Origin of the sequence: Paenibacillus sp. OAS669 (genome assembly GCF_014873645.1) — a bacterium.
In the GTDB taxonomy this organism is placed as follows: domain Bacteria; phylum Bacillota; class Bacilli; order Paenibacillales; family NBRC-103111; genus Paenibacillus_S; species Paenibacillus_S vulneris.
The window spans coordinates 115343-173013 of record NZ_JADBDR010000017.1 but is presented as its reverse complement, the minus strand read 5'-3'; the positions used below and the strand labels follow the sequence as shown (position 1 = coordinate 173013).

Genomic DNA, 57671 nt, shown 5'->3' with positions numbered 1-57671 from the left:
CACAATATGCTCCGGCTGGAGACCCTTATGCTGCAGCTCTTGCTTGACCCAATTGCGCCCCTTCTTCTGGGAACGAATCCGCTGCATCGTGAGCTGCTCGGCGAACAATCCGTCGTCAACATACCGTTCCTGCCTGAGCCTTTCAATGGTGATCGTTCTAATCGCAGGTTCATATCCTTTTTGCTTAAGACGTGCTGCAAGCTCATGCTCGGAACGAAGACGGGACGATAAGAGCCGAATGGCGTAAAGATAGGCTTGCTGCTTCTCTTGGGCATACAGTATCGCCTTGAACTCCTCGACACTGATAACCGAGCCCTTGACAAGCCTATACTTAATCAATATATCCTCGTGAACCGAGAACGTATACTGTTCATCGATATACAGGTTATATCTGTCCTTGACCCGTTTTTGCCGCTCTACCTTGGTAATCGTCCCGCTGTGCATCCCTTCTTCGGTTTCTTTATCCAATCCTAAACACCTCAAACATAAAATAACCTCATAAAGCGGGGACCTCGAACCGAAGCTGATTCAGGTACTTTATGGGGAAGCATACAATCGATAAGTGCTAACATGTTAAGAAATAGTAGCCTCTATTCTGGACCTTTCGTAGCTGTTCCTATATGGTAGAAAAGGCACCTTATACTTGAAGTAAAGGTGCCTTGCACTATAGTCACTCCGATTTATTCTTCAAATGCCAGCAGATCGTCCTCTTCCTCGTCTTGGTCATGAAGATCAGAACCGTTGGCAATGATCAGATTGCTGTTCTCGCGAATCTTCTTCTCGATGGTATCAGCAATTTGCGGATTTTCTTTCAGGAATTGCTTAGCATTCTCACGGCCCTGACCGAGTCGATCGTTGTTGAAAGAATACCATGCGCCGCTCTTCTGGATAATGTCCATTTCGCTTCCGATATCAATAATGCTGCCTTCTTTGGAAATGCCCTCTCCGTACATAATATCAATATCCGCTTGCTTGAATGGAGGTGCCACTTTATTCTTAACGACTTTAATCCGGGTACGGTTACCCACCATGTCATTGCCTTGCTTGATTGTCTCTACGCGGCGAACATCCAGCCGAATTGTGGAATAGAACTTCAATGCGCGTCCGCCCGGCGTTGTTTCCGGATTTCCGAACATTACCCCTACCTTTTCACGAAGCTGGTTAATGAAGATGGCAATAACCTTGGATTTGTTAATAGCACCCGACAGCTTACGCAATGCCTGAGACATAAGTCTTGCCTGCAAACCGACATGGGAATCTCCCATCTCGCCTTCGATCTCTGCCTTCGGCACCAGTGCTGCAACGGAGTCGATGACGATAATATCGACAGCGCCGCTTCGAACGAGAGCTTCGGCGATTTCCAACGCTTGCTCTCCCGTATCCGGCTGTGACAGGAGTAAATCATCGATATTGATTCCCAGCTTGCTTGCATACAGTGGATCCAACGCGTGCTCCGCATCGATGAAGGCAGCTTGTCCGCCGGCCTTTTGCACTTCAGCAATCGCATGAAGGGCTACTGTCGTTTTACCGGAGGATTCCGGTCCGTATACTTCTATAATTCTACCGCGCGGAAAGCCGCCGATACCAAGGGCGATATCGAGAGCCAACGAACCGCTTGGGATAGTTTCAACTTGCATATGGGTGGATTCACCCAGTTTCATGATAGAGCCTTTACCAAACTGCTTTTCGATTTGACGGAGTGCATTCTCCAATGCTGCGCGACGATCTGACACAACGGTCACTTCCTTTTCTCTCTTATAATTACTTCCATGATAACTTGTTTTCACTCTATTGCCAAGCATTTTTTGCGAACATACATTCGATTGATAGTCAAAATAAAAACCGCAACAAGATATATGCATTGTTACGGTTCTTCCGTTAAACCTATTATATTACAACTTACGAATAAATTACAAGCACTATTTTTATAACCATCCCGAAGCTTTTATAGAAGCTTCCACAGCTGATACAGCGCGCTTTTGGCCGCGCGAAGCTTAATCAATTCTCGGTTTCCAGCAAGCTGGAGCTGCTTGACGATGGTCTCTCCCCGCTTTTGCGCAACGCCAATATAAACGAGGCCAACCGGCTTGCCTTCGGACTCTCCCGGACCCGCTACTCCCGTAATGGCAATGGCATAATCCGTATCCGACTGCTTAAGCAGGTTTTCGGCCAATAGCCGGGCCGTAACGTCGCTGATCGCCCCGGGGGCGCCTGTGCCTTCCAGAACGTCCAGAGGGACGCTCAGGAGCCTGTTCTTCCACTCGTTGGTGTAAACGACTATGCCGCCTTGAAACACCGCAGAACTGCCCGAAACAGCCGTTAGAAGATCGCTGACGAGTCCGCCAGTGCAGCTTTCCGCAACGGCCAATTTCAGCTGTTTATTTTGCATAAGGCGAATGATCTCTTCTTCGAGGGGGATATCCTCATTCGCATAAATATGCTGACCTAATCTGCTTCGAATTTCTGATTCAACGGGTGCCAATGCGTTCTCCGCCTCCGCCTCGGATGAGGCTCTTGTCGTCAAGCGAACCGCCACTTCACCTTCCTTGGCATAGGTGGCGATGGTCGGATCCGTTTGGCCCTGAATCAAGTCGATCAGTTCGTGCTCCAGCAGCGATTCGCCAATGCCCGCAAACTTAAGCATTCGCGAATATAACGGCCGAACCTCCCCCATCTTGGCGGAAATCCAAACAGAGGCGTAGCGTTCAAACATGGGTTTCATTTCTTTGGGCGGACCGGGTAAAAGAATAAAATGCGTCTGTTCGTGAGTCAGAGCCACACCGACCGCCATACCAGTATCGTTAGGAAGCGGATCACTGCCTTCAAGCATCAAGGCCTGGCGCTTGTTGCTCTCTACCATATGGGCGCCGCGATTTCGGAAGAATGCCTCGATCTTATCCATCGACGGTTGGTGGATATGTAATTTCTGTCCTGCATAGGCCGCTAACACGTCCTTTGTCAAATCATCCTGCGTCGGACCTAATCCGCCGGTACAAATGACCAGATCAGCTCGGCTGGAGGCGATTCGAATCGCTTCGGTCAAACGGCTCTCATTGTCTCCTACGACCGTTTGAAAATAGACGCTTACCCCAAGATCAGCACATGCGCGGGACAAAAATTGGGCATTCGTATTAAGGATCTGGCCGAGCAGCAATTCGGTTCCTACGGCAATGATTTCCGCTTTCATAGCAACAACTCCTCATAATAAAAATAACCCCACAAAGTGGGGCCTCGGATGCGAAGCGGATTCAGGTACTTTGCGGGGCGCCCTGAAATTTATATATAAGCATTAACGTGAAATAAAAAACAATAGGATACTCCTACTGTCTCTTATTCGTTAAAGTTTAGAACATGTTTATTTTTGATAAAGTAATCAAAGCCGGAGTAAAGGGTAATAATGGCAGCAACCCAGCTTGCCAGGGTATCAAAACGGAAATTGATAAATGCGAACGGAAAATTATTGATGAGCAAGGCGATAATCGCCGTTATTTGCGTCGCCGTTTTCCATTTTCCCCACTTGCTTGCCGCAATGACATGACCTTCTAGCAGCGCAATCTGCCGCAATCCGGTAACTGCGAATTCACGGCTAATAATGACAATAGCAATCCAAGCCCCTACTTTGCCCATCTCTACGAGAGAGATGAGCACTGCAGAAACCAATAATTTATCCGCAAGCGGATCAAGCAGTTTCCCCAGATTCGTCACTAATTTACGTTTGCGCGCAATATAACCGTCCAAGCTATCGGTGCTTGCCGCAACAATAAAGATAAGAGCCGCAATAATCTGGTTATAGGTGATGACGAATTGTTCTATTCGGATATGAGGAAACTTCACGTTCACCAATAAAAAAAACATGATGATGGGGACTAAAAAGATCCTCGCCAAAGTGATTTTATTGGCCAGGTTCATGCCACAACCTCCCCGGATAGATCAAACTCGAATGAGTGGGTAATACGAACCTTGGCAACTTCGCCAATTTTCAGCTGCGAACCGGTGACGAACACTTCCCCGTCAATTTCAGGCGCATCATATTGTGAGCGGCCTACATATACATCGCTGCGGCCGTCGTATTTCTCAATTAATACATCGACGACCTGACCAATCCGGCTGCCGTTACGATAATTCGAGATTTCACGCTGAATCTCCATCAATGTATTGGCACGGAATTCCTTCACGTCATCCGGAATTTGATCCGGCAGGCGGGAAGCCGGCGTATCTTGCTCTTTCGAATAAGCGAATACACCAAGACGGTCAAATTCGACGTCCTTAATAAAGGCCTTCAGATTCTCAAAGTCCTGCTCAGTCTCGCCAGGGAAGCCTACAATCAGCGAGGTTCTGAGAGAAACGTTCGGGATGCGCTCGCGGATCTTTGCAATCAAGGCTCTGGCATCCTGCTGTCTGCCTGGTCTTCTCATCCGTTTCAGAATGCTGTCTTCACTGTGCTGCAGCGGCATATCGACGTATTTGCACACCTTAGGGTTGTTGGCAATAGTATCAATCAATTCATCCGTGAAAAATCCCGGATACGCATAATGGAGACGTACCCACTCAATGCCGGCCACTTCACTCACTTTATTCAAAAGAGCAGGCAGCATAAAGCCATCGTACAGGTCTGTGCCGTAATTCGTGGAGTCCTGTGCAATGAGACTGATTTCTTTGACACCCTGCGAAGCCAGCTGTTCAACCTCAGCAATAATCGATTCTATGCTGCGGCTGCGGAATTTACCCCGCATGATCGGAATGCTGCAGAAGGTACAGGCGTTATCGCAGCCCTCGGCAATTTTCACATAAGCGGTATAACGAGGCGTGGTTACTCTTCTAGGCAGGGAAGCCTCGTAGTTGAATACAGGGTTCCCTATCAAAATCGGTTTTTTGCCGGCCAGTGCCTCATCCACAATATCATTGATCTTATGGAAATCCCCGGTACCGACAATACCGTCAATCTCCGGCATTTCCTTCATCAGCTCTTCCTTGTATCTTTGGGTTAAACACCCGGATACGATCAGAGCCTTCAGATTCGCTGTTTGTTTCAGATCAGCCATATCCAAAATCGTATTAACCGACTCTTCCTTGGCCGCATCTATAAAACCGCATGTATTGACAATGATCACGGTTGCTTCTTCTTTATCGTCAACGAGCTCGTAGCCACGTCCATGAATTAAACCTGACATGATCTCGGAATCAACGAGATTCTTCTCGCAACCGAGCGTAACTACCTTCACTTTCTCTGTCATGTAATATCCTCCAATGTTCAAGCCTTACTATATTAGTTTCAAGTATAATACATGGCAATGAAGCGTGTCAAAAGAGAAGCCCTGCCACTAAAGGCTCTCGATATCATAAGTAGCTCACGGTAGCTTTACCGGAAGTTCATGAATTGAAGCTCCAGCGGCAAGTCCGCTTTACGAAGGAGCTGAATAATTTGTTGGAGATCATCCTTGCTCTTGCCGGTAACCCGAATTTGATCACCTTGAATCTGGCTTTTTACCTTAAGCTTGGAATCGCGGATCAGAATGTTAATTTTCTTGGCGTTATCTTGATCGATGCCTTGCTTCAGCTTGATTTTTTGGCGCACGGTTGATGCGGATGCACCTTCAATCTTACCGTATTCGAGGTTCTTTAAGGAGATTCCGCGCTTAGCCATTTTGGAATGCAATATGTCCAGTACGTTTTGCAGCTTAAATTCATCGTCCGATACGACGACCAGCTCTTCTTTTTCGAGAGATATTTTACTTTTGCTGTTTTTAAAGTCAAAGCGGTTGGCAATCTCCTTCTCCGCTTGGTTAATGGCATTGTTCAATTCCTGCATATCCATTTTGGATACGATATCGAATGAACTTTCACTGCTCATGTGTGACACACCCTTCTTTATCCTATATTTTCCCTATATCGAAGAATAACATAAAAAGACACCTTCGGCTATCGCTTCCGTGGTGTCTTGATCGGCATTTCCTAATCTTACCCCAGCATAACCTTAATTCACGAAACGTAAACAGAAGCTACATTTTAACTAGATCAAGCTGGATTCTTTTGGCGTTCGGCGCATCCCCCAAAGCAATGGAAGTTCCGTTTACCGTTAGCTCCACGGCATTAGCTCTTCCAAATACTAGAAACGCAGAGCTGTCCAAATCCCACTTAGGGTTATTTCCATTTTTGTAGGTGCCTTCATCTATTGTTTTTTTGGGCTGTCCGAGCGAATCCACTTGTACCCAGCAAGCCTCCCCGGTTACTTTCATGTCGATATTCAGCTTTTCTGTATTGGAAACCGAGTAATAATCGATGCCTCCTTGGCTTTTCACCAATTTCACTTCTACGGCTGGAGCCGGTGGCGGAGTCGGCGTCGGAGTTACCGTTGCCGCTGCTTTATTATCGTTTAACGTGATTCCGTACGTATCATTGCTCACTGTAGGAGCTGGAACGCTTTTATCCGTAACCCGGCTCGGCTCGCTATTAGGATTCGCTTCATTCTGGCCGCTATTGTAGTTCATATTGAGATAGTAGTAAATAATCCCAAGAATGAGCACAACGAAGGAAACCATCATCGCAGTAGATGCATATTTCCCGATTCTCTCCGTATTTCTCGTAGTTCTCTTAGCCCGAATCGGCTCAACATGCTCAGGCTCAGGAGTCGGAATTACATTCTGGTACATGCGGAGAACCTCATTTGGGTCCATGCCTACCGCTTCAGCATAGCTTTTTATAAAAGCTCTGACATAAAAGTTGCCAGGCAGCACTTTATAGTTTCCTTCTTCGATCGCTTCCAAATACCGCTTTCGAATTTTCGTCGTTTCTTCAAGCTGCTCAAGCGAAATCTTCTTCTCCATTCTCGCTTTTTGGAGCAGCTGTCCAAGATCTGACATGTTTTCACCCCTCTTCTGTAAATGTCCTTAGTTGCAAAAATGCTTAGTATTCGTCAAATCCGGTTGTAAAGCTCTCATAGGATATTTCTTCATCCGGCGTATTTCGAAGCTCGATAATATAATTGAAATCATCATAGGTATACTCGGATTCCCGAATGAATATATCCGGATGCTCAATGACTTTGGTCGATGGCATGCTCATTATTTCTTGTAAAAGCATATGATGCTTTTCATTAGAACGCAATGTAGAAACAATACCATCGATAATAAACACGTTGTTCGTGTTCATCTCGTCTTCGGATAATTGGCTTCTTACCGTTTGACGCAGCAGCGTGGATGATACGAAGGTCCATCGCTTGTTAGAACACACGCTTCCGGCAATGATGGATTCCGTCTTGCCGACGCGAGGCATCCCTCTAAGACCTACAACCTGATTTCCTTCCTGCTTGAAAATTTCGCCCAGGAAATCAACAAGCAAACCAAGCTCGTCACGAGTAAAGCGGAAGGTCTTCCGATCATCGGAATCCCTTTCAATATAACGTCCGTGTCTTACGGCCAGTATATCAACAAGCTTCGGCTCCCTTAATGCCGTTACAGTTATATTATCCACTTTTTTCAACATTTTACCCATTAAGGCAATTTTTTCATCATCATTAGTTTGAAGAAGCATGCCGCGCGTACGATCTTCCACACCGTTAATGGTTACAATATTTATGTCCAGCATCCCCATCAAGGAGGCAACATCGCCCAACAAGCCGGGACGGTTTTTGAAAATTCGATATTCCATGTACCATTGTTTCATTTCCATTTGTTTACACCTCTAACCGATGTCAAGAGACCATCTATTCATATTTTGTAACATCTTACGAAAATATTCTACAAATTTCGCATAATTCCTTCTGCATCAAGCAAAAAGTTTACTGCGGCTTTGATACCTGCACTTCTTGCTGGGTAAAAGGCGCAATTCCTGCTTTCAATTGCTTCGATTGCATCTGAGTCAATACGGATTGAAGGACGGCATCCCAATTCACATCGATGGAGGTGGAGGCCATATTGATGATGGGGACCTGTAAATTTTTCATACGCTGCAATACACTAGCCTCTAAAGGAGAATATACGGCAAGCCAATCCGGACCATGCTGCTTTACTTGAAGCTGAAATTGAGGATACCAGCCTTCTGCGTCGGACAGGGATATTCGCTCGGCTTCTTCCGAAGGGGCCCAGGCCGATGGGATAGGATTCGTGGAAACCGTCACCCATTCAAATGATTTGCCTATGACCTGCTGCTGCTTGACCCATTCGCCCCATTGAGTTTCCATAAAGCCGGGTCCTGTCTGCTTCCATTGGATGTTGGAGGCCGAAACCTCCGCTTGGGATTGACTTATGGAATCATCGATAAAGATCCACTTTTTATCGGGAATTGTCGATGCAAAAGACTGGAGCTGCCGATTCAATTCATTACCGGCTACTATTATGTAATCATAAGGCACCGTTTGTATTTTCCGGGACTGATCTTCCGAAATACCCGTTACATCCGAGATCCATTCAAAGGCGACGTTTTGTGTATCTCGCCAGGATAATAATGTTTTGGAGAACGCGGTTTTGGCAGGCTCTTTTAAGTTTGGCGCCGTTATGACCAGCACCGACACTTTATTTTGAAGAACTGCCGGATCAATTGCGGGGATGTTTTTGCCGCAGCCACTTACAATAAGGAATATGCATATAAGAATTGTTATGCCTTTTGCCCATCTCAGAATACTCAAAACTAACCTTGCCGCCTTTCTGCAACATACTTTAATTAAGTATATCATGAATAGCACGGAAAAGCCTCCCATGAAGGAGGCCGCTAAAAAATCATTTTATTTATTAACAAGCTTTACCATCAGGCGAGCCATTGTCTTGCGCTCCGTCTCGTCAGCTACATCCCAAAGATCCTTCAATACTCTTTCTTCATTGTTTTCCGGATCAATCTTATCGGCCAAAAATTCACCGATTTGGAATGCAATCTTGCTGATCGTTTCGTCGCTCATACCGGATTTTTGCGCTTGGTCTACGCGCTCGCCCAAAAATTCCTTCCAACGTTCAAAAACCTTCAACGCTGTTGCCATTTGAAATAGCCTCCTTTAAGTAAAAGTATCACTACGACTACTAATGTTCGCAAAAGGAGGTCTAAATATTCAGCAATCAGGTCAGCCAGCCGCCATTAGGGCTTATGATTTGTCCGGTAATATACCCTGATTCCGGAAGCGCCAAAAAATATACCAATGAAGCGATCTCATCTGGCTGCGCAAAGCGTCCTACCGGGATTTCATTCTCTAAAGCCGCTTTCTCGTCCATATCGAAATTGGCCATCATCATCGTATCTACCGCACCGGGAGCAACGGCATTAACGGTGACTCCTGAAGGAGCGAGTTCTTTGGCTAATGCCTTCGTAAAAGCATTTATGCCTCCTTTAGCGGTAGAGTAGATCACTTCACAGGATGCACCCGAAATCCCCCATATGGAGGATACATTGATTATTCTTCCATATTTTTGGCTTATCATCGGTTTCATGAACTGTTGAGTTGCCAAAAATACGCCCTTCAAATTGACGTCCATCACTTCATCCCACATCTCTTCCGTAACATCGGACAAAAGACCGTAGTGGGAGATCCCTGCGTTATTGACCAAAATATCCGGCATCATGTTATGATGCTCCAGTTTTTCCTGCAAGCGCAATATTTGCTCTCTGCTTCGTAAATCGGCAGCTGCTGTAAGCACCTTGGCGCCGTGCTTCATGCAGCTGCGGGCTGTTTCGTTGGCAGCCTCATGAGACTGTAAATAATGAATGACGACATTCATTCCAACGGAAGAAAACCGTTCAGCAATAGCCGCCCCAATCCCTCTGCTGGCACCCGTAACAAGTACGGTCTGTTCGGTAAAGGGGCGAGGTGATGTACTCAATGTTGTTCGCTTCTTACGATGGAAACCGCCAATTGATTCCAGTCAAAATGCTGCCGCAGCCTATCATTCACTTGGGCTAACGTCAATTGCTCATAAGCCGGCAATATGTCAAAAAGATCAATTCCTTTGAACCGGTATTTCGTAAATTCATTGGCGATCGCCTCAGGTGAGTTGAGCAGCCTCATGAAACCGCCAATTTTTTTCTTGCGGCTTCTCTCGAAGCTTGCCTCCGGAATTCCCGTCGTCTTAACCTTATCGATCTCCTCTTGAACTCTTGCAATAAGACGGTCAGGGTCCTTGGTATCACCGCCGATGACTGTAAAGGCGTAGTTTTCGCCTATGTTATATTCGCTTCCAAAGTTATCGGAAATCAGCTGCTCGTCATACAGCTTCTGATAAATGTCGGAGCTAGGGCTTAACAGGACGTCCAACAGGATCTTCATCGAAAGCTCGCGCTCAAGCAGCTCCTTGCCCGCGGCGGTCTGATCAGGCTCCTTGCAGCCGAACAAGCATTTGGGAAGCGATACAGGCAGAACCGTAACCTTCTCCTTTTGCCTTACCGACGATGGCTCGTTCTCAAAGAAGCGTTCGATTTTCCCTTGCGGCTTATAATCCTTGCCTGCCTGATTATTGCGGATCAGCTCCATAATTTCCTCCGGCTTGATCCCGCCGACGACAAACAGACTCATATTGCTCGGATGATAGAACGTATAGTAGCAATCGTACAGCAGCTCTTTGGTTATATGAGAAATGGATTCAACTGTTCCTGCAATGTCAATATGAACAGGATGCTTGTGGTACATCGCTTCGATCAATCCAAAATAGGATCGCCAATCCGGATTATCCTCATACATTTTAATTTCCTGGCCGATGATTCCTTTTTCCTTCTCCACATTCTCATCCGTAAAGTATGGATGCTGCACAAAGTCGATTAATGTGGAGATATTTTCACGAATATGCTCCGTCGCCGAAAACAAATAAGCGGTTTTATCGAAGCTTGTAAAGGCGTTGGCGGATGCGCCGTTAGAAGCGAACACTGCAAATATATCCCCGGTAGGCTCCTCAAACATCTTATGCTCCAAAAAATGCGCGATGCCGTCAGGAACCCGCTTCTCCTCTCCGCCCAACACCTTAAAGTGATTATCGATGGAGCCATATTTAGTGGAGAAAGTAGCATAAGTCTTCTGAAAGCCTTCCTTCGGCAGAAGAAATACCGACAATCCGTTAGGAAGCTGCTCTACATATAATGTTTCATTCACATGAGGATAAGGAATTGCCTTCATGCTTATTCTCCTCCCTTCCGGTTGCGCAAAAAGTAAATCGTATCGAGCTTGACCTGATTGGCCACCTCTTGAATATCTTGTTTATCCACTGACAGCACATCCTGGATTAAGGACGGCACTGATCTCTCTACGCCTGATAATATATTGTTAAAATCAAACGCAATCAACTCGAATGCAGAATCCTGCATTTCGCGCAAATGCCCTGTGATCATAGCCTTGGTCTGCTGAAGCTCCGTCTCGCTAATATCCCCTTTGGCCATTGCCTCCAGCTGCTGACGAATGATCGAAACGGCTTTTTCATAATTTTGAATTTCGATCCCCGATTGAATCGTAAGGATTCCTTTATGACCGTCCAGCCGCGAGGATGCGTAATAGGCAAGACTCGCTTTTTCCCTCACATTCGTAAATAGCTTGGAGTGAGGATAACCGCCCAAAATACCGTTATACATCAACATGGTCGGGTATGTAGAATCCGCATAAGTGGTGTAGGCTCTTAAGCCCATATTGAGCTTTCCTTGGTTCACATCGAGCCGTTCAACGACTTCCTTCACCTGCTCCACCTGACGATGACCCGGCTTGTTCGCATAGCTGCCGGTTTGAGTCCGGTCTACTGCGAAGCTTTGCTCAATCAGCGGCAGAACCTCCTGCAAATTCGTTTTACCCACTACATATATATCTATAACCGAATTTCTAAGCCACTGCTGATAATAGGCGTACAACGATTCAGGACTCAGACCCGCCAGCTGTTCGATGCTGCCAAGCGGATGCAACCGGTAAGGCTCCTGGCTGCACATTTCAGCAATACAACGCTCTGCTGCGTATTTTATTTTGTCATTAACGATAGCTTCGATTCTTTTTTGCAGTGTGACTTTCTCCGAATCGACATATTTGCTGACGAACCGGCCGTTCTCAAGCGCAGGCTTAGTAAGGGACTCACCGAGAAACTGAATCCCATTCTTCAATAACGATTCCGGGCTGCTCACATAATGATCCTGAATTACATCCATACGGAATTGAACCATCTGGTAATCCCCGCGCTTGTAAATATCAAATCCGAAGCCAGCCCCGTACAGATCATCCAATCGTTCACGGAATTGTTTGGTTTCCGGATAGGCTTGGGTACCGCGGCGCAGTACAAAGGGAGTAAAGGCCGTCGGGGTCACAGATTGCTCCTCCAGTGGAGTTCCGATATATACCGATAAAGCGTAGGTTTTGAACTGTTCTGTAGGCAGCACATGCACGCGAATATTCCTTATGGTGCCACGCTCAAATTGAATGTTTTTCAACGGGACATTGCTCCTTTCGTTGGCTTTATACCATTATATTCCTTCATAAACAGAAGAAGCAACCACAAGGGTTACTTCTTGCAATCCATCACATGCAAAAGATATGCTTGCCGATTTGCTTGACTTGAGGACGGGTCCATATCCATTTGGAGGTTGCTGTTTCCGGGTTAAAATAATATATGCATCCGCCGCTCGGATCATTTCCGTTTAAAGCGTCTCTGACGGCTTTTTTCGCCGTTTCGTTAGGCGTCAGCCAGATTTGACCGTCGGCTACCGCCGTAAAAGCACCCGGCTGAAAAATAACTCCTGAGACGGTATTCGGAAAGCTAGGCGATTTCACACGGTTCAGAATGACGGCCGCAACAGCCACTTGACCTATGTAGGGTTCGCCTCTCGACTCGCCGTACACGGCGTTTGCCATCAAATTCAGGTCCTGCTCGGACAAGCCCAGGTGATTAGTAGCCGGCAAATTCGCGTTCTCCCCCCCGCCTTCGCTTGTACCTGCTCCTGCATTGCCTGTTTGGCTGGATGGAGGTAGCTCCTCCGCCGTAGGGCGATAGTGCTTGGTTGCTTCCCACAGCTTCAATTTGGTTTTGGGGCCAGCAATTCCGTCAACATTCAATCCAAACTCCGATTGGAACCATTTCAGAGACCGCAAGGTGTTGTACCCAAAATCACCATCCACAGCTCCGTTATAAAATCCTAGCAGCTTGAGTCTCCCTTGAAGCTCATAAACATCCTTGCCAGTAGCTCCATAGTGAATATCGGTTTTACTGAACGTTTGCTTGACCTCAAGCCGGTGCTTGACTTGATAGCCTGCAAACAAAACAAAAACCAAGCAGAACGTAATAAAAACAAGACGTTTGTTCATCAACTACTCACCTTTCCCACATTCATTTTGGCAACCTTTTTAAGGTTATTATGAGAAAGGAAGTAAGCTTCTATTCAGATAAAACAGGAAAGTAATGGGATGAACGCAAAGGAAAAGAGCATGCCTGAAATGGCACGCTCTCTTTAGATTTTTATGACGAAAGACGGCTTTGGTACTGCTCCAGAGATACGAGCACTTCCCTTGGCTTGCTGCCCTCATAGGGACCAACAATGCCCTTGGCCTCCATGGAATCGATCAATCGGGCAGCCCGGGTATACCCCACTCTCATACGCCGTTGAAGCAAGGAGACGGAGGCTTGCTTCGCTTCCAGTATGATTTGCACAGCTTGATCGTACAGCTCGTCTTCCATCTGATCAGGCACTTCCGACTGCTCCTCAACCTGTGGTACCATATCCTCCACATAATTGGCCTGACCTTGGGTTCTGACAAAGTTAACGACGGCCTCCACTTCGCTATCCGATAAGAACGCTCCTTGTACCCGTACAGGCTTGGAAGCCCCCATCGGCAGATAGAGCATATCACCTCGACCGAGCAATTTCTCCGCCCCCGCCATATCAAGTATCGTTCGGGAATCGACTTGTGAGGAAACCCCGAAGGCAATCCGGGAAGGAATATTGGCCTTGATGACACCTGTAATGACGTCGACGGATGGTCTTTGCGTAGCAATAATCAAGTGAATTCCTGCCGCACGCGCCATTTGCGCCAATCGGCATATCGCATCCTCGACATCATTGGCCGCTACCATCATGAGGTCCGCCAACTCGTCGACAATAACAACGATATAAGGCAGTGGAGCGCCTGTCTGGGTCTCTATAAGCATATTGTTATAGCCCTCGATATTTCGCGTACCGCTCTTGGAGAAAAGCTCGTACCGTTTTTCCATCTCAACAACGACTTTCTTCAATGCCAGTGAGGCCCGGCGCGGATCCGTAACAACCGGAGCCAGCAGATGCGGGATACCGTTGTATACGTTTAGCTCAACCATCTTAGGGTCAATCATGAGAAATTTCACTTCATCCGGCTTGGCTTTATACAAAATACTGGTAATGATTCCGTTAATACAAACGGATTTACCTGAACCGGTTGCACCTGCCACGAGCATGTGCGGCATGCGGGCCAGATTGCCGACGATCGGCTGACCGGAGATATCCCGCCCAAAAGTAATGGACAGCTTCGAGCTGGACTCCTGAAAGGCCGTTGTCTCCATAACCTCTCTCATGGTTACGATCGATACTTCCGTATTAGGTACCTCGATCCCTATAGCGGATTTGCCTGGGATAGGTGCTTCCATCCGGATATCCTTGGCAGCCAAGGCCAACGCGATGTCGTCAGTCAAGCCCACAATGCGGCTTACCTTGACGCCCACATCCGGCTGAATTTCATACCGGGTTACGGAAGGACCTCTAACCACCTCAAGCACCTTGGCTCTTACGCCAAAGCTTTCGAGAGTTGCTTCCAGCTTGCGGGCTACCGCCTTGTAATCCAGCGATTCCGCTCCCTTGGAAAGATTAGGCTTGGCTAACAGCTGGAAGGACGGAAGCTCATACGGCACCTCCAAAGGCTTATTATGAATATCAAAATCTTCCGGAGCCGGAACATCATCATCCGATGCACCCGGTTCCTGCTTCGTCTTGGCAGCTGCCGGAGCCGCTTGAGGCGGTTCATTCTCAGGCTGTAGAGCCTCTTGCTTCACATGCTCCTGGAAGTCGCGTATGACAGGAATAAACGGCTCTTGCTCGGGTTCGTCCAATTCGTCCCCGCCGTGATAAACCACTTGCTCTTTTTTAGTCTTCACAGACTCTCTGCTGTCCTGCTCCGTCTCTTCCAAGTCCTCTTCCTGGCCGTTTAATTGCTGCTCAACCGGCTCCGATTTGGACTTAGGCTGTATCAGATCAAAGAATAAGGAGCGTTTCTTACCGCTCTTCTTCTCTTTGCGCTCCGGCTTCAAAGTCTCCTCGTCAAACTCGTTATCCTCCGGAATGTACGGGATGACGGCGGCCTTTTTCTTAACAGCTGCCGGGGCAGGCTTATGCTTGCGGGCTGATAATTTCTGTAATATGTATTGTCCAAGCAGCGTGTCCTCGAACTTCCGGCGGCCCTTGACCTTCTGAATGATGTCGGCGATGGACAATCGGGTTACCAGCAGAATCCCTATCAGGATCATCATGTATTGGATCAGCTTTGCTCCCAAATTTGCGAACAAAAAGAATAACAAGCTGTACAGGCTGGCACCAAGGATGCCCCCTCCGACTTCTCTGTCAAGGGCTGCTCGTCCCTTATCTGAGGCCTCCATCGCCGTCATCAGGCTGGACCAGGACTGCGACATAATCATCCCTGCAGTGATTTTCCCCTTCGGGTACATATCGTCAAAGAGCGTGATATGGCTCATAAGGATAAATGCCAAAATAATCAGCAAAATCCCGGCCTTGCGAGTGGTTCTCCATACGGGCCAAGCTCTTTTTACCATCACGTACAATCCAAGATAGATAAACACAAGCGGAATAACAAATTCCATCGATCCGATCAAAAACCGGAACAAATACTTAAACGATCGGGCTACTGGACCTTCTTGGGATATCGCAATGACAGACAGCGTCAAGATGACAATGCCGTACAGCTCATATTTCAAATTCGTTTTCATAACCTTGCTTCTTTTCTTTGGCCTTGCCAACGCGGCTCACCCCCAAGTACAAATTATACCATACTTTGGATAGAACCTTAATATGATGGCAAAAATCAGACCTTGGAACTAGATTTTCGGTTGAAACTCAATTACGCGGCCAGGGGTATACTGTGGATTCAAATAATCCTGCGGATTGCCGCTGATTAACCGGACAATGGTCGCTTGATTGGAGTTGAGAGGCTGAACCTGCATGGTGATCCCGTTCAGAACGATCTCCATAGAGTTATCCTCCAATTCCTCAATGCCTTCCATCACCACATCCAACGGCAATATAGTATAATGGATCATTGCACCATGCCCCCTGTTTGGGAGGTACGCTTCTCTTCAATTCTGCGATTCAATTCACGAATGGCATCGCCGACACCGCCGATCGCGTTGATCAAGCCGTACTTAACCGCATCCGGCCCGATAACGGTGGTTCCAATGTCTCTCGTTAATTCACCGGTTTTAAACATCAGTTCCTTTAGTTTTTCTTCGGTTATCCTGGAGTGGCTCGTGATGAAGCGATTGACCCGCTCCTGCATTTTATCCAAATATTCAAAAGTCTGAGGTACTCCAATAACCAGTCCATTCAATCGGATAGGATGTATGGTCATCGTCGCGGTTTCTGCAATAATAGAATGATTGGAAGAAACTGCGATCGGTACGCCGATCGAATGTCCCCCCCCCAGTACCAAAGTTACGGTCGGCTTAGACAACGTCGATATCATTTCGGCGATAGCAAGACCAGCTTCGACATCCCCGCCAACCGTATTCAAAATGATTAGAACCCCTTCGATTTTCGAGTTCTGTTCTGCTGCAACCAGCTGCGGGATCAAATGCTCATATTTTGTCGTTTTATTTTGCGGCGGAAGCACAATATGTCCCTCTACCTGACCGATGATCGTCATACAAAAAATATTGGAGTCGGTCCCAGGCGTAGCCGTTTGACCTAGCTGTTGAATATTTTCAACCGTCGGATTTTTTCTGGCTTCGTCATTCGGTTGCTGGGGCAGTGTGTCTTGAGTGAAATTGTTCATAAAGGAAATTCCTCCCTAGTCTATGGTCACATCATCTCCCATAGTATGGATCGAGAGGGGAAAAATATGCGGCATTGGCAAAGGAATACCATAAATATGACAAGTATCTACAAATGCTTTTCAATGCTGGGCGATCTTAAGGTTTGCTTTAGTACAACTCGGCTTCGACAGCAAAGTTGATTTTATCTCCACATGAATTTTACATCATCGGAATCTGATAAATCGTTAGATAAAAAAAGACCACATAGAGAATTTCTCTATGCGGTCTTTTTGCAGTGATCGATTGCAAACACCTGTATGAATGAACGGTTTCAAGCTATTGACTGGTGGTTTTTGATCATACTTCCATAATAATTGGAAGGATCATAGGTCTTCTTCTGGTTTGTTCGTACAAAAATCGTCCTAGAGCATCTTTAACATGAGTCTTTAAGGAAGCCCATTCATTTACATTTTCATTCATTAAACGATTCAGTGTGCTTGTTACGATCCGGTTTGCTTCATCCAGCAAGCCTTCCGATTCTCTAACATACACGAAACCTCGGGATATAATATCAGGCCCGGATAAAATGGCACCGTCTTGTTTGCTAAGCGTAACAACTACGACAAGAATACCATCTTGCGAGAGCAGCTTCCGATCGCGAAGAACAATATTCCCAACGTCGCCGACTCCGAGTCCATCGATTAAAATATTCCCCGCCGTTACTTTAGAACCTTTGCGGGCAACACCGTCTTGAATCTCTACCGTTTCACCATTGTCCACGATAAAAATGTCTTCTTTGGCGATACCAACAGACTCAGCCAGAGCGCCGTGTTGACGAAGCATACGGTATTCACCGTGGATCGGAATAAAGTATTTAGGCTTCATGATATTCAGCATGAGCTTTAATTCTTCTTGGCTTCCGTGTCCGGAAACGTGAACTCCTGTAACGGAACCTGGACCATAAATAACATGGGCTCCAATACGCATCAATTCGTCGACGGTTCTGCCGACATAACGTTCGTTGCCCGGGATTGGCGTTGCAGCAATAATAACGGTATCCCCCGGAAAAATATCCACTTTGCGGTGCGTGGATCTCGCCATGCGAGTAAGCGCCGACATCGGCTCTCCTTGGCTGCCTGTAGACAGGATGGCCACGCGATCTGCAGCCAGCTTGTTCACTTCCTCCGGCTCAATCAGCATGCCATCTGGAATACGCAAATAACCAAGCTCATGTGCGATACCTACAACGTTGACCATGCTCCGTCCAATGACGGTTAATTTTCTGCGGGTAGCTTCACAAGCATCGACAACCTGCTGAATTCTGTGAATATTCGAAGCAAAGGTGGCAATGATAACCCTCTGCTTGGCTTTGCGGAATACTTCCTCGATTTGAATGCCTACGCTTCTTTCCGAGCCCGTATATCCTGGTCGCTCTGCATTGGTACTATCCGAAAGGAGAGCCAAGACGCCCCTTTTCCCGATAGCCGCCATACTGTGCAAATCAGCATATTGGTCATTAACAGGAGTCTGATCAAATTTAAAGTCTCCTGTATGAACAACGTTCCCCTCCGGGGTTTCAAGACATACACCGACGGAGTCAGGAATACTATGGTTGGTCTTAAAGAATGTAGCGGTAATGGTTCCGAGCTTCAGTTCGCTGTCCGAGTTAATGAGAATTCGTTTGGTTTCACCCAACAAATTCGCTTCTTTAAGCTTAGTTTCGATTAACCCGAGCGTTAGTCTGGTACCGTATACAGGAACATTCAAATGCTTCAGAACGTAAGGCAAGCCGCCAATATGGTCTTCGTGCCCGTGCGTTATAATAATTCCTCTGACTTTCTCACGGTTTTCCGTTAAATACGTGATATCCGGAATGACAATATCAATACCGAGCATGTCCTCCTCAGGGAACTTTAAACCACAATCGACGACCACAATATCATTGGCATACTGAATGACATACATATTTTTTCCGATTTCGCCCACGCCGCCCAGAGCAAAGATCGAAAGCTTATCCATATTTTTCTTTGACAAAGAAATACCTCCTAATTAAAATTGACGACGAATTTTTGTAAGAACCAAAAACCAAAAACCGCACCAGTCACTTGCCACCATTATACATGAAGAAAAACTGTAATTACAAGTTCACCCTTTTTTACTGCCTACTGTTACCTAAAAAAATAAAACCGATGCTAAAAAACGCACCGATTTTCTAAGACATCTCACTCAAATAGCGAAGCAATGAATCGTCCTTCTTCTTCGGTTACATTTATTAACGGTAAACGAACTCCTCCGACTTCAATCCCCTTGCGGTTCAAAGCGAACTTCACAGGAGCCGGGTTTGGAACTCGATGAGGACATGCAAATAATCCTTTGAAAATCGGATGAAGTTTGGCATGGATCTGGCTTGCTTCACGAACATCTCCCTGCAAATAACAGTTTATCATATTCTTCATATCTTTTCCAATCACATGGCTCGCTACGCTGATAATACCGTAAGCGCCAACGGACAGAGCCGGCAGTGTCATGTTATCTTCGCCGCTGTACACAACAAAACCCGGAGCTGCACCATGAGCAATTTGCGTAATCTGGTCGAGATCGGCGCAATCTTTGGTAGCTACAATATTTGGAATATGAGACAACCGGATGGTAGTATCTACATTAATGTTAACACCGGTTCGACTTGGCACATTATATAGGATACAAGGCAGGGAAACCGCCTCGGCAATAGCTTTGTAATGCTGGAACAATCCTTCCTGAGAAGGTCGGTTATAATAAGGAGCTACCAGGAGCAGCGCATCGACGCCGAGCTTCTCGGCTTCCTTGGATAAATGGATGGAATGAGCCGTGTCGTTGCTTCCTGTACCGGCAATAATTTTGCAGCGTCCCTTAGCATGTTTTACTGTAAATTGAAATAATTGCAGCTTTTCTTCATCGGTCAAGGTTGGCGACTCACCGGTTGTACCATTAATCACCAAGCTGTCGCTTTCCTGTTCTTCAATCAAGTAGTCCATCAGTTTGGCCACCTGATCCCAATCAATTTGCAAATTAGCATCAAATGGCGTTACCATTGCCGTAATTAGTCTACCGAAATCCACTGCGTTTTCCCCCTACAGTCTTTTATCGATGTAACTCAAATTTTCGGTGCAATGCCCGGACCGCTTTGACCATGTCGATGCCCTGGACAAGCACCCATATGGTCGTATTCGAATCCGCCGATTGCAGAATGCTTATATCTTCTTCCGTCAATGCCTCTACAATTTGCGCCATAATCCCAGGCACACCATTCATTCCTCCACCAATAATTGATACTTTGGCACAGTTTGAGGTGCATTGCGGTTTATATCCTAGTTCATTTAAAATGCGGACAGCACGGTCCAGCTCATGATCGTAAACCGTATAGACGACTCCGGACGGATTCACGTTGATGAAATCAACACTGATATGATGCTGAGCCATGGCTTTGAATACTTGCAGCTGTAAGTCATAAACTCCTTCACCTGCTGCCACTTGAATTTGAGAAGTATTCGAAAAGCTTGCGATTCCCGTTACAAAACGGTCCTGAATCACATTTCGGTCCTGACTAATGGCGTCTGGATGCGTAACCAAAGTTCCCGGGTCCTTGCTGAAGGTAGATCGTACCCGTATCGGAATACTGGCGTTCATGGCCACTTCTACCGCCCTAGGATGGATCACCTTGGCACCATGATGAGCCATATTGCAAATCTCTGAATAGGAGACGACCGAAAGGCGTCTCGCATCCTCGACAATTCGCGGATCAGCCGTCAAAATGCCGTCCACATCGGTAAAAATATCGACGATTTCCGCCTTCAAGGCAGCTCCTAAAGCTGTTGCCGTCGTGTCACTGCCGCCTCTGCCCAAGGTCGTATAGTCATTCGTTTTCGTTTGACCTTGAAAGCCTGTTACGATAACAACCTGACCCGCCTCTAGCAATTCTAGGATTCTCGCTGGTTTAATAGAAACGATCTGGGCATTGCCAAAATCGTTATTTGTAATTATCCCTGCCTGAGCTCCGGTCAGAACACTGGCGGGAATTCCTTTTGCGCACAGCAAGCTGCATAACGTTGCGGCCGAAATGATTTCTCCGCAGCACATTAGTATGTCTTTCTCGCGTGGCGGCAACTGATTGCCGTTCTGATGAATAAAATCCAATAACGTATCCGTTGCATAGGGCTCGCCTTTTCTCCCCATTGCCGATACGACGACGACTAGCTTGTATTCTTGTTCTATAGCAGCTTCGATATGTTCTATGACTTGTGCTCTTGCCTCGGCGTTGGAAAGGGACGTGCCTCCGAATTTCTGAACCAGAATTTTCATGAGGTCCCTCCTACAGGCTTTCTTTAGAAAGCCATCTTCGTAAGCATTTCATACCGCTCTCAAGTACAAGCTGACAGCAAAATCATGCTGCCTTCCTCTTTTTGAAAACGGTTCATTATAAAAGAAAAGCTAGGCTTCCGTTAGGAAGCCTGCCTCGATTACTCCTGCTCGATAGCGATGTACTCTGCGATTTGTACGGCGTTCCAGGCAGCGCCTTTCAGCAGATTGTCCGAAACAATCCACATATTCAAAGCACGCGAATTGCTCAGGTCACGACGCACACGACCAACGAATGTATCCAGCTTACCTGCGGCATCCGTAGCAAGAGGGTACTGCTGCTCCGCAGGATTATCCAAAAGCACGATGCCTGGAGCATCAGAGATCAATTGTTTTGCTTCCTCTATATCAAAAGCTTCCTTCAGCTCGACATAGACCGATTCCGAGTGTCCATAAACTACAGGAATACGCACGCAAGTTGCTGTAACTTCAAGCGTGTCGTCTCCCAATATTTTTTTCGTTTCATTGATCATTTTCATTTCTTCGTAAGTAAAGCCATTATCCATAAATTTATCGATTTGCGGAATTGCATTGAATGCAATCTGATGTTTGACCGGTAGTGCCCCAACCGGCAAAATTTGCGGTTCAACCGGGTTCCCGGCCAAAATCTCTCGTGATTGTCGCAGCATTTCATCAATGGCGCGGGAGCCTGCGCCGGATACCGCTTGGTAAGTAGAAACGATGATTCGAGAAATGCCATACCGATCATACAATGGTTTTAGTGCAGCTACCAATTGAATTGTAGAGCAGTTCGGATTCGCAATGATCCCTTTGTGCTCATTGATCTTGTCGATGTTCACTTCCGGAACAATCAATGGCGTTTCCTCATCCATACGATATGCGCTCGTATTATCGATACATACCGCTCCATGGCGAACCGCATGCGGTATCAAATCGAGACTCACACTGCCTCCAGCACTAAATAAAGCGATATCTACGCCTTGAAAGCTATCGGCTGTCGCTTCTTCAACGGTTAGTTCCTGTCCTTTGAATTTCAGCTTGGTCCCAGCGGAACGGGCCGAAGACAACAGCCTCAATTCTTGAATAGGGAAGTTGCGTTCTTCCAACAAACGAAGAATTTGTTCTCCGACCGCTCCTGTTGCTCCGACTACCGCAACGTTGAATAATTTTTGGTTCGACATCTTGTTCGTCTCTCCCTATGCAAAAATCATTATTGGTAATTGAACCGTTCAATGATCATCGGCTGAAGCTGTTTTCCCTCTAAAGCCGCTTCGCAGGTTTCCATAATCTGATCCATGCGGGCGACGAGCGAATTAGGCTTCGCCATTGGAGCATCCTGACCGAACGGGACAAAGTAAATGTTTTTGGTAATCAGCAGCTTACTGATATTCATAGAATTAAGACCAAGTCCATCATTCGTGGAAATAGCCAAAACAACAGGCCGTTGATTGCGCATTTGCGCCTTCGCGGCCATCAAGACAGGACTTTCTGTCATTGCATTAGCGAGCTTGCTGGTCGTATTCCCTGTGCAAGGCGCGATGACGAGCACATCAAGTAATTTGGATGGCCCCAGTGGTTCCGCATCTACAATCGAGGCAATAATATCATTGCCCGTAATTTCCTTCAACTGCTTCTGCCAATTTTCAGACGTTCCAAATCGGGTGTCTGTCGTAAGTATCGTGAACGAAACAATCGGAACCACTTTGGCTCCGGCATCCACAAACCGTTGAATTTGCGGCATTACTTCAGCAAACGTACAATGCGACCCTGTTAAAGCAAAGCCTACGGTCTTTCCCTGCCAATTCATTCCACATTCCTCCTCTGTCCTGCATCCTCAAGGATAATTCGGCTCAAGGTGTCGGCAATGATGCGGCCGGCTGTCTTCGGCGCAACAATTCCAGGGAGTCCTGGCGCAAGCAAAGCCTTGATCCCCCGCTTCTCGGCAAAACGAAAATCAGTTCCGCCGGGCTTGGAGGCCAAGTCAATGATCACTGCACGATGTGGAATATTGGCAATTATTTGTGCTGTGACTATCATAGACGGAATTGTGTTAAAAAGCAAGTCAATATTCGCCACCTGAGTATACAAATCCTGCGTATAAAAAGGGATAAAGCCCATTTCCCAAGCCCTTGCATAGTACTCTGGCTTGTTGACGCCAACCTTCACTTTAGCCCCCAGCCCCTGCAAAGTTCTGGCTAAAGTGATGCCGGTTCTGCCAAATCCGAGCACCATCGAATTGGAGCCGTGAATCGTAAAATCCGTGTTCTGAATAGCCATCATTAAGGCGCCTTCGGCGGTTGGAATGGAGTTGTAAATGGCAACATCATCCCTATCGAACAATTCGACTAGTCTGATGGAGTACTGTGAGCACAGTTTCCGTAAATAAGGCTTCGCCATTCCCGTAAACACTCTTGCATGCTTGGGTAAAGCTTTGAAATGTTCTTCCGTAAGCCTCAATTCGGATGTAGAAAAGATACTTTCCACATTTCCGTGATCATCGGTTCCAACAGCAGGTAGTATGATTGCATCCACTGCCTCAAGGGCTTCGGGGCTCAGCTCTGTTTTGGTGATGCCGCTAAATTGATTTTGTAAATTATCAAAACCGATCAGCACGATGGAAGCATCAAGCTCAGAGCATTTATGAATAACTTCAAGCTGGCGTGCATCACCACCGATGAGAGCCACTTGAATTCCTGTTAGCATTCAATCTCACCTCTTTCTAAGTCGCTTTCGATAACTCATCTTATGCGGCCGCCCAAGGATGGGTTACAGACACGAGATTGATGCCTATTAAGAACCCCCCGCATAGTTCGACATTGATTTTGAAGCCCCTTGTCCTCTGCCGGAATCTCCGAAAATGATATAATGCCAAGAAAAAAACACCCTCCTGCGAAGGAAGGTGTTTCTGTTATTTGGTCCCGGTATGGCCGAAGCCTCCGGCGCCGCGCACGGTTTCCGACAGCTCGTCTACCTCTGTTAATTGAATGGCAGGTACAACCTGAAATACCATTTGGGCTATTCGTTCATTTCTTTGTATGGTAAAGGGCTCCTTGCCGTGGTTGATTAGAAGCACCTTGACTTCCCCTCGATAATCCGCATCAATAGTACCCGGCGAGTTTAAAGTTGTGATTCCATTCTTATAAGCAAGCCCGCTCCGCGGTCTAATTTGCGCTTCCAGCTCATCCGGCATAGCCAGGGCGAATCCGGTCGGGATCAGCATCCGGTCGCCAGGCTGCAAAGTAATCGGCTCACTGACGGCGGCATGCAGATCAAAGCCGCTTGCCAATGCCGACATCTTCTGAGGAAGCTGAATGTCCTCATTGCCCGGAAGTCTCTTGATTTGTACGTTATACAAGCTGATCCCTCCTGAAGCCGTCGATGACATCATCCTTCTGGCCGACCATAGCCAGCGCGAACGGCACGGACATCATATGATTGGCCATGTCTTGAATGTCGGACAGCTGAACGCTTTCGATCCGTTCAATGATTTCGTCCATCGTGTTATGCTTACCCAGCATAAGCTCATTTTTACCCAAACGGTTCATTCTGCTGCTTGTGCTTTCCAGGCTCAGGATCAAGCTGCCTTTCATTTGTTCCTTCCCTTTCTTCAGTTCTGCGGCAGTGAGCCCCTTCTGCTTGATCTCGCTCATGAGCTCCATCGTAACCTTCAAAACATCGGCTGTCTGCTTCGGTGCCGTTCCAGTGTATATCGTAAACATTCCGCCATCCTGATAGGAGGTGTGATACGAATAAACGGAATAAGCCATGCCTCTTTTTTCACGAATTTCCTGGAACAATCTGGAGCTCATTCCCCCGCCGATAGCATTATTTAATAGAACCATGGCATATAGGCGGTCATCCTTGGCGGATAAGCCCGGGAAGGAGAGACAGATATGGTTTTGCTCGGACTTTTTCTCATGAAACATCAAATTTCCGGCAAAGGACGGGGTGACTAACGTTTGCTCTGCTCCCGTATTTTGGAATTCGCCAAAATGCTTTTCTATCAAGGCCATCAAGCTGTCGTCCACATTGCCGGCAATAGCAATAACGGTGCGATCGATGGAATATTGATCCTTCATGTAATGACGAAGCGTATTCGAATCCATCGCCGAGAGATTCTCTTCCGTTCCTATGATGGTGTAGCCTAATGAATGCTCTTCGAAAGCCGCCTTCGCAATTAAATCATGAACCATATCGTCCGGAGTGTCTTCATACATGGAGATTTCTTCAAAAATAACGTTCTTTTCTTTCTCCAGCTCCTCCGGATCGAACGAAGAACGGAAAAACATATCAGCCAGAACTTCAACTGCTATAGGTAAATGCTCATCGAGCACTTTGGCGTAGTAGCATGTATATTCTTTGGAAGTGAACGCATTCACGTTCCCGCCAATTCCATCAAAGATTTCGGCAATATCCTTGGCGGAATATCGATCTGTTCCTTTGAACAGCATATGCTCGATAAAATGGGAGATTCCGTTGTTCTGCACATGTTCATTGCGCGAACCTGTCTTCACCCAAATTCCGAAAGATACGGAGCGGCACGTAGGAATTGGTTCCACGATGACCCGCAGCCCATTGTTTAATACATATTTATTCAATGAATGGAGCCTCCTCGGAAAATCTCTGTATGTATCTTTATGTATCTTAATGATATTACCATTAATGCGGAGCAGACTCAACTTCGGGAACGCGATTTGATGAAATTAACTCGCTGACTGTCCCCAGTACAAGCCCCTTACTTTTTATGATCTTGATCATTTGCTGCAAAGCGCTGCTGGAAGACGCTGTAGGATGCATCAAGATCAAGGAGCCCGGCTCTACTTTTGTCGATATTTTACGGATGATGGTAGCCGGCTCGGGCTTCATCCAATCTACCGTATCCAAAGTCCACAGGATCGTCTGAAGCTTAAGCGAATGCGCTATATTGACCGTTTCTTGATCGAAATCACCGGATGGAGGAGCAAACAGCCTGTTCTGCACCCCCAATTCTTTTTCAAGAAGAAGCTGGGTCTTCGTGATTTCCTCGGTAGCTTTAGCGCTAGAAAGCTCACTCATGTTTTTGTGGGAATAGGCGTGGTTGGACAATTCATGTCCTTTTTCCTTGATTTTGAGTGCCGTAGGGATATTATTTTTCAACCAGCTTCCGTCAAAGAAGAACGTCGCATGGACCTGCTCCTTCTCCAATACGTCCAGCATCTTGTCCAGATACTCGTTCCCCCAGGCCACATTGATCATCAACGATACCATAGGCTTGTTCGGATTTCCCTTATAGATCGGCTGAGGCCCGAGCTGTTCCAAACCGATGGCAGGCTTAATCTCTTTGGTTACGATTTTCAGGTTGTCCGTATTCGGCTGCTGTTCGGTTAGCGCAAGGGATTGCTCGATATCCACCTCAAGCCCGTTATAGCCGGGGATGGCTTTCCATACTCGGTCCACTTTGGCATTAATAGGAGCTATGTATCGCCTCTGTGCTTCCTGTTGTATTCTTTGCTTCAATGCCTCGCGTCGATCCTGCTCCAGCCGGTTCATTCCTCCCCATACAGAAGCCGCGGCTGAAGAAATAGTCCACTGCCCCGGCGATGATGCTGCGGAACTGGATTGACGGAGCTTCGCATCTTGTACAAATGCCTGCAGGCTTTTTGACTGCTGAATACCGAAGAATGCGGCTGCGAAAATACCGGACAATACTAACACCTGAACTCGTTTCATAACCTTGCTCCTGTCGTTAGATCGTTTGTCCCATTCATATGCGCCTTGGGACAAGATTATGACTCGGGCATCCGTTTTCAGGCAAAACAAAAAGAGACAGACGACTCTGACTCTTTCTCGTTCTTGCTATAGATGGCTAATATTTTATGATTGGGCAGGTACTTGCGCCGTCAATACTGCTTTACGTGACAAATTCACACGGCCCTGCTGATCGATTTCAGTCACTTTAACGGTAATGGTATCTCCAACAGCCACAACGTCCTCAACCTTGGCTACACGCTCTGTAGACAGCTGAGAAATATGGACCAAGCCTTCCTTGCCAGGCAATATTTCTACGAATGCGCCGAATTTTTCAACGCGCTTAACGGTACCCAGGTAGGTTTCACCAACAACGACTTCCTTCACGATGCCCTCGATAATTTGACGGGCTTTTTCGTTCATTTGCTCGTTGGAGGAAGCGATAAATACGCGGCCGTCTTGCTCGATATCGATTTTTACGCCGGTTTCTTCAATAATTTTGTTGATGATTTTACCGCCTGCACCGATGACATCGCGGATTTTATCCGGATTGATCTGCATAGTAACAATTTTTGGCGCGTATGGCGACAATTGAGGCTTAGGCTGTTGAATGCGCTCCAGCATTTTGCCCAGAATGTGCATCCGGCCTTTTTTAGCTTGTTCCAATGCCTGTGTCAAAATGGCCCGGTCGATACCGTCAATTTTAATGTCCATTTGAAGTGCCGTTACCCCGCTTGCAGTGCCAGCTACTTTAAAGTCCATATCCCCGAGATGATCTTCCATGCCTTGAATGTCGGTCAAGATCGAGAAATGATCCCCATCCTTAATAAGACCCATGGCAACGCCCGCTACAGGAGCTTTGATAGGAACGCCAGCGTCCATCATAGCCAAGGTGCTTGCGCAAATACTTGCTTGGGAAGTGGAACCATTGGACTCCAAAACTTCAGATACGAGACGAATCGTATAAGGGAAGTCGGTTTCCGATGGAATAACCGGCTCAAGTGCCCGTTCACCCAATGCTCCGTGACCAATCTCGCGGCGGCCTGGAGGACGAAGCGGTCTGGCTTCCCCGACACTGAACGGAGGGAAATTGTAATGATGCATGAAACGCTTAGTTTCTTCCAAGTCCAAACCGTCAAGAATTTGTACGTCACCCAATGCTCCCAAGGTACAAACGCTCAACGCTTGAGTCTGACCGCGTGTGAATAAACCGGAGCCATGTGTGCGCGGCAGCAGATTAATATCGCATTCAATCGGGCGAATTTCATCCAAGGCGCGTCCATCCGGTCTTACTTTGTCGTGAGTGATAAGACGGCGAACCTCTTCCTTGACGATATCGTACAGCGTTTCCTTCACATCGGCCAATTTCTCAGGCGTTTCTTCGTATTGGGCTGTGAAGTGCTCTACCGTCTCGGCATTGATGGCGTCGATCGCATCTTGTCTTGCATGCTTCTCGGCAATTTTAACCGCTTCAACCAATCGTTCTTGTGCATAGGCGCGCACTTCGCGATTTACGGTCTCATCAACGCTGTGCAGCTTAACTTCCATTTTCGGCTTTCCGGCAACTTGCACCAATTCCTCTTGGGCTGCTACAATTTTGCGGATTTCATCATGACCGAACATGATCGCTTCCAGCATGACTTCTTCAGGCACTTCATCGGCGCCCGCTTCTACCATCATAATAGCATCTTTGGTGCCTGCTACTACGAGATGAATATCGCTCTTCTCCGCTTGCTCCAAAGTAGGGTTGATGACGAACTGCCCGTCAACACGGCCTACGATAACGCCGCCAACAGGTCCGTTGAACGGAACATCGGAGATGCTGAGCGCAGCGGAAACCCCGATCATGGCTGCAATTTCCGGAGAACATTCCTGATCCACGCTCATAACGATGGCTACGACTTGTACGTCGTTACGGAAGCCTTCAGGGAAAAGCGGGCGGATCGGACGGTCTGTCAAACGGCTTGCGAGAATCGCCTTTTCGCTCGGACGGCCTTCACGTTTGATGAACCCGCCAGGAATTTTACCTACGGAATACAGACGCTCCTCATAATTCACGGTTAACGGAAAGAAATCAAGATCCTTCGGTTCGGCGGAAGCCGTCACCGTACAAAGCACCACGGTGTCCCCGTAACGTGCTGTTACGGCAGCATTCGCTTGCTTGGCTAGACGACCCGTTTCAAGAATGAGCGGGCGCCCGCCTAAATCCATTTGTACTCTTTTTTCCATAAAATCCTCCTAAGAGTTTCTGCTAAGAAACTTTCTACGTAAGCGACAGCTTCCGGTCAAGAAACTTTCTTCCTACACGATGCTGAATGGTTCTACTAACACTTCTTCATAATGCCTAGTATTTCCTTCTTTTTCGAAATAAATCTCGCTTCGGCTAAAAGAAACATACGAAAAAGCAACCGCGCTGCCCCTGTCCGAGCCCAAAACGGACCCAAACAGCAGACAACCGTGGTTGCTCCTTTGAAATCAATCTGATTATCGACGAAGACCAAGCTTTTCGATAAGGGCGCTGTAACGTTTAACGTCTTTGTTTTTCAAATAAGTTAACAGCTTACGGCGTTGACCTACCATCTTCAAAAGACCGCGACGAGAGTGGTGGTCTTTCTTGTGTGTTTTCAAATGGTTTGTCAGGTTCACAATATTTTCAGTAAGAATTGCGATTTGCACTTCAGGAGATCCTGTATCGGATTCATGAGTTTTATGCGTTTGGATCAATTCTTGCTTACGTTCTTGTGTCAATGCCATCGTTCATTCACCTCCATAATTGAATATCCCCAATGGCCCAGAGAGCGCCGGAGTAGTCGAATCTCCATGCCATGGTTCATGCCGGACCCTATTGGTTCGACAACGTTTTATAGTATAGCACAGATGCAGGATAAATGTAAAATAAAGAAATGAAATTATGAATATTTTTCTGCCAAAATTGTCCGCGCCCTATCCGCATCCGAGCGGATTTGGGTAATTAGTTCATCCACGGAACCGAATTTGCGCTCAGGCCGCAGAAAAGAAATAAATTCTACCGTGACAGAGCTTCCGTAGATCGAGCGTGAGAAATCAAATAAATGAGCCTCCAAAGTGGGCTTATCCAAATGTTCAACGAAGGTCGGCTTTTTCCCGACATTCATGACCGCATGATGTACCTCTCCATCCACAATCACTTTAGCGGCATACACGCCAAGCGTCGGAATGACAAAGGATTCGGACATTTCTATATTCGCTGTCGGAAAACCGATCGTGCGACCCCGCCCGTCCCCGGTCACAACGGTGCCGGTAATAGTGTAAGGACGGCCTAACAAGAGATTTGCCTCCTCCAGCTGTCCGCTTTGCAAATATTCGCGCACCAGCGTGCTGCTTACCTTGCTGCCGTTCAGCAAAAACGGCCGTATCACCTCAACGGCAAAGCGTCCCGCTGCGAGCTCGCAGAGCGTATCCGGCGTACCTGCACCCCGGAAGCCAAAGGTAAAATCGAAGCCCACGATCACCGTATTCACATTCATAGGAATCAGCATATTCTCCACAAACTGTTCCGGGGTTACTTTCATAAACTCCGAATCAAAAGCAACCAAATAGCTGTTATCCAAGCCCATCCCGGCAAGTATTCGTTCCTTTTCGTTGGCGGGCGTGAGCAGCTGGGTGTATTTATGCTGCCCCAGCACCTCTTTGGGATGAGGATGAAAGGTCATGATCGATGCAGGAATATGCATGTTCTTCGCCGTCTGCAGCGCCCGCTTGATCACTTCCTGATGACCGAGATGAATGCCGTCAAATTCCCCGATGGCCAATACCTGGGGTACTGTAGCTATCGAATCTTTACCTTCGACTATTGGGTAATTTAAATGTATAGATTGCATCGAATATGTCACCTGCATTCTTTTCAGACGAAGCTTGCTACGAAAATACTTTAACTGGCTGCAGTTCCTGTTTATCGCGATTCCATAGAAAAATCCCTATAAATCGGGAGCTTTCGCTATAAACCGCGTAATTAAGCCCTTCAGCGTCTGTTAAAGCCGTCTGCTCCGAAGGAGTCAAGGTCAGTTTTTGCCCAAGCAGCGCCTTGCGAGTCTGCCTTTCACTCAAACACACCTTGGGCATATGAGCTAAAGCTATTTCGGCCGGTATCAGCTTGTCCGATAAACCGCCCTGCTGTTGAAGCAGCTCCAGCTGCTCCAAGGTAAGACATTGCTCCCGTCCGATGCTGCCCGAGGAAGTACGGACAAGCTCCGACATTACCGCCGGGTATCCGAGTGCTTTCCCAATGTCCACACATAACGTGCGGATATAGGTTCCTTTGGAGCAGCGGACACGGAAGCGAATTTCCGGGTGATGCATATCAAGATTCATTTGTAATATCTCAATTTGATAAATTGAGACTTTACGCGACTTGCGCTCTACTTCAACCCCCTGGCGGGCCAATTCATACAGCCGCTTGCCATCGACTTTAACCGCCGAGTACATAGGGGGAACTTGCTCGATTTCGCCTACGAATGAATGCAGCGTCTCACGCACCTGTTGTTCTGTCAGGGTGACTTGGTCTGCTTGCTCGATGATTTGACCGCTTGCATCCTCCGTATCGGTAGCAAGACCGATTTTTAAAGTTGCTTCATATTCCTTGGGAAGCTCCTGGATATATTCTACCAGACGGGTAGCACGGCCAATGCAAAGCGGCAGCACACCGGTCACTTGAGGATCCAGCGTTCCTGTATGGCCGATCCTTTTTATCCTTAGAATACGTCTCGCTTTGGCAACCACATCATGTGATGTAAATCCAGCCGGCTTCCAAATCGGAAGTATTCCTTCTAACGTTTCGTTCGTCATCCCAGCGCTAAACCTACTTCCTTAACCACCCGTTCGATGGCTTCGTCCAGCGTCCCTTCGACAGCACATCCTGCCGCGCGGACATGTCCGCCGCCGCCGAAGGCTTTGGCAACCTGTGCCACATCCACCTTGCCGTTGGAGCGCAAACTCACCTTCACCATGTCTTTCCGTTCTTTGAACAAAATGCCCACCTCCACGCCTTCAACGCTTCTCGGGTAGTTGACCAATCCGTCCAAATCCTCGTTACTGGCGCCGCTTTGTTCAAGCTCGTCTAATGTGACCGAAAGCCAGGCTACTTGGTTGCCGTGAGCGAATTTCAAGGTAGACAGGCTGCTTTTGATGAGTGCGATCTGCGGGTAGGACAGCTTTTCGAGCAAATGCTCGGCAAGCTCATGCCCTTTAACCCCTCGCTCAAGCATATCCGCAGCAATCCGCATTACCTTCGGCGTAGTGTTCGAGTACCGGAAGCCGCCTGTATCGGTTAACAGCCCCGAATACAGGCAAACATTAAGCTCTTGCGAAAACGGAATGTTCATCGTCATGCAAAGATCATACAGAACCTCGACGGTTGCAGCGGCCGTATCCACCACTAAATTGCAGCTGCCAAAACGGTCATTCGTTGCGTGATGATCGATATTTAACAGCTTTACATCCGCAGATAAAAGCTGACTTACACTGCCCATCCTGGAAAAGTCCGCGCAATCCACGCAAATGACGCGGGTAAACGACGCTTCCATCGATCCTGCCGAAGCTTCGTAATCGACCACTGTCTGTTGTCCGGCACCCATGTACCTGAACTTCTCAGGCATGTTCCCCTCGTTGATAAGGGTATACTGCTTGCCCAAAGCGGTCAGCATCCATGCTACGGCATATGTAGACCCGGCGGCATCCCCATCCGGATGAATATGGGATACCACCAGAAAATGATCGTTCTCACGAATGAATTGCGCAGCAGCCTCCAAATGAGCGGCATACTCGTCCTGCCGGGATAGTGCCGTCATGGCTGCGCATTCTCCCCGTTAATTTGGTTCAGCAGCTTCTCGATATGACTGCCGTAATCGATAGATGCATCGAAACGGAAGATCAGATCCGGAATTTTACGCAGCCGGATTCTTTTGCCGAGCTCCGAACGGATAAATCCGCTGCCGCGGCCCAGCGCTTTTAACGTTTCTTCCTTTTGCTCGTCAGTACCGAGGACACTTAAGAACACTTTGGCTTGAGACAAATCATTCGTTACCTCGACGCCCGTTACGGTAATAAATCCGATACGAGGGTCTTTCAGCTCCGATTGGATGATTTGGCTAAGCTCCTTCTTAATTTGTTCTCCGACTCTTCCTACGCGAATACGCGCCATTCAAATCACCTCTCAACTGTCTCCATTACGAAGGCTTCGATAATATCCCCTTCTTTAATATCGTTGTATTTATCCAGAGATATACCGCATTCGTAACCTTGAGCAACTTCCTTCGCATCGTCCTTGAAGCGTTTGAGGGAGTCAATGTTACCTTCGTACACAACGATTCCGCTGCGGATCAAGCGCATTTGAGCATTACGGGAGATTTTACCGGAGATGACCATACATCCTGCAATCACGCCGATTTTGGAAACCTTGAATATGTTGCGGACTTCTGCTTGCCCGATAACAACCTCTTTATATACAGGATCCAGCATCCCTTTCATGGCCTGCTCGATTTCCTCAATAACTTTGTAGATGATGCTGTGCAGACGAATGTCTACTTTTTCTTGGTCAGCCGTATTCTTCGCTTGCGGCTCCGGACGCACGTTGAAGCCGATAATGATAGCATTCGATGCGGAAGCCAGGATAACGTCGGACTCAGTAATCGCACCTACGCCGTTATGCAGGATTTTGACGCGAACGCCTTCGATATCGATCTTCTCAAGAGATCCGCGAAGGGCTTCAACGGAGCCTTGTACGTCCCCTTTGATGATCACGTTCAGGTCTTTGATTTCGCCGTCTTTAATGTGTTTATACAGATCGTCCAATGTAACACGAACGTTCGCGCCCATTTCCGATTGTCTCAACGTAACAGCACGTTTCTCGGCAATCGCTCTTGCTTTACGCTCATCCTCGAAGCAGATAAACGGATCGCCAGCTTGCGGCACTTCAGTTAAGCCGGTAATCTCTACAGGAGTAGATGGACCAGCTTCTTTCAATCTCTTGCCTCTGTCGTTGACCATGGCGCGAACGCGGCCAAAGCATACGCCGGCTACGAAGCTGTCTCCGACTTTGAGCGTACCGTGCTGAATCAGAACGCGTGCAACCGGACCTTTACCTTTATCCAGCTCGGCTTCAATAACCGTACCTCTGGCACGTTTGTTCGGGTTAGCTTTCAGTTCTTGAACTTCAGCGACCAAAAGAATCATATCAAGCAGATTTTCAAGACCGATACGCTGTTTAGCGGAAATATTGCAGAAGATCGTGTCTCCGCCCCATTCTTCCGGTACCAGTTCATACTCGGTAAGCTCTTGCTTGATTCGATCCGGGTTAGCTTCAGGTTTATCCACTTTGTTAACCGCAACGATAATCGGCACTTTTGCCGCTTTAGCATGGTTGATCGCTTCTACGGTTTGAGGCATAACACCATCGTCTGCTGCGACCACAATAATAGTAATGTCCGTTACCTGTGCACCGCGGGCACGCATTGATGTGAACGCTTCGTGACCCGGAGTATCCAGGAACGTAATTTTCTTATTATGGATTTCGACCTGGTACGCACCGATATGCTGGGTAATTCCCCCTGCTTCGCCCTCGGTTACGCTTGTTTTTCGGATAGCATCCAACAAGGTCGTTTTACCGTGGTCGACGTGACCCATAATGGTGACTACCGGTGGACGCTCCAGCAGATCTGCTTCGTCATCCTTCTCTTCGAACTGCTCAAACTTATCTTCCTCAACCGGAATTTTCAGTTCGACTTCAACATTATAGTCACTTGCAAGCAGTTGAATGGCATCCAGATCAAGCTCTTGGTTAATGGTTGCCATAATGCCCAGGAACAACAATTTCTTGATAACTTCCGAAGCATCCTTATGCAGAGCTTTAGCCAACTCGCCAACCGTCATCGTACCACGAACGATAATTTTTTTAGGGGTATTATCCACTTTTTCCTTCTTCACAGGTTCTTGCTGGAATCTCCCCTTCTGATTGCGGTTGTTACCCCGATTGTTTTGCGGGCCTCTTGAAGTACTCACTTTATTATCGTCAAAACGCTTCTGGTTCGGTTTGGTCTTCTTCGTTGTCTTGCCTTTGCTAGCTGCATCCTCTTGATCTACATCAACGGGTAAGCTAGCTCTTGAAGGGCCCGCACCAATAGATTTGTTGAAGGAGTTGGAGGCTCCTTGACCTGCGCCACGTTGATCAGACGATGGCCTGCGTTGATCGAATCCGCCTTGCGGACGACCGGAACGCTGGTCACCAGAACGGCTGCCGTTGCCGCCGCCAGGTGCACCGCTGCGGTTGCCTTGACCTTGATTGTATCCGCCGCTTGGACGGTTTTGGCTTTGGCCTCCGCCTTGCTGGCTGCCGCGGTTCTGATTGTAGCCTCCGCCTTGTTGGCCGCCGCCTCGGTTAGGATTGCTGCCGCCCTGCTGGTTGCCGCTGCGCTGTTGGTTGTTATAACCGCCTTGGGAACCTTGACCTTGAGGTCTACGATCTCCATACTGCCCGCGGTTGCCTCCACCTTGACCTTGCTGGCCGGAACGCGGTCCGCTATGGTCGCGGTTGGATTGGCCTTGGCCTCCGCCGGTTCTTTGCTGATTGCTTGGCGTATTGCCTGTTTGGGCTTGAGGAGCCTGAGGCTTAGTGTCTGTCTTAGGTTGTTGAGCTTGTGCTTGTGCGTTTGCGTCTGTGTTCACTGTGTTCGTGCTATTCGTACTGATAGAAGCATTCCCCGTTTCGTTAGTTCCTCGTTTGGCTGCTGCATTGGCTTTTACTTCTTTAAAAAATTTTTCCACACTCTCCACTGTATCGTTCTCCATTACACTCATATGATTGTTAACTGGAATACTAAGTCTTTTAAGAATTGTAATAATCTCTTTGCTGCTCATATTCAAAGACTTCGCATACTCATATACTCTAAGCTTATTATCTTTATTATTGTCTTGTTTACTCAATACTGTCCACCTCCGTACGATTTTCCAGACTTTTCTTCAGCATTTTCGCAAATCCAGCATCGGTTATGGCTAGAACAACGCGTGTTTCCTTTCCGATACTTGCTCCTAACTGCTCACGGCTGCCGTACTGATGTATGGGAACCTGATAGGTACTGCATTTATCGTTCACTTTTTTCAAAGTGTTGGGGGAGGAATCTTCTGCAACAATGACCATCTTGGCCTCGCCCTTACGAACTGCGTCTATGACGGCATCTTCTCCCGTAATGACTTTACCCGCTCTCATGGCCAATCCCAAGTTATTAAACCATTTATTATTCATCATCCACCGCCGCTTCTTTGCCGGCAATGAATTCATCCTCTACTTTAATAAAATCCTGTTCCAAAGCATCGTAAATGTCCGCGCTGACCGATTGCTTTAGAGCGCGATCCAATGCTCGGCTCTTTTTAGCCAATCTGAAGCAAGACAGCTTTCCGCACAAATAAGCTCCACGTCCCGCTTTTTTACCCGTCAGATCAATGATGATGTCGTCATTTGGCGTTTTTACGACGCGAATCAGTTCTTTTTTGGGCATCATTTGCTGGCATGCTACGCATTTGCGAAGAGGTATTTTCTTTTGCTTCATCTTAGATCACCTTCTACTTGTCAGCTGCTTATTTGAAATTAGTCGATACTGACGGAATCCTGGTGCATTTCCTCAGTAAATGTTTTAGGCCGGCCGTATTCCTGCTCCGCTTGCGTTTCGCTCTTGATATCGATCTTCCAGCCCGTCAGCTTGGCAGCCAATCTAGCGTTTTGCCCTTTAATGCCGATAGCAAGGGATAGCTGATAATCAGGTACGATAACACGGGCCATTTTCTCGCTCTCAAACACGTTCACTTCAAGTACCTTGGAAGGACTGAGCGCGTTAGCCACGTATTCGTCTACATTCTCAACCCAGCGTACAATATCGATCTTCTCGCCTTTCAGCTCGTTAACGATTGTTTGGACGCGCATTCCTTTAGGACCGACACAGGAGCCCACAGGATCAACTTCGGGATTGCGTGAATAAACGGCAATTTTGGAACGGAAGCCCGCTTCACGCGCGACGGAACGAATCTCCACGACGCCGTCAAAAATTTCGGGAACTTCCAGCTCGAATAAACGTTTTAAAAGACCCGGATGTGTACGAGATAAAATAATTTGCGGGCCTTTAGTCGTATTTTCCACTTTCGTAATATAAGCCTTTACGCGGTCGCCCTGCTTAAATTTATCTGTCGGCATAAGCTCGGTCAACGGCAGCGCAGCCTCAATTTTGCCCAAATCGATATAAATATTGCGCAGGTCCTGTCTTTGTACAATACCGGTCACAATATCCTCTTCTTTGTCGACGAAAGCATTATAAATCAAACCGCGCTCCGCTTCGCGTATCCGCTGGGTAACAACCTGCTTGGCAGTTTGCGCTGCGATACGGCCGAAATCTCTTGGGGTTACCTCGATCTCGACGATATCGTTCAATTGATAGTTCTGATTCAATTCACGCGCAGCATATAGAGAAATTTCCATACGGGGATCCAATACATCCTCAACCACCGTTTTGCGGGCGTATACTTTGATCAATCCGGTGTGACGGTTAATGTCCACACGCACGTTTTGCGCGGTATTAAAATTACGTTTATAGCTGGAAATCAGTGCCGCTTCAATAGCATCGATCAGCACTTCCTTGGCGATTCCTTTTTCCCTTTCAATTTCCAATAATGCTTCAATAAAATCCATGTTCATTTGAACGGAGCTCCCCCTCTCATAAAATCCACCACTGTTTTAGAACACGATCGCCAGTCTTGCGCTTGCTACTTTGTTGAAAGGAATTTCGTGTTTTTTCTTTCCGATTTCAACGACGACGGTCTGCTCATCAAAGGACAGAAGCGTTCCTTCGAATTCCTTCAACCCATCAACCGGCTCATATGTCGTCACAAATACATGCTGGCCCACTGCCTTATGATAGTCCTGCGTCTTTTTCAAAGGTCGCTCGGCACCCGGCGAGGATACTTCCAGGAAGTAAGCGGTAGGAATCGGATCCTTTTCATCCAATTTTTCACTTAAAAATTCGCTGATACGGCCGCAATCGTCAATATCGATGCCGCCTTCCTTGTCCACATACACTCGTAGAAACCAATTGCTGCCTTCTTTAACATACTCAACATCGACTAATTCAAAGTTGTTCTCATCCAAAAAAGGCTGAAGAAGTGATTCAACTATAGGTTTAATTTGCGAAATCAACCTGCAACCTCCTATCATCAAATGGAAAGCCAGACGCTTTCATCTCTGTAACAAAATGTAAAGAGTGGGTTTCCCCACTCTCTAAGATCCGAACTTATAAACGGTTGTTACCAAAGAAGATTATACCATAAGCCTTATAGGTATGCAATATGAAGACGGCTTGCTTCATTGAAAGAGGAGTGCCTAGAATAGCGACAGCTGGTTGGATTCCGGTAAGCCGCGGAAGCAGCCCATCGAGCCGAGCAGCTCAACGATCGTTTTGGATGCCTTACTGCGTGTTTGGAAATCCTCAATCGACAGGAACGGCCCGTCATCCTTGGCAGCGGCAATATTTTTGGCGGCGTTCACCCCGATCCCCGCTAAAGCAGAGAAAGGAGGGATTAAGGAATCTCCGTCAACCAAAAACTTCGTCGCATCGGATTTGTACAGATCGATTCCTTTGAAGGAAAAGCCTCTGGCCGTCATTTCGAGTGCCATTTCCAGTATGGATACCATCGCCTTCTCTTTTGGCGTAGCCTGGAATGCTTTCTCTTCAATCTCAATCAGCCTGCGCAAAATAGCGTCATAGCCTTGGCAAAGCAGATCAAGCTCGAAATCCTCGGCACGCACCGTAAAGTAAGTCGCGTAAAATGCAATCGGATAGTACAGCTTGAAATAAGCGGTACGAACCGCAGAGATAACGTAAGCGGCGGCATGCGCCTTCGGAAACATGTATTCGATCCGTTCGCAGGATTCGATATACCATGCGGGCACATTGTGCTTCTTCATATCTTCCTTCCACTCAGGCGTCAAACCTTTACCCTTACGAACGCTCTCTGTAATTTTAAAGGCGAGCCCTGCGTCCATTCCCGCCTTATAGATCAAGTACAGCATAATCTCGTCACGACAACCGATAACGGTCTTGATCGTGCAAGTGCCTTTCTTGATCAGCTCCTGGGCGTTGCCAAGCCAAACTCCCGTTCCGTGTGACAAACCGGAAATTTGAAGCAAGTCGGCAAACGATGAAGGCTGCGTTTCCTCCAGCATTTGACGTACGAATTTCGTCCCCATCTCCGGAACGCCGTAAGTTGCTACCGTGCTTCGGATTTGCTCGGGTGTGGCTCCTATGGCCTTGGTCGAGTTAAACATGCTCATGACTTTAGGATCATTCATAGGAATGGTCGTAGGGTCGACTCCGGTCAAGTCCTGCAGCATCCTCATCATGGTCGGATCATCGTGCCCGAGAATATCGAGCTTCAGCAGATTCGCGTCAAAGGCATGGTAGTCAAAGTGCGTCGTCATCCATTCAGCACTTGTATCATCCGCTGGAAACTGGACTGGTGTAATGTCATTCACATCAATGTAATCCGGAACAACTACGATACCGCCAGGATGCTGGCCCGTACTTCGCTTGACCCCGGTACAGCCGGAGGCAAGTCTGCTAACCTCGGCTCCGCGCCATTTCTTCCCCTGCTCCTCTTCAAACTTTTTCACATAACCGAAGGCGGTTTTTTCCGCAATGGTACCGATCGTACCCGCACGGAATACACTTTTCTCACCGAAGAGCACCTTCGTATAGTTATGGGCAACCGGCTGATATTCCCCGGAGAAGTTCAAGTCGATATCGGGGACCTTGTCCCCTTTAAAGCCAAGGAACGTCTCGAACGGAATGTCCTGCCCCTCACCTTTAAGCTTTGCTCCGCATTTAGGACATTCCTTATCCGGGAGGTCAAATCCGCTTGGCACGCTTCCATCCAAAAACCATTCATTATATTGGCAGGATAGACAAACGTAATGCGGGGGCAGTGGATTAACCTCGGATATGCCCAGGAATGTAGCTACGACGGATGAACCTACCGATCCCCGAGACCCTACCAAATATCCGTCCTGGTTAGACTTCTTAACGAGCCGCTCCGATACAAGATAGTTCGCAGAGAACTCGTATTTGATAATCGGCACCAGTTCCTTCTCCAGCCGTGCGACAACGACTTCCGGCAGCGGCTCGCCATAGAGACGTTTGGCCGCATCATAGCATTTGGTCCGGATTTCTTCATCCGCACCTTCGATGATCGGTGCAAACAGTTTATCCGGAAACAGCTGAAGCTCCTCGAATTGGTCAGCCAGATCGCTTGTATTCCGCACGACGACATCGAAGGCAGTCTCTTCACCGAGGAATTGAAACTCTGCCAGCATTTCTTTGGTTGTTCTGAAGTGAACATCCGGCTTCTTCATATCCTTTAATGGACTGAAGCCGGTAATCCCGTTAATCGTAATATCGCGGCATATTTTATCGCGCGGATGCAAGTAATGGACATTACCGGTGGCAATGACCGGCTTGTTGAATTTACGCCCGATATCAATGATTCTACGGGTTGCATCCTCCAGCTGTTCCTTGCTGCCTACCAAGCCCTTGTCCACCAGATGCATATTAACGCAAGTAGGCTGAATTTCCAGCACATCATAGAATTGCGCAACTTCCTCTGCCTCTTCTATGGACTTGTTCAGCACCGTTTCAAAAAACTCACCCTTCTCACAGCCTGATGAAATAATAAGGCCTTCTCTCATGCTTTGGAGCAAGCTCTTAGGAATACACGCGACTCTATGAAAATATTCGGTATGAGACAAAGAAACCAGCGTGTAAAGGTTTTTCTTGCCGACCATGTTCTTTGCATAGATGCAGCAGTGAAACGGTCTTGTGTTTTTCAAGCTTTTGCCGACATCGTCGTTCAGCCGCTCCAGATCGGTTATGCCGCGGTCATTGGCTTCTTTAATAAGATGAAATAAGATATAGCCCAACGCCACGGAGTCGTCAATCGCCCGGTGGTGATTATCCAGGCTGACCTTGAATTTATCGGCGAGCGTGTTCAGACGATGATTTTTCATCGTAGGGAACAACAGCCTTGCCATCTCCAGCGTGTCAAGAGAAGGATTCGTAACCGGCGGCAGACCTAACTGCTTACAGTTCGCCTGAATAAAGCCCATATCAAACCGGGCATTATGAGCAACAAGCACGCAGTCACCTACAAACTCGAGAAACTTGGGAAGCATGTCTGACAGCTCAGGAGCGTCCCTTACCATATCATCCGTAATATTAGTCAGCTGTTGAATGTTGTACGGGATTCTTTCATGAGGGTTAATGAACGTGGCAAAACGGTCGATCTCCTTGCCATCCTTCATCTTCACTCCGGCGATTTCTATAATCTTGTTATGGACGATAGATAAGCCGGTGGTCTCAATATCGAAGATGACGTATTCGGTATCCTTCAAATCCATCGAACGTGCGTTCTCCACTACTGGAACCCCGTCATCCACAACGTTTGCCTCAACACCATAGATCATCTTGATGCCATGCTTCTTAGCCGCTTTATTGGCCTCTGGAAAGCTTTGTACACCGCTGTGATCCGTAACAGCTATAGCTTTGTGGCCCCATTTGGCTGCCGTTTTGATATATTGGTCGATCGGAGTAATTCCGTCCATTGTACTCATGGTTGAATGCAGATGGAATTCGACCCGCTTCTCCGCAGCATCATCCTTGCGGTCCGGCGGCGGCATCACTTCATTGACATCATTCGGGATGAGGACCAGCTCGGGAATTTGCATAAAGCGGTCATATTCCACTTTTCCGCGTACCTTTACCCAAGTGCCATTCTGAATCAGGCTGTAGATTTTAACGTCTTCCTTCGTTTTGGCAAAGGCCTTGATCATCATGGAATCGGTGAAATCCGTTATGTTAAATGTAAACAGGGTGCTGCCGTTTCTAAGCTCCTTCACTTCCAAACCGAACACGGCGCCCTGCAGCGTCACTTTCTTCTCTTCATCCTGAACCATCTGAATCGGTACCGGAGGATCTTTAATCTCGTAGCCTACCATCAGCTTTAACTCTGCTTCAGGGAGAGACTCGGCTTCCTCCACTTCAATAGATGTCATGATCTCTTGGGTGACGATCTTTTCTTCTTCTTCAATTTTTTTGGCGAATTTCTCAAACTCCGCTTCGCGGTTCTCATCCATAGCATAACGAACATGGAAGTCAACGCCAAAGAAATCAGAGAAATACGTCTGCACCCACTGTCCGATATTTTTCTTTTTGGCAAGCTCCAGCCCGATGGAATCCAGTAAAATCAGCGTAAGCTGATGCCCCTGAACCTCTATCTTAGCCCGGGCCATCCAACCGTTGACGGAGGTAGCCTCCCGCTGCACCCACTCAATAAACATTCCCCAATATTCACGAGCCACTAATTCCGGTTCTACATCCTCCGTATACTTCAGCATAAATCGGATTGCTGCAATATGGGCGAATTTGTCACGGATCATCTTGCAAAAGGAACGGTACACGTCATTGGGAACAATGGTGCTTTTTACGATATAAAACGTCCATTCTCTGTTTTTGCGCGTTGTTTCAACTCTATCAATATACCCGTCCTGAAAAAAAGAGTTCACTACATCCACAGGCACATGGGCCTGCTGCATCAGCATCTCAAAGCGTTCTCTCTTCACTGCCGTACTGCTCATGAACTTCCTCCCCCGTAAAACATACAAAGGGCAAACAGGAGATGTTGCTTTCCGATTTGCCCTTGATATCCTTGCAATTAATAAGCTTTACCGAACACGACGGTATGCTTGGAAGCTTCTCCGCATACTAGACATGTTGATTTGTGTTCACCAGGCTCAAACGGGATGTTACGGCTTGTTGCGCCTGTCTCTTCCTTAACCTGAGCTTCACAAGCATCGGATCCGCACCAGCCTGCCAAGGCGAAGCCGCGCTTCTGCTCCAGGAACGACTTGAATTCATCCAGCGTATCCACCGAAGTGAAATTCTCATCGCGGAACTGCTTAGCTCTATCATACATTTGTTGATGGATTTCTTCCAGCATTTTTTGCACTTCTTCGACAAAATGATCCTGCTGGACTACGCGTTTTTCCCCGGAAATTCTCGAAACAAGCACCACTTGTCCGTTTTCCATATCACGAGGTCCCAGCTCTACACGAATCGGTACGCCGCGCATCTCGTATTCATTGAACTTCCAGCCGGGACTTTGATCCGGACGGTCGTCTACCTTTACGCGAACCCCGGCTTGTTTCAGCTGAGCGTACAGCTCATCAACACGGGCTACCACTTGCTCCCTTGTTTTCGGAGGACCGATAGGAATCATGATGACTTGTGTAGGAGCAACTTTAGGCGGCAGAACCAATCCTCTGTCGTCTCCGTGAACCATAATCAACGCACCGATAAGACGCGTGCTTACACCCCAGGATGTCGTATGACAGAAGGTATGCTGATTCTCGCGGTCCAAGTATTTAATATCAAAGGCTACGGCGAAATTAGTGCCCAAGTAATGGGAGGTTCCCGCTTGAACCGCCTTGCCGTCTTTCATCATCGCTTCGATGGAATAGGTATCTACGGCGCCGGCAAACTTCTCCGAAGGGGTCTTCTGTCCGACGATAACCGGAATCGCCAGGAAGTTTTCCGCGAAATCGCGGTAGATTTCTAGCATTTGCATCGTTTCACGACGTGCATCCTCTTCATTCTCGTGCGCTGTATGTCCTTCCTGCCACAAAAACTCGCTCGTCCGCAGGAACGGCTGCGTCCGCTTCTCCCAACGAACCACGTTCGCCCATTGATTGATCAGCAGCGGCAAGTCTCTATACGAATTAATCCATTCGGAATACATATGTCCGATCATAGTCTCTGATGTAGGGCGAATGGCAAGGCGCTCCTCCAGCTTTTCTCCGCCTGCTTCCGTTACCCATGGCAGTTCGGGGTTAAAGCCTTCGACATGCTCCTTCTCTTTTTGGAAAAAGCTTTCCGGAATAAAGATAGGGAAATATGCATTGCGGTGACCTGTTTCTTTGAATCTTGCATCCAGTTCACGTTGGATGTTCTCCCAGATTTCATAGCTGTCCGGCTTAAACACGATGCAACCGCGCACCGGCGAATAGCTCATCAGGTCTGCCTTTTTAATAACATCGATATACCATCTGGAGAAATCCTCGCTTTGAGGTGTAATCTCCTTAACAAACTGCTTCTCTTTGGACATTGGGGGTTCTCCTCCTACAAACTATCATGAGAAAACCTCATATAGAGGCCTTTCATAGATGAGCGAGCGTGTTCAATTGTCACATCTGATGATCTCGGAATCTCTCTTCAACGGAAGGGGCCTAACTCATGAAGCATGCCATACCCATCCTATGTAGTAAACAAAAGCATAGCCCTGCATCAGCAAGGCTATGACTTAGGGATAAACTAGCCTTTAATCAGTCGTAAAATATCGTTATAGGTTACCGCAATCATGAGAAGCATCAGCATCGCAAAGCCGACAAAATGGACGAGGCTCTCTCTGCTTGGGTCAACAGGCTTCCCGCGAAGCGCTTCAAAGCCCAGGAACACTAAGCGGCTTCCATCCAAGGCTGGGAACGGCAGCAGGTTAAACATCCCCAGGTATAAGCTCATGATGGCCGCCCAGAAGGTGTACTGAGGCAAGCCGGCACTGGCTTGTTCGCTGGTGAACTCAACAATGCGGACTGGTCCGCCTAGATCGTCCATTTTGACCTGTAACGTAACGAGCTTGCCGAAGCTGTCCAAGATGGAGACGGCAGCCTGTGACATGCTGCTCCACCCGTTGCTGACCGCATCGGTAAAGGAAGCTTTCCGGTTCTCCGAAATCAGGCTGACACCGACTAAGCCGCCGCCTTTCTCTTCCGGGGTTACTTCTTTACGAATTTGTTCCTTATTGCGTTCAATAATCCAGATCATCGGTTGGTTGATGGACTGCTTGATCATCTTCGTCAGCTTGTTACGGTCAGCACCAATAGGCTCATTATTGACCGAAATAATAATATCATTCGCCATAAGTCCCGCTTTTTCCGCAGGCGAGCCCGCAACGGTACTTTGAATTTTCACTTTATCCGGTACACCGGCCATAAAGGCAACCGTAATGAACAAAATGAACGCGAGAATAAAGTTCATCATCGGTCCTGCGAATATAGACATAGCCCGCTGGCCGACGGTTTTGCTGCCAAATTGGCGATCCCACGGCGCGATCTGGGTTTCCTTGTCTTTGCTTACCATCATCGCTTGGGGATGAACGGAGAACTGCTTGAGCTCGCCATCCATATCGAGCTTGATAAACAGGCGGCGCTCCAAATCGATATCTTCGACAACACCGACCACGGAATCGGAACGATCATCCAGGTCATTCAAATAAATATGGGTCACTTCATTGCCTTTCAATGCCAGAGCAATACGCTGACCGGGGTTAATCTGAACAATCTCTGGATCTTCGCCAGCCATGCGCACAAATCCGCCGATAGGCAGCAGACGAAGGGTATATCGGGTTTCGCCTTTCTTAAAAGAAAGCAGCTTCGGGCCGAAGCCGATCGCAAACTCTCTGACCAGAATCCCGGCCCGCTTGGCGAAATAAAAATGTCCCCACTCATGTATCGTCACCAGAACAAAAAATAGCAGAACAATTTGAAACGCAATTTGCAATGTAGCCAATCGAACGTCCTCCCTTTAAGCATCGCGATTAGTCAAAGACCAGTTCCATGGTCGGGCTCATTCTTTTCATTAAGATTAACATTATTTGCGATATGAATACAAGCCGAGCCATGTTATGAACATATTATCTTGTCGATGAAATGATGCCAGGGAATTTACCTGTTCCAATTAACTTCCCATTCTTGCTGTCTGTCTTGCCCATGTATCCGCGGCTGTGATTTGTTCCAAATCCGGATGCGCAACCGGATCATGCCGATCCAGAGCGCTTGCAATAATATCTTCAATTTGTAAAAATCCGATTTCACCCTTCAAGAAGCGTTCAACGGCTACTTCGTTCGCAGCATTGTATACCGTTGGCGTTGTCCCGCCCGCTCTGCCGCTGTCGAAAGCCATTTTCAGGCAGGGAAAGCGGACATAGTCCATCTCGCGAAAGGTCAATTTGCCCATAGCAGCCAAATTCAACGGTTGAGACGGTGTAGCTATACGATTCGGATAAGTGAGGGCGTACTGGATAGGGACCCGCATATCCGGATTGCCAAGCTGAGCAATAATGCTGCAGTCCATAAACTCCACATAAGAGTGAATGATGCTTTCAGGATGTATCAGTACCTCAATCTGATCATAAGGCAGCCCGAACAGCCAATGGGCTTCGATAACCTCTAGCCCCTTGTTAACCATAGTGGCAGAATCGATGGTGATTTTGGCTCCCATCGACCAATTCGGATGTTTTAACGCCTGCTCCACTGTCACATCTCTGAGCTGCTCGCGGGAATACTCTCTGAAGGAGCCACCTGAGGCAGTAAGCATTATTTTTTTGATGTCTTTCCTGGACTCGCCGTTCAGACATTGGAAAATGGCAGAATGCTCGCTGTCGATCGGAATCAGCTTGACGCCGTGACGTTCGGCTTCGGCCGTAACCAGATGGCCCGCACTGACCAAGGTTTCTTTGTTCGCCAGCCCGATATGCTTTCCCGCCCGAATGGCTGCGAGGGTAGGCTCCAGGCCTTGACTCCCTACGACCGCTGTTACTACATCGGAAGCATCGGTACCTGCTGCAATTTCAATAAGACCTTGATCCCCGTAAAAAATTTGGGTACCTGCGGGAACATGCATCTTCATTTGATCAGCAAGCTCCTTCGTTGCGACGGAAACCTTGGCGGGACGAAATTGATGTACCTGATCCAGCAGGAGCTTCACATTATAGCCGCCTGCCAATCCCACAATTTTAAACTGTTCCGGGTGATGGGAAATAACGTCCAATGTTTGTGTACCGATGGAACCGGTTGATCCAAGTATGGAAATGTGCTTCATGTTTCACCTCGAACAATCGAATTAGGTATGGGGAAGTAACGAAAGCAGATGAACAACCGGAAACACGATCAGCCAGCTATCCACCCGGTCTAGTACACCGCCGTGCCCTGGAAGGATGGCCCCCGTATCCTTAATGCCCTTTACCCGCTTATAAGCAGATTGGATTAAATCCCCCATTTGTCCGACTATAGCGATGATGATACCGAGAAGCAACGCCTGTTTCCAAGAGAGCAGTTCAGGTGAAGCCAATGAAAAACAGATAGCCACAATGATGGAAAGAACAACTCCTCCTGCGGCGCCTTCAATCGATTTCTTAGGACTAATAGTCGGCCACAAGGGATGCTTGCCAATTGCTGACCCTGTGAAGTACGCGCCGGAGTCCGTAGCCCAAATGCAGAAGAAAACAAGTAGCGTCCAGAACATCCCGTTCTCCATAGCACGAGTCTCGATCATGTAATGAAAACCGATACCCACGTACACCATCCCTAAGAACATCATGACCACGTGATCAATGGTTACCTCATTCTTGGAAACGACGGTAGCGCATAAGAAAATGAACATAAACAACCATATCATACGGTCCATGGATCCAACCGACGCAAGTTGAAGCGTATTCCACGGTATCGTTAAGCATGCTGTACCTATGTATCCGAAAAGGGCTGTAATACGATATGGCGTCAGCCCATTCATTCGTAAAAACTCATTAAAACCGATCAGGGACAGAATGACAATTAATCCGGCAAACCAGTATGCGCCTAGATACAATAGAATCATGAAGCCTAAACCGGCAATGACCCCAGTGATGATTCGCTGCTTCAAATTCATTCCTCCAATTACTGCTACAATCCTCCGTAACGCCGGGCTCTTCGTTGATACTCCTGGATTGCCTCATAAAAATGCCGCTCCGTAAAGTCAGGCCAGCACAAATCCGTAAACCATAACTCCGAATAAGCCAGCTGCCACATCAAAAAATTACTGATACGAAGCTCGCCGCTCGTACGGATCAACAGATCCGGATCAGGAAGCGGGTAGGTCAATAAGTATTGGCCAAATTTCGATTCATCCACTTCATCCAATGTAACTTTACCGGATGCCACATCCTCTGCCAGCTTTTTAACACCAGATAGCATTTCTCTGCGGCTTCCGTAATTCAAAGCAAAATTTAAAATAAGTCCCGTATTGTTCTTGGTTTGCTCAATCGCTTTCTGAATCGCCTCTAGTGTATAGTTTGGCAAACTTTCCTGCCATCCAGTCATACGAATCTGCACGTTGTTGGCGATAAGCTCATCGATCTCTTTTGGAAAAAATTCTAGAGGAAGCTTCATTAAATACTCGACTTCTTCCTTGGGTCTTTTCCAGTTTTCGGTTGAAAATGCATACATGGTCAGCACATTAATGCCGATAGCATTCGCAGCCATAGTAATCTTTTTTACGTTTTTCATACCTGAATGGTGCCCCGCAATACGCGGCAAGCCGCGCTTCTGAGCCCATCGCCCATTGCCATCCATGATAACCGCAACATGGTTCGGAATATTATCGGCATCGATCCGTTCTACCCACTCGTCATTCTGAGCCTTGCTTCCAAACCATTTCTTGAAAGGCATCATTTCTTTTTCCTCCAATAAGGAAAGTGTAAAAGCCCCCTCGAAAGGGGGTCTTCTATCATTATACTTCCATAATTTCCTTTTCTTTAGCTGCTAACACTTTCTCTACTTCACCGATATATTTATCAGTAAACTTCTGGATGTCTTCTTGATGCTTGCGGGATTCGTCCTCAGAGATGCCCGACTTTTCCAGCTTCTTGATCTCATCGTTTGCGTCGCGGCGAATGTTACGGATAGCAACCTTAGCTTCTTCACCGAATTTGCGAGTCATTTTCACCAGCTCGGTACGACGCTCTTCCGTAAGGGCCGGAATCACAATGCGGATCATCGATCCATCGTTGGAAGGAGTCAACCCCAGATCGGATTTCATAATAGCCTTCTCAATAGCGGCGACGGAGCTTTTATCCCATGGCTGAATCATAAGGGTACGGGAGTCCGGTGTATTAATGTTGGCTAATTGATTAATAGGCGTCATAGCCCCGTAATATTCCACTTGAATGCGATCAAGCAAAGACGGAGTCGCTCTGCCTGCCCGAAGGCTGGCCAACTCTCTCTTCAACGAACCGATTGCTTTTTCCATGCGGTCTTCCGCATTCTTTTTAATCGATTGTGGCATAATCGTTAAACACTCCCTTTTACAATCGTACCTATTTTTTCTCCGAGAACAACCTTCTTGATGTTGCCGCTCTCGGTTATGGAAAACACGATTAACGGAATATTATTGTCCATGCAGAGAGAAGAAGCCGTTGAATCCATTACGCCCAGATTATTGCTTAACACTTCCATATAGGTTAGCGTCTCAAACTTCTGTGCATTGGCATCCTTGAACGGATCTGCGGAATAAACCCCGTCCACTTTATTTTTGGCCATAAGAATGACTTCCGCCTCGATCTCAGCCGCTCTTAATGCCGCTGTCGTATCGGTTGAGAAATAAGGATTCCCTGTACCAGCTGCAAAGATGACAACCCGGCCTTTTTCCAAGTGGCGAATCGCTCTTCTGCGAATATAAGGCTCTGCCACCTGCTGCATGGTTATGGACGTTTGCACACGTGTCGGCACTCCGATCGTCTCCAGGGCATCCTGAAGCGCCAAGGAATTCATGACGGTCGCGAGCATCCCCATATAATCCGCAGTGGCACGGTCAATCCCCTTCGCACTGCCGGCAATACCTCTCCAGATGTTCCCGCCTCCTACAACAACGGCAACCTCTACATTCAAATCGACAACCTCTTTGACTTGCGCTGCGATCGAGGAAATCATATCGGAATCGATTCCGTATCCCTGCTGACCTGCCAGTGCTTCTCCGCTCAGTTTCAATATGACTCTTTTAAAGATTGGCTGTACCAAGCTTCACTACCCCCGTTCGTCAATCAGCTGTCATGCTCGTTTATGTTTAAAAAAGAAGGAACACTAAGTGTTCCCACGTTTTACTTTTCCGTATTTATGTACGGTAAATGATAAATTTCCGTTTCAGCAGCAACTTATCATTTACCGTAAGTATATCCAAATAAGTTAAGATAGGTTCTTACGAACTTCTCTTATTATTTTTTCACTTGAGCCATAACTTCTTCAGCAAAGTTCTCTTGTTTTTTCTCCAAGCCTTCGCCCAATTCAAAACGAACGAAACGACGGATTGTGATGTTCTCACCGATCGTTGCTACTTTTTCGTTGACCAGTTGTCCGATAGTTTTGTCCGGATCTTTAACGAATGGTTGCTCCATCAAGCAGTACTCTTCGTAGTATTTGCCAAGACGGCCTTCTACCATTTTTTGAACGATGTTAGCTGGTTTGCCTTCGTTCAAAGCTTGTGCAGTCAAGATTTCGCGTTCTTTATCCAATGCATCCTGAGGAACTTCTTCACGACGAACATACAATGGGCTCGAAGCCGCGATATGCATAGCAACGTCTTTAACAAATTCACGGAATTGATCTGTTTTACCAACGAAGTCCGTTTCGCAGTTAACTTCTACCAATACGCCAATACGGCCACCAGCGTGGATATAGGATTCTACAGTGCCTTCAGTAGCAATACGGCCTGCTTTGTTAGCTGCTGCAGACAATCCTTTCTCACGAAGGATATCAGCTGCTTTGGACAAATCGCCGTTAGCCTCTTCCAACGCTTTTTTACAATCGAGCATACCTGCTCCTGTTCTTTCGCGCAATTCTTTAACCGATGCTGCATTAACTGCCATGGTTTGGCCTCCTTATATTTTGTCTATGACCCTAAAAAAAGGGCGGTGAAAGGATTTTGCACCTTTGAACCACCCTTTCCTATTCAGCATTAAGCTGTTGTTTGTTCACCTTGATGTGCTTCGATAACTGCATCAGCAATTTTAGCTGTCAGCAATTTCACGGCACGGATCGCATCGTCGTTACCAGGGATAACATAATCGATTTCGTCCGGATCGCAGTTAGTATCAACGATACCAACGATTGGGATACCCAATTTGCGAGCTTCCGCGACCGCGATACGCTCTTTACGAGGATCGATTACGAACAATGCGCTTGGAAGACCCTTCATATTCTTAATTCCGCCAAGGAATTTCTCCAAACGGTCTTTTTCCTTGCGAAGAATAATAACTTCTTTCTTAGGAAGCACTTCGAAAGTACCGTCTTCTTCCCATTTCTCAAGCTGTTTCAAGCGATCGATACGCTTTTGAATGGTTTGGAAGTTAGTCAGCGTACCACCCAACCAGCGTTGGTTGATGTAGTACATTCCACAACGCTCTGCTTCTTCCGCAACGGAATCTTGAGCTTGCTTCTTAGTACCTACGAACAAAATCGTGCCGTTCTCATCAGCAACAGATTTTACGAAGTTGTAAGCTTCTTCCACTTTCTTGACCGTTTTTTGCAGGTCGATAATGTAAATACCGTTTCTTTCAGTGAAGATGTAACGATCCATTTTAGGATTCCAACGACGGGTTTGATGACCGAAGTGTACCCCAGCTTCCAAAAGCTGTTTCATGGAGATTACTGCCATCTTCACACACCTCCTCTAAATTGGTTTTTTGGGTCTCCTCCGCAAGTCGCATCTTCGACATAAAACTACCGGAATCGGCAGCACCATTATGCGAATTAACCTGCGTGCGTTTTAACACCGTCAATAAATATACCACAACTGAATATCGTATGCAACATCTTCTATTATTAGAACAAAAGCCTAACCTCATTCAAGGTCAGACTCTTATTGTGACGTTAAATTCGTAAGAACCTGTGTCAGATCCTGCGGACCCTTAAAGACGTGCACGCCCGCAACGATCTTATCATTCAGCTGCTGCTTGTACATCGCATCCTCGAACGCTTTACGATCGCTGATAACCCCGCTCTGCTGCAGCAAGTCGGCTACGTTCCCCGCGGTAAGCCCCTTGGATATGAAGATATAAGTTTCCTTGGCAGGCTCCTTCGCAGCTTGGGCAGGCGCGTTTGCCGCTTGCTTCTCCTTCTCTTCCTTAAGCTTCTGCTGTACCAAAGCATCCGCCTGCGCTTGATTATACAATTTCTGATCCAACTCATTCACTTGAAAATATTTGGAGGCTGCTTCCTTCAGCTTTTGCTTATCAAGCTCCTGGAGCTCCAATCCATTAGCCTGCTGAGGGGATACCGCAATATTCATAACCTGCAGCAATAAGGCCCCGGCTATAAGGCCTAAACCCAACCCGAATAAAAGCGATCTATTTTTGAGCATTCAACTGTTCCTCCTGCTTGGCTAATTGAAGGATCAGGTTGACCTCACCTTTGTTCATGTTTAATTTTTTCGCTATGTGGTCCGTCGATTTCCCTTGCTCATGGAGCTCGAATAATTCCGCATAGCGGCTTCGGATGTTCATTCCTTCCGGTTCACTCTGGGGTTCGGAATGATCGGTGCCCTGCAGCTGGTCAATCTCTAGCTGAGCAGCCGCCGCTTCAGCAAAATCGATGCGTCCCGCAGGTTGATCAAGTTGCTTCTGAAGATCCGCGTATGCCGCACCAAGCTTCAGCAATTCCTGATTGGAATGAGCGAATTGATGTTCCAGGCTTTCCAATCTGGACGACAGCTTGGCTTGATGGATTTCATGATCCTTCTTGAGCTCTGCCAGTTGACGAATCAATGCCTCATTCTGCTCCTCCAGCTCACCGGCAAAATGCTCCATGGTTTGTTCAATTTCGTTGATGCTGGGCGATGACTTCCCATTGGACGTGTTTGTCTTCGGTACAAGTGTGGCATACACGATAAACACCAAGCCAACGAGTACAATATATACCCAAGGTTGATACAATCTTATCACCTTTTTCTGCTAGTCACGTACCTTCTGCGATGATTACAGGGATAAATCGATGTGCCTTCCTTTGAAGGGATGCTCACTCATCTCCATGGAAGCAGGGTTGGAATCCGCATCCCCTTTTTTCCTTGGAGATTTTTTAGAGCGGCTCTCGGATTTTTCCTTCTCTTTATCGAAAAGGGCTGCTTTATGCGCATGCTCGCTTTTTCCCGCCAGTTGCCGTTCTTTCTCCGTATGCTTCAAGGTATCATCAGCGAGCAAAGCCTGGTCCTGAATCGGCTTTTGATTCAACTGGTTTTGCTTCAATCCGGCTTCATCGTTCTTGTGCAAAACAAACTGCAGCTCCACAGGCCTCAAGCTCATCGCAATCCCTCCCTAAGCTGGTTTATGCTCTATGTAATGGGAATCATGGCAATGTCCCCATTCGCCAATTGAAACTTAACGTGGGAAACGTGATCTTTTATAAATTTCGTATACCTGCCAATTACAATTTTGACTCCACTATATATAGTAGAAACAACTTCAACTTTGGCTTTATCCGAATCTTCCAGCGAACGCTCAATTTCAAATATACGTTCCTTGTACCCGGCTTGCTCTTCAGCAATTTGCTTCTTGGTATGGTTAAGCTTGATTCTCATCGAAACTTTATCTGGTCCAAGCTGCCCTGCTGCCGCTAATTGATCCAGTAATGCTAGCGCTTTCTCGGTTTTGTCGAAGTTCTCGTTAACCGACTTCAGCTGCGAACGAAGCTGAACCAGCTCATTTCGCAATTCAGGCAGTACGCCGACCTCAATGACCGTTGCCGTTGACATGGAATTACCTATCGTTCTGGCTACAACGTTCTCACCCGATTGAATGACTCCACCGACTATTAAGCCTTTGGTGCCTTTACAAATGACATTTTTGGACGCGCGAATATTGGAATGCATAATACTTTGGGTTACAAAGATTTCTTCGGCTATAACCGTCGCATCCTGAATAAAGGAGCTTTTCACTCTTTTTCCCGCTCGAATCATAGCTTTATTATGGCCAAGAATTCCGCCGTTGATTTCGATAGAGCCTTCTGCCTCGAGATCTGCTCCCTCTACGCTTCCGGTAATCCGGAGATCTCCCGCAGCCTTGATTTTAAACCCGCTCAAAACATTGCCCCGGATCACGACGGAACCGACAAAATCGATATTTCCAACGTTATAATCAACGTCTCCATTGACCTCAAAGATCGGGAATACATTAATTTTGTCGCGCTCCGTTGTCACAATCATCCCATCAATAGCCGCGTAAAGCGCTTTTTGCTCGGGATCGGCAACTACGTTTTTGCCGATTTTCAAGCGGGCTTCCTTACCATCCTTCGGAGGAAGAACTTCACCGGTAACCGCTTTGCCTGGAGTTCCTGCGGTTGCCGGCATTTTTTGGGCAAGCAATTGGCCTTTGCGAACATTGCTAATGGTCGTTATTTCTCTATAATCGACTTTGCCGCTCTCTAGCTCGGCTGGCTTCTTTGCATCACTTGCTACCTCATAAGCAAGCTTAATGTAACCATCTTTGCCCGGAATGGGTGAAGTGCCGCTCGCAACCAGTGTTTTGGCTTGAAAGTAAGCTTTAGGATTGCGGGCAATCGAGCTAAGCATATCTAAATCAATGCCATGTACAATATGATAGGAATGGAGCAACTCTTCCAACTGAGTTAACGTTACCTCCAAGCCTTCCTCCGGCTGCTTAAACTGAAGAAAGGCTTGGGCCTTGTCGTCCGACAATGTGATCTCGGCATAATAACTTAGCGGAATCGAAGATTCACTCATTATTCTCCCCCACTTTCTTCCGATCAAGTTTCTTGAAACAGCTGCGTCTTAAAGCGGCTCAATGAGCCACGAAGACGTAAAATCGCTTTGGAATGAAGTTGTGAGATTCTAGATGGCGATAAGCTCATGACTTCCGCTATTTCACTTAGCGATAGCTCCTCATAATAAAATAAGGAGACTACGGTTCGTTCCTTATCCGTTAGACGCTCTATAGCCTTTGCCAGCGTTTCTTTCAAATAAAACTCATTCACCTTGTATTCAGGGTTTTTGGCCTTCTCGTCAATTAACAGAGATAGCCGCGTCTCGGAATCTTCTTCTCGGATAGGATCATCAATGGAGCAAACGGTAGTAATTGCAATTTCCTGAACCATCTGCTGAAACTCGTTCTCGCTGACTTGTAAATAGGAACTGATTTCCGCATCCGTCACGGAACGCAAATACTGCTGCTCCAGCAATTGATATGCTTCTTCGATTTTTTTGGACTTTTCCCTGATCGAACGCGGTACCCAGTCTCCCTGGCGCAGCCCGTCAATAATAGCGCCCCGAATCCGCCAGGAAGCATAGGTTTCAAACTGAAGACCGCGTTCATAATCAAACTTCTCTATAGCATCGATAAGACCCATGACGCCATAGCTTGCCAAATCATCTTTCGATACATTTTTGGGCAGACCGATAGACAGACGGTTCGATACATATTCGACCAGTGGCAAATAGTTCTCAATCAGTGACTGTTTAGCTTCAATTACACCGAATTCCTTCCACTGCTTCCACACATCGATATTCGGTAAATGCGATTTTTGTTGAATCATAACCGGTTGTCACCACCCTTATTCTTCCGCCATACGACGTACCGCTTGCGCCATCTCTCCTGGTTCCATGCTATTAGTCTTGCTGGACAGCTTCGGTGGATTTAACGGAGCGAATCCTGAATCCATCGAGGATGCTTTCGGATCAAGCGAATCCTTTAACATTTGATGGATGGAAGCATCGTCCTCCGGAGTTTGCAAATCCAGAGCCGCTCCCTTTCCCTCTTCATCCGATACGCCATCTTTCAAATCGGTATTCAACTGATTAAGACCGGCTATTGTGCCGAGAATCCACCTGAATAAAAAAATCACAATAAATACGATAGCAAAGCTGTATACGCTTCTTAACAAGCTCGTTGTCCAAATATTCGTTGAAATTGAGCTTATGAACGTAATTACTAATGAAATAAGGCCGATAATCAGGTTCCATCGAACTGTTCCAATCATTAGCTAAAGCTCCTTTACTCCATTTTGAACGCTGCGAATGACCAGGGTGCCCGTCTCACAATCAAATTCAATTGTTCTTCCGTAATTGCCGCCCGTGTCTTCAGCCTTCAAAGGGATCAAATAACGCTTTAACATTTCCTTGCAAGACTCTACGTTTCTCGGTCCGATTCTCATGGTGTCCGAATTACCGCCGAAAGCGAACATTTGGGAGCCTCCAGCCATCTTGGCTTCCATTCTGCTTATGGATGCGCCCAAGCTCTCCATACGCTGAATCATTTCAGGAACTGCCGTATCCGCATACTTTGCAATGTTAAGCGTTCCTTCTCTGGCAATTTCCGAAGTCGGCAGCATCACGTGCGCCATCCCGGCAACCTTCGCTTTAGCGTCATATAACGTAAGCCCTACGCAGGACCCTAAACCCGTCGTCTTCAACACTCCGGTCAAGTGAGCAACATTCAGGTCCGCCATGCCTACCTTGATGAACTTATCCTGGATCATAGAGAATCTACTCCCAGGGCTTTAAAAATTTTGTCGAATGATTCCGGATCAGGAATTAAGAAGAAGTGGCCCTTGACTTCCTCATTCCCGTCCAAAAACTTCGTATCAATTAACAATGCGTGATCGCCCATTTGACCGAATTGTAGGAGACCAAAGCTGAGAATCGCTCCCGCCATATCAATGGCTATGGAAGGTACGGTTGGCGACATGGCCAATTGCGTGAAATCTGCAAGGGAGGACAAATAAGATCCAGCCAAAATATTGCCAATCTCACTCAAAGCAGAAAGTTCCATCTCTGTATAATTTTCGTCATGAGTCGCCATAATTCCTACCAAACTGCGCAACAATTTTTTGGCTGACTCCAATGTTAAGATAAAAAATAGATTCCCGGGCGTTTCTCCCTCAACCCGAAGGAAAATCGCGATGACGACTTCTTCCGCACCGCCTACACTGTCTGCGATTTCTTCAAACGCAACAACACGCACCTTGGGTACCAGCATGTCAACGGGCTTATCCAAAAGCTTGGATAAGGCCGTTGCCGCATGACCTGCGCCTATGTTGCCGACTTCCTTAAGCACATCCATTTGAAAATCTGCTAGTCGGTTGAATAATTCCACGCGATTACTCCTCTAGGTTTTCTAATTGGACAATTTCACTTTTATTCAGCACTTCTTGCAGGTTCAGAAGAATCAGCAGTCTGTCGTCGCTTACCTTCGCAATGCCGCGCAAATATTTGGCTTTAATGCCTCCTACAATTTCCGGCGGATCTTCAATGCTATCTGTGTCCACATCAATGACATCGTTAGCCGAATCAACAATAAGTCCCACTTCAATATCATTCACGCCTACAATGATAATACGTGAACTGTCCGTAAACTCGGTTTCCTTAAACCTGAATCTTCCGCGAAGATCGATTACCGGAGTAACGACACCACGCAGATTAATAACCCCTCTTACAAATTCCGGAGTTTTGGGTACCCGTGTCATGGGCTGCATTCGTTCGATGGTGCGTACCTTTTCTACCTCAACACCGTATTCCTCATTCTCCAGGGCAAATACAATGACTTTGATCTCTTCTCCCATGTTCCTTGCCTCCCTCAAAATGTATAACGTACTAAGAATCGCTGTGACGGATGATTACTTGATTAATGCATTAGTATCTATAATAAGTGCCACTTGACCGTCTCCAAGAATCGTAGCTCCGGAAATGGCGAACAAATTCGTCAAATATT

At 47.2% G+C, this 57671-nt stretch carries 57 protein-coding genes (2 of these 57 running past the window's edge); all 57 read right to left on the bottom strand.

Annotated elements, in window-relative coordinates:
- Positions 1–468 carry the 5' portion of a RecX family transcriptional regulator gene (locus GGC63_RS28975; protein ID WP_225948565.1) on the bottom strand. Its footprint begins 246 nt before the window's first position, so the window shows 468 of its 714 coding nt (coding positions 1–468); it begins with the start codon at positions 466–468; the stop codon falls past the left edge of the window.
- A gap of 212 nt (positions 469–680) precedes the next feature.
- Entirely contained in the window at positions 681–1733 is a 1053-nt protein-coding gene (recA, locus tag GGC63_RS28970) for a recombinase RecA (protein ID WP_192705241.1), read from the bottom strand.
- 212 nt (positions 1734–1945) lie between these two features.
- Positions 1946–3187, bottom strand: coding sequence for a competence/damage-inducible protein A (locus GGC63_RS28965; protein ID WP_192705240.1), 1242 nt, complete (start codon positions 3185–3187; stop codon positions 1946–1948).
- A gap of 143 nt (positions 3188–3330) precedes the next feature.
- Complete coding sequence (pgsA, locus tag GGC63_RS28960) at positions 3331–3909, bottom strand: CDP-diacylglycerol--glycerol-3-phosphate 3-phosphatidyltransferase (protein WP_079910198.1); 579 nt, start codon at positions 3907–3909, stop codon at positions 3331–3333.
- Positions 3906–5234: a 30S ribosomal protein S12 methylthiotransferase RimO gene (gene rimO / locus GGC63_RS28955; RefSeq protein WP_192705239.1), complete on the bottom strand. Its 1329-nt coding sequence runs from the start codon at positions 5232–5234 to the stop codon at positions 3906–3908. Before rimO ends, pgsA begins: the two co-directional genes overlap by 4 nt.
- Positions 5235–5359: 125 nt before the next feature.
- Complete coding sequence (locus GGC63_RS28950; protein WP_192705238.1) at positions 5360–5851, bottom strand: YajQ family cyclic di-GMP-binding protein; 492 nt, start codon at positions 5849–5851, stop codon at positions 5360–5362.
- Positions 5852–5999: 148 nt separating this feature from the next.
- Positions 6000–6860, bottom strand: coding sequence for a helix-turn-helix domain-containing protein (locus GGC63_RS28945; protein ID WP_192705237.1), 861 nt, complete (start codon positions 6858–6860; stop codon positions 6000–6002).
- 43 nt (positions 6861–6903) lie between these two features.
- The gene (locus tag GGC63_RS28940) at positions 6904–7668 is read right to left on the bottom strand and encodes a DUF3388 domain-containing protein (protein ID WP_192705236.1); all 765 of its coding nucleotides are present in this window, start codon (positions 7666–7668) and stop codon (positions 6904–6906) included.
- 109 nt (positions 7669–7777) lie between these two features.
- Entirely contained in the window at positions 7778–8623 is an 846-nt protein-coding gene (locus tag GGC63_RS28935) for a hypothetical protein (RefSeq protein ID WP_192705235.1), read from the bottom strand.
- Between the two features lie 96 nt (positions 8624–8719).
- Positions 8720–8968 (bottom strand): DUF3243 domain-containing protein, encoded by a 249-nt coding sequence (locus GGC63_RS28930; protein WP_079910204.1) that lies wholly within the window; start codon positions 8966–8968, stop codon positions 8720–8722.
- Between the two features lie 76 nt (positions 8969–9044).
- Positions 9045–9803, bottom strand: a complete 759-nt coding sequence (gene ymfI, locus GGC63_RS28925) for an elongation factor P 5-aminopentanone reductase (RefSeq protein ID WP_192705234.1) — start codon at positions 9801–9803, stop codon at positions 9045–9047.
- Positions 9800–11086, bottom strand: coding sequence for an EF-P 5-aminopentanol modification-associated protein YfmH (yfmH, locus tag GGC63_RS28920; protein ID WP_192705233.1), 1287 nt, complete (start codon positions 11084–11086; stop codon positions 9800–9802). The genes ymfI and yfmH overlap by 4 nt, the downstream gene beginning before the upstream one ends.
- Positions 11087–11088: 2 nt before the next feature.
- Complete coding sequence (gene yfmF / locus GGC63_RS28915; RefSeq protein WP_192705232.1) at positions 11089–12372, bottom strand: EF-P 5-aminopentanol modification-associated protein YfmF; 1284 nt, start codon at positions 12370–12372, stop codon at positions 11089–11091.
- Between the two features lie 88 nt (positions 12373–12460).
- Positions 12461–13243, bottom strand: coding sequence for a spore cortex-lytic enzyme (gene sleB / locus GGC63_RS28910; RefSeq protein ID WP_192705231.1), 783 nt, complete (start codon positions 13241–13243; stop codon positions 12461–12463).
- Between the two features lie 151 nt (positions 13244–13394).
- Positions 13395–15935, bottom strand: coding sequence for an FtsK/SpoIIIE family DNA translocase (locus tag GGC63_RS28905; RefSeq protein WP_225948564.1), 2541 nt, complete (start codon positions 15933–15935; stop codon positions 13395–13397).
- Positions 15936–16013: 78 nt separating this feature from the next.
- Positions 16014–16235 carry a YlzJ-like family protein gene (locus GGC63_RS28900; protein ID WP_192705229.1) on the bottom strand — a complete coding sequence of 74 codons (222 nt, stop codon included), beginning with the start codon at positions 16233–16235 and terminating at the stop codon, positions 16014–16016.
- Positions 16232–16966 carry a ClpP family protease gene (locus GGC63_RS28895; protein WP_192705228.1) on the bottom strand — a complete coding sequence of 245 codons (735 nt, stop codon included), beginning with the start codon at positions 16964–16966 and terminating at the stop codon, positions 16232–16234. The genes GGC63_RS28900 and GGC63_RS28895 overlap by 4 nt, the downstream gene beginning before the upstream one ends.
- A 337-nt stretch (positions 16967–17303) precedes the next feature.
- Entirely contained in the window at positions 17304–18980 is a 1677-nt protein-coding gene (locus tag GGC63_RS28890) for a ribonuclease J (protein WP_192705227.1), read from the bottom strand.
- A 188-nt stretch (positions 18981–19168) separates the two neighbouring features.
- Positions 19169–20044: a 4-hydroxy-tetrahydrodipicolinate synthase gene (dapA, locus tag GGC63_RS28885; RefSeq protein WP_192705226.1), complete on the bottom strand. Its 876-nt coding sequence runs from the start codon at positions 20042–20044 to the stop codon at positions 19169–19171.
- A gap of 22 nt (positions 20045–20066) precedes the next feature.
- The gene (dapG, locus tag GGC63_RS28880; RefSeq protein WP_192705225.1) at positions 20067–21284 is read right to left on the bottom strand and encodes an aspartate kinase; all 1218 of its coding nucleotides are present in this window, start codon (positions 21282–21284) and stop codon (positions 20067–20069) included.
- Between the two features lie 158 nt (positions 21285–21442).
- Positions 21443–22483: an aspartate-semialdehyde dehydrogenase gene (locus tag GGC63_RS28875; protein ID WP_192705224.1), complete on the bottom strand. Its 1041-nt coding sequence runs from the start codon at positions 22481–22483 to the stop codon at positions 21443–21445.
- Positions 22484–22512: 29 nt separating this feature from the next.
- On the bottom strand, positions 22513–23109 hold the full coding sequence (locus tag GGC63_RS28870) for a dipicolinate synthase subunit B (RefSeq protein ID WP_079910216.1): 597 nt from the start codon (positions 23107–23109) through the stop codon (positions 22513–22515).
- Complete coding sequence (dpsA, locus tag GGC63_RS28865) at positions 23106–24005, bottom strand: dipicolinate synthase subunit DpsA (RefSeq protein WP_079910217.1); 900 nt, start codon at positions 24003–24005, stop codon at positions 23106–23108. Before dpsA ends, GGC63_RS28870 begins: the two co-directional genes overlap by 4 nt.
- A gap of 205 nt (positions 24006–24210) precedes the next feature.
- Positions 24211–24657 carry a dUTP diphosphatase gene (gene dut / locus GGC63_RS28860; RefSeq protein ID WP_225948563.1) on the bottom strand — a complete coding sequence of 149 codons (447 nt, stop codon included), beginning with the start codon at positions 24655–24657 and terminating at the stop codon, positions 24211–24213.
- Entirely contained in the window at positions 24650–25900 is a 1251-nt protein-coding gene (locus GGC63_RS28855) for a M16 family metallopeptidase (protein ID WP_192705223.1), read from the bottom strand. Before GGC63_RS28855 ends, dut begins: the two co-directional genes overlap by 8 nt.
- 61 nt (positions 25901–25961) lie before the next feature.
- The gene (locus GGC63_RS28850) at positions 25962–27011 is read right to left on the bottom strand and encodes a polysaccharide deacetylase family protein (protein WP_192705222.1); all 1050 of its coding nucleotides are present in this window, start codon (positions 27009–27011) and stop codon (positions 25962–25964) included.
- Positions 27012–27155: 144 nt separating this feature from the next.
- On the bottom strand, positions 27156–29258 hold the full coding sequence (gene pnp, locus GGC63_RS28845; protein ID WP_192705221.1) for a polyribonucleotide nucleotidyltransferase: 2103 nt from the start codon (positions 29256–29258) through the stop codon (positions 27156–27158).
- Between the two features lie 255 nt (positions 29259–29513).
- Positions 29514–29783: a 30S ribosomal protein S15 gene (rpsO, locus tag GGC63_RS28840; RefSeq protein ID WP_079910222.1), complete on the bottom strand. Its 270-nt coding sequence runs from the start codon at positions 29781–29783 to the stop codon at positions 29514–29516.
- A 155-nt stretch (positions 29784–29938) separates the two neighbouring features.
- Positions 29939–30889 carry a bifunctional riboflavin kinase/FAD synthetase gene (locus tag GGC63_RS28835; RefSeq protein ID WP_192705220.1) on the bottom strand — a complete coding sequence of 317 codons (951 nt, stop codon included), beginning with the start codon at positions 30887–30889 and terminating at the stop codon, positions 29939–29941.
- A 37-nt stretch (positions 30890–30926) separates the two neighbouring features.
- The gene (truB, locus tag GGC63_RS28830; protein ID WP_192705219.1) at positions 30927–31853 is read right to left on the bottom strand and encodes a tRNA pseudouridine(55) synthase TruB; all 927 of its coding nucleotides are present in this window, start codon (positions 31851–31853) and stop codon (positions 30927–30929) included.
- Positions 31850–32854, bottom strand: coding sequence for a DHH family phosphoesterase (locus GGC63_RS28825; RefSeq protein WP_192705218.1), 1005 nt, complete (start codon positions 32852–32854; stop codon positions 31850–31852). The genes truB and GGC63_RS28825 overlap by 4 nt, the downstream gene beginning before the upstream one ends.
- The gene (gene rbfA / locus GGC63_RS28820; protein WP_079910226.1) at positions 32851–33207 is read right to left on the bottom strand and encodes a 30S ribosome-binding factor RbfA; all 357 of its coding nucleotides are present in this window, start codon (positions 33205–33207) and stop codon (positions 32851–32853) included. The genes GGC63_RS28825 and rbfA overlap by 4 nt, the downstream gene beginning before the upstream one ends.
- A 5-nt stretch (positions 33208–33212) precedes the next feature.
- Positions 33213–35984: a translation initiation factor IF-2 gene (gene infB / locus GGC63_RS28815; protein ID WP_192705217.1), complete on the bottom strand. Its 2772-nt coding sequence runs from the start codon at positions 35982–35984 to the stop codon at positions 33213–33215.
- Positions 35977–36306 (bottom strand): YlxQ family RNA-binding protein, encoded by a 330-nt coding sequence (locus tag GGC63_RS28810; protein WP_192705216.1) that lies wholly within the window; start codon positions 36304–36306, stop codon positions 35977–35979. Before GGC63_RS28810 ends, infB begins: the two co-directional genes overlap by 8 nt.
- Positions 36296–36607: an RNase P modulator RnpM gene (gene rnpM, locus GGC63_RS28805; RefSeq protein WP_079910229.1), complete on the bottom strand. Its 312-nt coding sequence runs from the start codon at positions 36605–36607 to the stop codon at positions 36296–36298. Before rnpM ends, GGC63_RS28810 begins: the two co-directional genes overlap by 11 nt.
- Before the next feature lie 38 nt (positions 36608–36645).
- Complete coding sequence (gene nusA, locus GGC63_RS28800; protein WP_192705215.1) at positions 36646–37743, bottom strand: transcription termination factor NusA; 1098 nt, start codon at positions 37741–37743, stop codon at positions 36646–36648.
- 39 nt (positions 37744–37782) lie between these two features.
- The gene (gene rimP / locus GGC63_RS28795) at positions 37783–38259 is read right to left on the bottom strand and encodes a ribosome maturation factor RimP (protein WP_079910231.1); all 477 of its coding nucleotides are present in this window, start codon (positions 38257–38259) and stop codon (positions 37783–37785) included.
- Positions 38260–38424: 165 nt separating this feature from the next.
- On the bottom strand, positions 38425–42729 hold the full coding sequence (locus GGC63_RS28790; RefSeq protein WP_192705214.1) for a PolC-type DNA polymerase III: 4305 nt from the start codon (positions 42727–42729) through the stop codon (positions 38425–38427).
- Positions 42730–42806: 77 nt separating this feature from the next.
- Positions 42807–44255 (bottom strand): proline--tRNA ligase, encoded by a 1449-nt coding sequence (proS, locus tag GGC63_RS28785; protein WP_192705213.1) that lies wholly within the window; start codon positions 44253–44255, stop codon positions 42807–42809.
- 206 nt (positions 44256–44461) lie between these two features.
- Positions 44462–45715, bottom strand: a complete 1254-nt coding sequence (rseP, locus tag GGC63_RS28780; protein ID WP_192705212.1) for an RIP metalloprotease RseP — start codon at positions 45713–45715, stop codon at positions 44462–44464.
- 168 nt (positions 45716–45883) lie between these two features.
- Entirely contained in the window at positions 45884–47026 is a 1143-nt protein-coding gene (locus tag GGC63_RS28775; RefSeq protein WP_192705211.1) for a 1-deoxy-D-xylulose-5-phosphate reductoisomerase, read from the bottom strand.
- A gap of 21 nt (positions 47027–47047) precedes the next feature.
- A complete protein-coding gene (locus GGC63_RS28770) occupies positions 47048–47845 on the bottom strand; it encodes a phosphatidate cytidylyltransferase (RefSeq protein WP_192705210.1) in 798 nt (265 codons plus the stop codon).
- A 20-nt stretch (positions 47846–47865) separates the two neighbouring features.
- Positions 47866–48633 carry an isoprenyl transferase gene (locus GGC63_RS28765; protein ID WP_192705209.1) on the bottom strand — a complete coding sequence of 256 codons (768 nt, stop codon included), beginning with the start codon at positions 48631–48633 and terminating at the stop codon, positions 47866–47868.
- Between the two features lie 58 nt (positions 48634–48691).
- Complete coding sequence (gene frr, locus GGC63_RS28760) at positions 48692–49246, bottom strand: ribosome recycling factor (RefSeq protein ID WP_079910238.1); 555 nt, start codon at positions 49244–49246, stop codon at positions 48692–48694.
- Positions 49247–49251: 5 nt separating this feature from the next.
- On the bottom strand, positions 49252–49977 hold the full coding sequence (gene pyrH / locus GGC63_RS28755) for a UMP kinase (RefSeq protein WP_079910239.1): 726 nt from the start codon (positions 49975–49977) through the stop codon (positions 49252–49254).
- Positions 49978–50171: 194 nt separating this feature from the next.
- Positions 50172–50822 carry a translation elongation factor Ts gene (tsf, locus tag GGC63_RS28750; protein ID WP_079910240.1) on the bottom strand — a complete coding sequence of 217 codons (651 nt, stop codon included), beginning with the start codon at positions 50820–50822 and terminating at the stop codon, positions 50172–50174.
- Between the two features lie 89 nt (positions 50823–50911).
- Positions 50912–51610: a 30S ribosomal protein S2 gene (gene rpsB / locus GGC63_RS28745; protein WP_028550454.1), complete on the bottom strand. Its 699-nt coding sequence runs from the start codon at positions 51608–51610 to the stop codon at positions 50912–50914.
- 204 nt (positions 51611–51814) lie between these two features.
- The gene (locus GGC63_RS28740; protein ID WP_079910241.1) at positions 51815–52315 is read right to left on the bottom strand and encodes a hypothetical protein; all 501 of its coding nucleotides are present in this window, start codon (positions 52313–52315) and stop codon (positions 51815–51817) included.
- Entirely contained in the window at positions 52302–52886 is a 585-nt protein-coding gene (locus tag GGC63_RS28735) for a DUF6115 domain-containing protein (protein ID WP_192705208.1), read from the bottom strand. Before GGC63_RS28735 ends, GGC63_RS28740 begins: the two co-directional genes overlap by 14 nt.
- Positions 52887–52928: 42 nt before the next feature.
- Positions 52929–53252, bottom strand: coding sequence for a hypothetical protein (locus GGC63_RS28730; protein WP_192705207.1), 324 nt, complete (start codon positions 53250–53252; stop codon positions 52929–52931).
- Between the two features lie 29 nt (positions 53253–53281).
- Complete coding sequence (locus tag GGC63_RS28725; RefSeq protein ID WP_192705206.1) at positions 53282–54688, bottom strand: DUF342 domain-containing protein; 1407 nt, start codon at positions 54686–54688, stop codon at positions 53282–53284.
- Between the two features lie 23 nt (positions 54689–54711).
- Complete coding sequence (locus GGC63_RS28720) at positions 54712–55497, bottom strand: FliA/WhiG family RNA polymerase sigma factor (protein ID WP_079910245.1); 786 nt, start codon at positions 55495–55497, stop codon at positions 54712–54714.
- Positions 55498–55515: 18 nt separating this feature from the next.
- Entirely contained in the window at positions 55516–55941 is a 426-nt protein-coding gene (locus tag GGC63_RS28715; RefSeq protein WP_192705205.1) for a hypothetical protein, read from the bottom strand.
- A 3-nt stretch (positions 55942–55944) separates the two neighbouring features.
- Positions 55945–56439 carry a chemotaxis protein CheD gene (locus tag GGC63_RS28710; protein ID WP_079910247.1) on the bottom strand — a complete coding sequence of 165 codons (495 nt, stop codon included), beginning with the start codon at positions 56437–56439 and terminating at the stop codon, positions 55945–55947.
- Positions 56436–57023: a chemotaxis protein CheC gene (locus GGC63_RS28705; RefSeq protein WP_192705258.1), complete on the bottom strand. Its 588-nt coding sequence runs from the start codon at positions 57021–57023 to the stop codon at positions 56436–56438. The genes GGC63_RS28710 and GGC63_RS28705 overlap by 4 nt, the downstream gene beginning before the upstream one ends.
- Before the next feature lie 37 nt (positions 57024–57060).
- The gene (locus GGC63_RS28700) at positions 57061–57522 is read right to left on the bottom strand and encodes a chemotaxis protein CheW (RefSeq protein ID WP_192705204.1); all 462 of its coding nucleotides are present in this window, start codon (positions 57520–57522) and stop codon (positions 57061–57063) included.
- A gap of 54 nt (positions 57523–57576) precedes the next feature.
- Positions 57577–57671: the 3' portion of a chemotaxis protein CheA gene (locus tag GGC63_RS28695; RefSeq protein WP_192705203.1), read on the bottom strand. Its footprint extends 1966 nt past the window's final position; 95 of the gene's 2061 nt are visible here — the last part of the coding sequence; its start codon lies beyond the right edge, outside the window; the stop codon is at positions 57577–57579.

Coding starts and splice junctions, on each gene's coding strand:
- GGC63_RS28965 (WP_192705240.1), bottom strand. CDS start 3,187: ATGAAAGCGGAAATCATTGCCGTAGGAACCGAATTGCTGCTCGGCCAG.
- pgsA (WP_079910198.1), bottom strand. CDS start 3,909: ATGAACCTGGCCAATAAAATCACTTTGGCGAGGATCTTTTTAGTCCCC.
- rimO (WP_192705239.1), bottom strand. CDS start 5,234: ATGACAGAGAAAGTGAAGGTAGTTACGCTCGGTTGCGAGAAGAATCTC.
- GGC63_RS28950 (WP_192705238.1), bottom strand. CDS start 5,851: ATGAGCAGTGAAAGTTCATTCGATATCGTATCCAAAATGGATATGCAG.
- GGC63_RS28945 (WP_192705237.1), bottom strand. CDS start 6,860: ATGTCAGATCTTGGACAGCTGCTCCAAAAAGCGAGAATGGAGAAGAAG.
- GGC63_RS28940 (WP_192705236.1), bottom strand. CDS start 7,668: ATGGAAATGAAACAATGGTACATGGAATATCGAATTTTCAAAAACCGT.
- GGC63_RS28930 (WP_079910204.1), bottom strand. CDS start 8,968: ATGGCAACAGCGTTGAAGGTTTTTGAACGTTGGAAGGAATTTTTGGGC.
- yfmH (WP_192705233.1), bottom strand. CDS start 11,086: ATGAAGGCAATTCCTTATCCTCATGTGAATGAAACATTATATGTAGAG.
- sleB (WP_192705231.1), bottom strand. CDS start 13,243: ATGAACAAACGTCTTGTTTTTATTACGTTCTGCTTGGTTTTTGTTTTG.
- GGC63_RS28900 (WP_192705229.1), bottom strand. CDS start 16,235: ATGATCCATTATACTATATTGCCGTTGGATGTGGTGATGGAAGGCATT.
- GGC63_RS28895 (WP_192705228.1), bottom strand. CDS start 16,966: ATGAACAATTTCACTCAAGACACACTGCCCCAGCAACCGAATGACGAA.
- dapG (WP_192705225.1), bottom strand. CDS start 21,284: ATGAAAATTCTGGTTCAGAAATTCGGAGGCACGTCCCTTTCCAACGCC.
- GGC63_RS28875 (WP_192705224.1), bottom strand. CDS start 22,483: ATGTCGAACCAAAAATTATTCAACGTTGCGGTAGTCGGAGCAACAGGA.
- GGC63_RS28870 (WP_079910216.1), bottom strand. CDS start 23,109: ATGAATTGGCAGGGAAAGACCGTAGGCTTTGCTTTAACAGGGTCGCAT.
- dpsA (WP_079910217.1), bottom strand. CDS start 24,005: ATGCTAACAGGAATTCAAGTGGCTCTCATCGGTGGTGATGCACGCCAG.
- GGC63_RS28850 (WP_192705222.1), bottom strand. CDS start 27,011: ATGAAACGAGTTCAGGTGTTAGTATTGTCCGGTATTTTCGCAGCCGCA.
- pnp (WP_192705221.1), bottom strand. CDS start 29,258: ATGGAAAAAAGAGTACAAATGGATTTAGGCGGGCGCCCGCTCATTCTT.
- rpsO (WP_079910222.1), bottom strand. CDS start 29,783: ATGGCATTGACACAAGAACGTAAGCAAGAATTGATCCAAACGCATAAA.
- GGC63_RS28835 (WP_192705220.1), bottom strand. CDS start 30,889: ATGCAATCTATACATTTAAATTACCCAATAGTCGAAGGTAAAGATTCG.
- truB (WP_192705219.1), bottom strand. CDS start 31,853: ATGACGAACGAAACGTTAGAAGGAATACTTCCGATTTGGAAGCCGGCT.
- GGC63_RS28825 (WP_192705218.1), bottom strand. CDS start 32,854: ATGACGGCACTATCCCGGCAGGACGAGTATGCCGCTCATTTGGAGGCT.
- rbfA (WP_079910226.1), bottom strand. CDS start 33,207: ATGGCGCGTATTCGCGTAGGAAGAGTCGGAGAACAAATTAAGAAGGAG.
- GGC63_RS28810 (WP_192705216.1), bottom strand. CDS start 36,306: ATGATGAATAATAAATGGTTTAATAACTTGGGATTGGCCATGAGAGCG.
- rnpM (WP_079910229.1), bottom strand. CDS start 36,607: ATGAAGCAAAAGAAAATACCTCTTCGCAAATGCGTAGCATGCCAGCAA.
- nusA (WP_192705215.1), bottom strand. CDS start 37,743: ATGAACATGGATTTTATTGAAGCATTATTGGAAATTGAAAGGGAAAAA.
- rimP (WP_079910231.1), bottom strand. CDS start 38,259: ATGATAGGAGGTTGCAGGTTGATTTCGCAAATTAAACCTATAGTTGAA.
- GGC63_RS28790 (WP_192705214.1), bottom strand. CDS start 42,729: ATGAGCAGTACGGCAGTGAAGAGAGAACGCTTTGAGATGCTGATGCAG.
- proS (WP_192705213.1), bottom strand. CDS start 44,255: ATGTCCAAAGAGAAGCAGTTTGTTAAGGAGATTACACCTCAAAGCGAG.
- GGC63_RS28775 (WP_192705211.1), bottom strand. CDS start 47,026: ATGAAGCACATTTCCATACTTGGATCAACCGGTTCCATCGGTACACAA.
- GGC63_RS28765 (WP_192705209.1), bottom strand. CDS start 48,633: ATGATGCCTTTCAAGAAATGGTTTGGAAGCAAGGCTCAGAATGACGAG.
- frr (WP_079910238.1), bottom strand. CDS start 49,246: ATGCCACAATCGATTAAAAAGAATGCGGAAGACCGCATGGAAAAAGCA.
- tsf (WP_079910240.1), bottom strand. CDS start 50,822: ATGGCAGTTAATGCAGCATCGGTTAAAGAATTGCGCGAAAGAACAGGA.
- rpsB (WP_028550454.1), bottom strand. CDS start 51,610: ATGGCAGTAATCTCCATGAAACAGCTTTTGGAAGCTGGGGTACACTTC.
- GGC63_RS28740 (WP_079910241.1), bottom strand. CDS start 52,315: ATGCTCAAAAATAGATCGCTTTTATTCGGGTTGGGTTTAGGCCTTATA.
- GGC63_RS28730 (WP_192705207.1), bottom strand. CDS start 53,252: ATGAGCTTGAGGCCTGTGGAGCTGCAGTTTGTTTTGCACAAGAACGAT.
- GGC63_RS28725 (WP_192705206.1), bottom strand. CDS start 54,688: ATGAGTGAATCTTCGATTCCGCTAAGTTATTATGCCGAGATCACATTG.
- GGC63_RS28720 (WP_079910245.1), bottom strand. CDS start 55,497: ATGATTCAACAAAAATCGCATTTACCGAATATCGATGTGTGGAAGCAG.
- GGC63_RS28715 (WP_192705205.1), bottom strand. CDS start 55,941: ATGATTGGAACAGTTCGATGGAACCTGATTATCGGCCTTATTTCATTA.
- GGC63_RS28710 (WP_079910247.1), bottom strand. CDS start 56,439: ATGATCCAGGATAAGTTCATCAAGGTAGGCATGGCGGACCTGAATGTT.
- GGC63_RS28705 (WP_192705258.1), bottom strand. CDS start 57,023: ATGGATGTGCTTAAGGAAGTCGGCAACATAGGCGCAGGTCATGCGGCA.
- GGC63_RS28700 (WP_192705204.1), bottom strand. CDS start 57,522: ATGGGAGAAGAGATCAAAGTCATTGTATTTGCCCTGGAGAATGAGGAA.